At 72.8% G+C, this 42745-nt stretch carries 37 protein-coding genes and 1 pseudogene; 23 read left to right on the plus strand and 15 right to left on the minus strand.

Going from position 1 to position 42745, the window contains the following annotated elements; genetic code table 11:
* Window positions 1-687: 687 nt before the first annotated feature.
* The 3 genes from ACZ6O2_RS31140 to ACZ6O2_RS31150 form a co-directional block, all read right to left on the minus strand.
* Window positions 688-948: an SCO4848 family membrane protein gene (locus ACZ6O2_RS31140; protein WP_466025408.1), complete on the minus strand. Its 261-nt coding sequence runs from the start codon at window positions 946-948 to the stop codon at window positions 688-690.
* A gap of 152 nt (window positions 949-1100) precedes the next feature.
* Window positions 1101-1664 (minus strand): alpha-ketoglutarate-dependent dioxygenase AlkB, encoded by a 564-nt coding sequence (locus ACZ6O2_RS31145; protein WP_466025409.1) that lies wholly within the window; start codon window positions 1662-1664, stop codon window positions 1101-1103.
* Between the two features lie 144 nt (window positions 1665-1808).
* Window positions 1809-2276 carry a hypothetical protein gene (locus ACZ6O2_RS31150; protein WP_466025410.1) on the minus strand — a complete coding sequence of 156 codons (468 nt, stop codon included), beginning with the start codon at window positions 2274-2276 and terminating at the stop codon, window positions 1809-1811.
* Between the two features lie 287 nt (window positions 2277-2563).
* Between ACZ6O2_RS31150 and ACZ6O2_RS31155 the strand changes: the two genes are divergently transcribed.
* The 17 genes from ACZ6O2_RS31155 (at window position 2564) to fxsT (ending at window position 21539) form a co-directional block, all read left to right on the plus strand.
* Entirely contained in the window at window positions 2564-3013 is a 450-nt protein-coding gene (locus tag ACZ6O2_RS31155) for a PRC-barrel domain-containing protein (RefSeq protein ID WP_466025411.1), read from the plus strand.
* Between the two features lie 47 nt (window positions 3014-3060).
* On the plus strand, window positions 3061-3237 hold the full coding sequence (locus ACZ6O2_RS31160; protein ID WP_350712322.1) for a hypothetical protein: 177 nt from the start codon (window positions 3061-3063) through the stop codon (window positions 3235-3237).
* An 84-nt stretch (window positions 3238-3321) separates the two neighbouring features.
* Entirely contained in the window at window positions 3322-4380 is a 1059-nt protein-coding gene (gene trpS / locus ACZ6O2_RS31165; RefSeq protein ID WP_466025412.1) for a tryptophan--tRNA ligase, read from the plus strand.
* A gap of 79 nt (window positions 4381-4459) precedes the next feature.
* The gene (locus ACZ6O2_RS31170; RefSeq protein WP_350712324.1) at window positions 4460-4582 is read left to right on the plus strand and encodes a hypothetical protein; all 123 of its coding nucleotides are present in this window, start codon (window positions 4460-4462) and stop codon (window positions 4580-4582) included.
* A 108-nt stretch (window positions 4583-4690) separates the two neighbouring features.
* A complete protein-coding gene (locus ACZ6O2_RS31175; protein WP_466025413.1) occupies window positions 4691-7789 on the plus strand; it encodes an FG-GAP repeat domain-containing protein in 3099 nt (1032 codons plus the stop codon).
* A 156-nt stretch (window positions 7790-7945) separates the two neighbouring features.
* Complete coding sequence (locus tag ACZ6O2_RS31180) at window positions 7946-8458, plus strand: SigE family RNA polymerase sigma factor (RefSeq protein ID WP_466025414.1); 513 nt, start codon at window positions 7946-7948, stop codon at window positions 8456-8458.
* Window positions 8455-9636, plus strand: coding sequence for a hypothetical protein (locus tag ACZ6O2_RS31185; RefSeq protein ID WP_350712327.1), 1182 nt, complete (start codon window positions 8455-8457; stop codon window positions 9634-9636). The genes ACZ6O2_RS31180 and ACZ6O2_RS31185 overlap by 4 nt, the downstream gene beginning before the upstream one ends.
* Before the next feature lie 81 nt (window positions 9637-9717).
* On the plus strand, window positions 9718-10245 hold the full coding sequence (locus tag ACZ6O2_RS31190; RefSeq protein ID WP_466025415.1) for a DUF6244 family protein: 528 nt from the start codon (window positions 9718-9720) through the stop codon (window positions 10243-10245).
* Between the two features lie 152 nt (window positions 10246-10397).
* On the plus strand, window positions 10398-10820 hold the full coding sequence (locus ACZ6O2_RS31195; RefSeq protein WP_466025433.1) for a CdiA C-terminal domain-containing protein: 423 nt from the start codon (window positions 10398-10400) through the stop codon (window positions 10818-10820).
* A 12-nt stretch (window positions 10821-10832) separates the two neighbouring features.
* On the plus strand, window positions 10833-11279 hold the full coding sequence (locus ACZ6O2_RS31200; RefSeq protein WP_466025416.1) for a SitI3 family protein: 447 nt from the start codon (window positions 10833-10835) through the stop codon (window positions 11277-11279).
* 47 nt (window positions 11280-11326) lie between these two features.
* Window positions 11327-12229: a DUF4231 domain-containing protein gene (locus ACZ6O2_RS31205; RefSeq protein WP_466025417.1), complete on the plus strand. Its 903-nt coding sequence runs from the start codon at window positions 11327-11329 to the stop codon at window positions 12227-12229.
* Window positions 12230-12324: 95 nt separating this feature from the next.
* Complete coding sequence (locus ACZ6O2_RS31210; protein WP_466025418.1) at window positions 12325-12498, plus strand: hypothetical protein; 174 nt, start codon at window positions 12325-12327, stop codon at window positions 12496-12498.
* Window positions 12488-14833: an FxsB family cyclophane-forming radical SAM/SPASM peptide maturase gene (locus ACZ6O2_RS31215; RefSeq protein ID WP_466025434.1), complete on the plus strand. Its 2346-nt coding sequence runs from the start codon at window positions 12488-12490 to the stop codon at window positions 14831-14833. The genes ACZ6O2_RS31210 and ACZ6O2_RS31215 overlap by 11 nt, the downstream gene beginning before the upstream one ends.
* 20 nt (window positions 14834-14853) lie before the next feature.
* Window positions 14854-15675 (plus strand): AAC(3) family N-acetyltransferase, encoded by an 822-nt coding sequence (locus ACZ6O2_RS31220; RefSeq protein WP_466025435.1) that lies wholly within the window; start codon window positions 14854-14856, stop codon window positions 15673-15675.
* 77 nt (window positions 15676-15752) lie between these two features.
* Window positions 15753-16433, plus strand: coding sequence for a TIR-like protein FxsC (locus tag ACZ6O2_RS31225; protein ID WP_350712332.1), 681 nt, complete (start codon window positions 15753-15755; stop codon window positions 16431-16433).
* Window positions 16420-17628, plus strand: a complete 1209-nt coding sequence (locus tag ACZ6O2_RS31230) for a TIR-like protein FxsC (protein WP_466025419.1) — start codon at window positions 16420-16422, stop codon at window positions 17626-17628. The genes ACZ6O2_RS31225 and ACZ6O2_RS31230 overlap by 14 nt, the downstream gene beginning before the upstream one ends.
* Window positions 17625-21539 carry an FxSxx-COOH system tetratricopeptide repeat protein gene (fxsT, locus tag ACZ6O2_RS31235; RefSeq protein WP_466025420.1) on the plus strand — a complete coding sequence of 1305 codons (3915 nt, stop codon included), beginning with the start codon at window positions 17625-17627 and terminating at the stop codon, window positions 21537-21539. Before ACZ6O2_RS31230 ends, fxsT begins: the two co-directional genes overlap by 4 nt.
* On the opposite strand, the gene ACZ6O2_RS31240 is transcribed toward fxsT, so the two are convergent.
* The 10 genes from ACZ6O2_RS31240 to ACZ6O2_RS31285 form a co-directional block, all read right to left on the minus strand.
* On the minus strand, window positions 21533-22483 hold the full coding sequence (locus ACZ6O2_RS31240) for an alpha/beta fold hydrolase (protein WP_350712335.1): 951 nt from the start codon (window positions 22481-22483) through the stop codon (window positions 21533-21535). The genes fxsT and ACZ6O2_RS31240 overlap by 7 nt on opposite strands.
* A gap of 223 nt (window positions 22484-22706) precedes the next feature.
* On the minus strand, window positions 22707-24461 hold the full coding sequence (locus ACZ6O2_RS31245; RefSeq protein ID WP_466025421.1) for a 2-isopropylmalate synthase: 1755 nt from the start codon (window positions 24459-24461) through the stop codon (window positions 22707-22709).
* 49 nt (window positions 24462-24510) lie between these two features.
* Window positions 24511-25131, minus strand: coding sequence for a mycothiol-dependent nitroreductase Rv2466c family protein (locus ACZ6O2_RS31250; RefSeq protein WP_350712337.1), 621 nt, complete (start codon window positions 25129-25131; stop codon window positions 24511-24513).
* On the minus strand, window positions 25128-26582 hold the full coding sequence (locus ACZ6O2_RS31255) for an MFS transporter (protein WP_466025422.1): 1455 nt from the start codon (window positions 26580-26582) through the stop codon (window positions 25128-25130). Before ACZ6O2_RS31255 ends, ACZ6O2_RS31250 begins: the two co-directional genes overlap by 4 nt.
* Entirely contained in the window at window positions 26583-27743 is a 1161-nt protein-coding gene (locus ACZ6O2_RS31260; RefSeq protein ID WP_466025423.1) for an AMP-binding protein, read from the minus strand.
* Window positions 27740-28738 (minus strand): ATP-grasp domain-containing protein, encoded by a 999-nt coding sequence (locus tag ACZ6O2_RS31265; protein WP_350712340.1) that lies wholly within the window; start codon window positions 28736-28738, stop codon window positions 27740-27742. Before ACZ6O2_RS31265 ends, ACZ6O2_RS31260 begins: the two co-directional genes overlap by 4 nt.
* Window positions 28735-29535, minus strand: coding sequence for an alpha/beta fold hydrolase (locus ACZ6O2_RS31270; protein WP_466025424.1), 801 nt, complete (start codon window positions 29533-29535; stop codon window positions 28735-28737). Before ACZ6O2_RS31270 ends, ACZ6O2_RS31265 begins: the two co-directional genes overlap by 4 nt.
* Complete coding sequence (locus ACZ6O2_RS31275) at window positions 29535-30983, minus strand: class I adenylate-forming enzyme family protein (protein ID WP_466025425.1); 1449 nt, start codon at window positions 30981-30983, stop codon at window positions 29535-29537. The genes ACZ6O2_RS31270 and ACZ6O2_RS31275 overlap by 1 nt, the downstream gene beginning before the upstream one ends.
* Window positions 30980-31663 (minus strand): class I SAM-dependent methyltransferase, encoded by a 684-nt coding sequence (locus ACZ6O2_RS31280; RefSeq protein ID WP_357702258.1) that lies wholly within the window; start codon window positions 31661-31663, stop codon window positions 30980-30982. Before ACZ6O2_RS31280 ends, ACZ6O2_RS31275 begins: the two co-directional genes overlap by 4 nt.
* 151 nt (window positions 31664-31814) lie before the next feature.
* The gene (locus ACZ6O2_RS31285; RefSeq protein WP_466025426.1) at window positions 31815-36044 is read right to left on the minus strand and encodes a non-ribosomal peptide synthetase; all 4230 of its coding nucleotides are present in this window, start codon (window positions 36042-36044) and stop codon (window positions 31815-31817) included.
* 551 nt (window positions 36045-36595) lie between these two features.
* Between ACZ6O2_RS31285 and ACZ6O2_RS31290 the strand changes: the two genes are divergently transcribed.
* A complete protein-coding gene (locus ACZ6O2_RS31290) occupies window positions 36596-37108 on the plus strand; it encodes a DinB family protein (RefSeq protein ID WP_466025427.1) in 513 nt (170 codons plus the stop codon).
* 149 nt (window positions 37109-37257) lie between these two features.
* Here ACZ6O2_RS31290 and ACZ6O2_RS31295 read toward each other — a convergent pair whose 3' ends face one another.
* Complete coding sequence (locus ACZ6O2_RS31295) at window positions 37258-37899, minus strand: DedA family protein (RefSeq protein ID WP_466025428.1); 642 nt, start codon at window positions 37897-37899, stop codon at window positions 37258-37260.
* 36 nt (window positions 37900-37935) lie between these two features.
* On the opposite strand from ACZ6O2_RS31295, the pseudogene ACZ6O2_RS31300 reads away from it, so the two are divergent.
* From ACZ6O2_RS31300 to ACZ6O2_RS31320, 5 genes and pseudogenes are all read left to right on the plus strand, one after another.
* Window positions 37936-38298, plus strand: a pseudogene (locus tag ACZ6O2_RS31300) (MarR family transcriptional regulator); the annotation flags it as partial.
* 244 nt (window positions 38299-38542) lie between these two features.
* On the plus strand, window positions 38543-39016 hold the full coding sequence (locus ACZ6O2_RS31305) for a hypothetical protein (protein WP_466025429.1): 474 nt from the start codon (window positions 38543-38545) through the stop codon (window positions 39014-39016).
* A gap of 12 nt (window positions 39017-39028) precedes the next feature.
* Entirely contained in the window at window positions 39029-39577 is a 549-nt protein-coding gene (locus ACZ6O2_RS31310) for a TetR/AcrR family transcriptional regulator (RefSeq protein WP_466025430.1), read from the plus strand.
* Between the two features lie 254 nt (window positions 39578-39831).
* On the plus strand, window positions 39832-40236 hold the full coding sequence (locus ACZ6O2_RS31315) for an Rv0361 family membrane protein (protein WP_466025431.1): 405 nt from the start codon (window positions 39832-39834) through the stop codon (window positions 40234-40236).
* Window positions 40237-40466: 230 nt separating this feature from the next.
* Window positions 40467-40676 (plus strand): glycosyltransferase, encoded by a 210-nt coding sequence (locus ACZ6O2_RS31320; RefSeq protein ID WP_350712350.1) that lies wholly within the window; start codon window positions 40467-40469, stop codon window positions 40674-40676.
* A 123-nt stretch (window positions 40677-40799) separates the two neighbouring features.
* Here the strand turns inward: ACZ6O2_RS31320 and ACZ6O2_RS31325 are convergent, their stop codons facing one another.
* Complete coding sequence (locus tag ACZ6O2_RS31325; protein ID WP_466025432.1) at window positions 40800-42455, minus strand: DUF423 domain-containing protein; 1656 nt, start codon at window positions 42453-42455, stop codon at window positions 40800-40802.
* Window positions 42456-42745 lie beyond the last annotated feature (290 nt).

Here is a 42745-nt window from a genome sequence, read left to right on the forward strand (position 1 = left end):
GCCAGCCCGGGGTATCAAACAATTTGGCACTGGCTTATCAAGCACCCTGTTGAGTTCTCAAAGAACAACCACACACCGCCCGGAAACCCCACACCGTGGGACCCCCGACCCGGGGCATTTCGTTCACATCCCCGCCGCTCTCGCGCCGGGCACTTTTACTACTTTACCTCACCGTCTCCGCCGTGTCAAACCGTTTGTCCCGGTCTGTCGTGCTTCGTGCGGGTTGGCACCGACGAACGCGCGCAGCGGCGGACCGCCACACCTGATCATCGGATTTCGGCAGACCGGCCGCTCTGCGGTCTCCCGCGAGCTCGCCCGGTTTCCTGCCGGCGTCAAACCTTACCCGGTCGGCTCCGCTCCACCAAATCCGCCTCGCGGCAGATCCGGCGGGCCCCGCCCGGCCCGTACCGTCCGGGAGCTGACTCCCGACCGACCCGACACCAGTGTGGTCTGGAACTCCAGGTCTTTCGCCCTGTTCGCCCCGTTCCGCGCTGGCAGAGAGAAAGTTACGCGTCTGCGGGTTTGAACGTCAAATCCGTGGGTGGCGTCCCCCGTCACACCATTCCCGCCCGGCTATCCGGCCTGGTCGGCGGCGGTGCAGCACGCTCGACGGCTCCTCCGGAGGTCGGGCCCCACGCACGGCGCCCCGCCGCCCCGGATGTTCCGCGGGGTCGGACGGCGTTTCCGTCAGCGCTTCGACCGGTCGGTACGCCGCCCGGCCAGCCAGGCGCGGACGCCCAGCACCCCGACGGTGGTGCCGATGGCCAGGGAGGCCGCGATCAACAGGGCGTGGATCCAGAGGAAGCCTGTGGCGGGGAAGTCGCCAACCGTGCCGGTGGACCAGGATCGCGGGTCCTTCCAGATGGCGACCGCGAACCTCGGCCAGATCACCCAGGTCCAGATCCCGACCCCGGTGAGGAAGAGCGCCCAACCGCGCGACAGCACCATGACTGCCGAGTATGTCAGCGCCCAGCGGGCCGGCCGGTGCAGCGGCGGGTCGGCCGAGGCGCAGGTCACGGCCGTCGCGGCGGCCGGGCGGCCGCGGGCGGCAGGCTCCGGGTCGCGAGGCTCCTGGCGCCCGCGGCCCAGGGCCGTACCGGTCACCTGCCGCCGAGTTGCCGGAAGGTGATCGAGTGGCGGAGGGCCGGCACCGGCGGGATGCTGTGTTGCCAGCTCGCCCGCGCCGCGCCGGCGAGCACGTACGCCGACCGGGGCGCCAACTCCACCTCGTACACCCTGCGGTCGTCGCCGGTGCCCCGCTGGAAGCGCAACAGACAGGTGGCGCCCAGCGAGAGCCCGACCACGGTCGGTCCGAAAGCGGGGGCGTCGCGGTGCCAGCCGATGACCGAGCCCGGCGGGTACCGGGTGACCAGGGCCTGCGCGAGCGAGGTCGCCGGGACGCCGGCGAGTGCGGCGCACCGCTCCCGGACCCCGTGCAACTCCACCGGCAACGCCTCGGCCTCGGTGAGCTGGAACGAGCCGTAGTCGTAGTCGAAGCCGAAGTGGCGGACGGTCCGCCGGGCGATCTGCCCGTGCATGCGGATCTCCCGGAAGTCGAACGCGGCGAGCGCGGTGAGCAGTGACCGCTCCTCGTCGGGGTCGACCAGGTCCGGCTGGTACGTCAGACCCGCCGGTCGCTCGTGGACGCCAAGCATCCGTCCCATCAGCCCGACGGTAACGGCAGGGCGAGGCCGGCGCGGGCGCATCCGACGCACCGTTCCACCATTTTCACGATTGCGGGGCCGGGCATCGGACGGGTGGTCGCGGAAACGGGAGGCCCACCTCGGGCCGGGGGCCTCCCAACTCCGTCAGAAGCAGGTGCCGATTCCGCCGACCGCGGGGTTCGCCCGGTCGTGGTAGTGGATCGTGCCGGTCGGATCGGCCATGAAGCCGCCCCAGATGATGCAGGCACCCTTGACGTACGCCCTGGTCGGGCCGGCCGCCCACAGCCTGTTGCCGTCGTCGACCTGGGTGGGGAGGTACTGCGCGGCGAGGTAGACCTGGGTACGGGTCAGCGAGCCGGCGTACGCGGACTTGACGGTGACCGTGCAGCCGTACCCGACGACGGGGTTGTACATCAGGTAGACGGTGCCGAGCCGCACGCCGGTCTGCGCGTGGTGGATCGGGTCCTGGTCCTGGACGGTGTAGCCGAGCCCGCAGAGCGCCTGCGGTGTCACCGGGTTGACGACGGCGGCCTGTGCGGTGGCGCCGGCCCCGGCGACGAGCCCGACCGCGACGGCGAGCACGAGCCCGATCCGACGAATGGTGCGGTACATCTGCGTCCCCCTCTTCTCCCTGCAACGGATGCGGGACCAGAATGGTCGGCCGGCGGTCACGGCACGAATGTGTCGGGTGAACACTCCGCATTGCGTCCGGATGTGCGGTTGCCCAGTTCCGACCGACGCCACCTGGGGAGATGCGCCGCCATTCATCGATGCTCGACGACTATGACGTATTTCGCACGAGACATTTCTGTGAACCGAAAATTGCCGAGTTGTTTCCCGGTCGCGCGGGTTGGGCACTGATTCCCGGAAAGCGAAACGACCGTCATCGGAGGTGGCCCGTGCAGCCGTCGACGTTCAACCCCTGGGCCTGGCGCGACCCGGCCGCCCTCGCCGGCGGGTACGCCGGGGCGAGCCCCGACACCGCGCCGCCGGGCGGGCCGGAGGGCGCCGGCGACGGACCCGACGCCCCGGGCCCCGGCACTCCGGTCGACCTGGTCGGCTACCGGGTGGAGGCCACCGACGGGCGGATCGGCTCGGTCGACGCGGCCAGCGACGACACCGACGCCCGCTGGCTGGTGGTGGACACCGGGCCGTGGATCTTCGGCCGCAAGGTGCTGCTGCCGGTCGGCACGGTGACGCGGGTCGACCACCTGGACCGCACCGTGCACGTGGACCGCACCCGGGAGCAGGTCAAGGAGTCCCCGGCCTTCGACCCGGACGCCTACGGGGAAACCGACTACCGGGACCGGGTCGGCGACTACTACCGGGAGACCTACCGGCAGCGCTGACCCGGGGCGCGCGTCACGCAACGGGCACACCGGTTACGGTGGGAGACATGGTCCGGCCGATCAGCTACGCGCCGGGGGTCGTCGACCCGGTCGACGGCCTCCCGCTCGGCGTCGTGACCACCTTCCCCACCAGCTCCGGCGACGGCCGCGAGCAGATGATCGACCTCCTTCGTGCCGGCGGACTGCGGTTCCGCGACGGCGGGCGATGGCGGTCGGCTCACTGAGCCGACCCCGACCGATCCCGGGACCCTCCCGGTCGGCGCGCGACCGCGCGCACCTCGTCCGTCACGCACGAAAGGCGTACCACCGTGTCTGTTCCACGAATGCTCACCGGGGACCGCCCCACCGGGCGGCTGCACCTCGGCCACTACGTCGGCAGCATCGCCAACCGGGTGCGGCTGCACCAGCGCTACGAGAGCTTCTTCATCATCGCCGACCTGCACATGCTCACCACGCGCAACACCCGCGAGGACATCGAGCGGGTCGCGGTGAACGCCCGGGAGATGGTCACCGACGTGCTGGCCGCCGGCGTCGACCCGGCGCGGGCGACCTTCTACCTCCAGTCGGCCATCCCCGAGGTCGGCGACCTGAACACCCTCTTCCAGAACCTGGTCACGGTGCCCCGGCTGGAGCGGGTGCCGTCGCTGAAGGACATGGCCCGCGACTCCGGCAAGGAGGAGATGCCGTACGGCCTGCTCGGCTACCCGGTCCTCCAGGCCGCCGACATCCTCTGCGTCAAGGGGCAGGTCGTCCCGGTGGGCAAGGACAACGCGGCGCACGTCGAGGTGACGCGGGAGATCGCCCGGCGCTTCAACCACCTCTACGGAGAGGTGTTCCCCGTGCCGGAGATGATCGCGTCCGAGACGCCGACCCTGGTCGGCACGGACGGCCGGGCGAAGATGAGCAAGAGCCTGGGCAACGCCATCTCGCTCTCCGACGACGCGGCGACCGTCCGCCGCACGGTGATGGGCATGTACACCGACCCGAACCGGGTCCGCGCCGACGTGCCGGGCACCGTCGAGGGGAACCCGGTCTTCGCGTACCACGACATCTTCAACCCCGACCGTGGGGAGGTCGACGACCTCAAGGAGCGGTACCGGGCCGGGCGGGTCGGCGACGTGGAGGTCAAGGAGAAGCTCGCCGTCGCGCTCAACCGGTTCCTGGACCCGATCCGCGAGCGCCGGGCGCGGTTCGAGGCCGACCCCGGGCTGGTCGACGAGCTGATCGTCGAGGGCACCGAACGGACCCGGCGCGAGGTGCGGCAGACGGTCGTCGAGGCCCGCCGGGCGATGGGACTGACGAGCGCGTACACCCAGGTGCGGCGGCGGGCCGAGCGGCGCCGCAAGGCCGCGACCACGCCGGCCTGAGCGGCCGTACGCACACCGCCCGGCCCGGAACCGGGAGCACCCTGGTTCCGGGCCGCCGGCCCGCGCCCGATCCGCGTGCATGGCCGGCCCCATCGACCGCCGGCCGGTCGCCTGGGTGTCGGAGCGGGCGTTGCGGGAGGCGGACCGGGCGGTCGAGGCGCAGGCTTCGCCGGAGTGGGAGCCGCTGCACCGGGCCGACTGAGCCGCCCGCCCGGCGGCCCGAGGATCAGCCGTTCGGCGGCACGTCCGCGAGCTGCCCGGCCGGTAGGCTGCGCGCATCTGTGCGCAGCCCCACCCAGGAGGAACTTCTTTGGGCCGCAGTCTTCCGGCAGGCGCCCTGGCGACCATCCTCGCCCTCGGCCTGCTGACCGCGCCGGCCACGCCGGCCGCCGCCGACCCCGGCACCGCTCCCCGCGAGATCGCCGTCATCCCGCCCGCGGAAGCCACGGTGCCCGCCTACGAGGCCGTCTTCTTCGCCGGCCGCACCGGCTTCCTGCACCGGCACAACAACTCCCTCGACTACCTCTGGACGCGCTACGACACGGGTGCGACGGTCGTGGTCGAGGACCTGGCCGGCGTACAGCCGTCGGCGCTCAAGCCGGCCGGCGGCGACAGCGTCTTCACCACCGCCCAGGTGCCCGCCCGGCCCGCGCCGGGCAAGGTCAGCGTGCTCGACCTCGCCGACCGGAGCTGGCAGCAGTGGGAGATCCCCACCGACCACGTCCTCTGGGGCGTCTACGGGCGGCGGATGCTGCTGCGCAAGCCGCCGCTGACCGGTGTGGAGCTGGAGCTGCGCACCCCCGCCGCCGACGGCACCTGGACGACGACGCCGGTGACCGGCATCCCGGCGGACGCCAAGCCCAGCGGGCTGCCGCCGGCCGGGGACGAGACCTCGGTGGTGGTCGGCTACCTGGCCGACGGCGGGCAGCGGATGGGGCTGCTCGACCTCGCCACCGCGACCGTGAAGCGGATCCCGAACGGCGTCCCCTCGACTTTCTGGCGCCTCTCGGGCGACACCGTGGGCTGGATGTCGAGCAGCGGCCAGTACCACCTCTACTCCCGCAGCGGCCTGACCAGCGGCACCGACACCTCGGCCCGGCTGGTGACCGTCCCGCAGGACAGCCTCCTCCGGACGGTCGTCGTGGACGGCGGGCTGGTGATCAGCCGGAGCCAGGCCAACGACACCGGCGAGTACTTCCCGGCGATCTACGTGCCGGTGCAGACCACCGCGCCCCGGCCCACGCTGCTGCCGAAGATCTCCTGGGATCTCCGGGCGCTCGTCCAGGGGCCGGACGGCACGGCCCTGGTGGTCGGCGGCTCCGGCCCGAAGGACTGGGCGGTACACCGGATCACGGGGCGGCCCGGCGAGACGCCGAGTCTCACGCCGGTGCTTCCCGTGCGCGACCTGATGGCGAACGCCGGGATCAGCTACCGGCAGGGCCTGCTGCGGCACGTGCACTCCGAGGTGGCGCCGAACACAGGTGCGGCCCGATACGTCGCCTCCAACCACCCGGTCTTCCCCGACCCCCGGTACACGTCCGGGGAGCGGGTCGTGCTCCGTTCGACCCCGGTGCCGTGCGCGACGGACGTGGCGTGCGTGCGCCTGGTCGACGGAACCAACGCCGGCGCCGCGTACCTGGTCTCGTCGGACACGACGGACACCGCCCTCACGCTGGACCGGGCCACGGGTGGCTACGACCAGACGCCGCTGCCCACCAGCAAGGGGCGGCTCCTCGACGTCTCCGGCACGCACCTCCTCGTGAGCGATGGCGCGTCGGACAACCAGTACGTCGTCAGCACGACCTCGGACCACGTGGTCAAGACCATGCCGAAGACCGGGGCCGCCCTGTGGTTCGGCACGCTGTGGAGCGCGACGACCACCGCCGGCCAGCTCATGGCGATCGACCTGTCGACCGGGAAGGCCACGCGTACGATCTCGACCGGCACGGCGTGCGTCCCGACCGAGGTGCAGACCAGCGCCCGCTGGCTCTACTGGGCGTGCGGCGCCACCGGCCCCGCGGGTGTCCGCGACCTGCAGAGCAACACGCAGCTCACGGTGCCGGCCGGGCCGGCCCTGCTCGGGGACGGCTTCCTCGTCCGGCACGAGACCGGCGCGCTGCGGATGACCGCTTTCCACGACGGCGCCCTGCACACCCCGGTGACGCTCGCCGAGCTGCCCGCCGGCACCCCTGCCGACAGTCGCGGCGTCAGCTGGGCGGTCGACCGGCACGGCTCCGGCGTCGCGTACGTCGACGCCGACCGGGCGGTGCACGTGCTCGACACCGGAGTGCCGAGCACCGCGCCCCAGTTCGGCAGCCTGATCGCGGACGACTCCGTGTACCCGCGCCACGGCGGCCTTCCCTGGCAGGCGGACGCTCGGCCCAGCCGTCCGCTCTGGAGCTGGGAGCTCACGATCACCCGGAAGTGGACGGGCGAGCTGGTCCACCGCGCTGGCGGCGGCAAGGCACGGACGGCCCTCTACCTGCGGTGGGACGGCAGTTTGCCGTCGGGGGAGGCGGCCCTCAACGGCGCCTATACCTGGACGTTGAAGGGCACGCCCACCGAATCCGCCGCGCCGGTCACGGTGGGCTCCGGCGAGCTGGTCGTCCAGTGCGGCACCTTTCCCTTCCGCGGCTATTCCTGTGCTGGCGGGCCGGGCCTGCTCGGCGTGAAGTCCACGGGCGACGGCCACTGGTACGGAACGCGGCCCACGTCCCCGCGCGGCCAGCTCTACAGCAACGGGTACACCGAGAACTGGTGCCTCAGCTGCTCGGGCGCCGAGCGGACCTCGGCCCTGGTGCCGTTCGGCGACTACAACGGCGACGCGTATCCCGACCTGCTCGTGCGCGACGGCAACGGGTACATGAAGGCGCACCTGGGCACCGGCCACCTGGGCTTCGGCGGCGCGAACACGGTCAGCCTGGGTGGCGGCTGGATGATGTACCGGTCGATCCTGGCGCCGGGGGACGTCAACAGCGACGGCCACCACGACATCCTCGGCATCGACTCCGACGGCAAGTTGTGGCTCTACACCACCACCGGCCGCGGCGGCATCAACCCCCGCGTCCAGGTCGGCTCCGGCTGGGGCATGTACCCGCGCGTGATCGGCGCCGGCGACCTCAACGGCGACGGCCACGGCGACCTGCTCGGCATCGACGCCAACGGCGTGATGTACCACTACCTCAGCAACGGCAACAAGGGCTGGAGCGCGCGCGTCAAGGTCTACGCCGGCTGGAACATCTACAACAGCGTCGTGGCCATCGGCGACCTGGACGAGGACGGCCGCAACGACCTTGTCGCCCGCGACGCGGGCGGCCTCCTCTGGCGCTACTCCGGGCTCGGCAACGGCTCCTTCGCCGCCCGGATCCAGGCCGGCAGCGGCTGGAACATGTTCAAGATCATTATCTGAGCGTGCCCCACCACGGACCGCCCCCGGACGCCCACGGCGACCGGGGGCGGTCCCGTCTCCGGGCGGAACCAGGTGCAACCCACCGGTCCGCTCGCGCGTGTGCCTGTGACGGCTGACGCCAGCCGCAGCCACGGGGATGAGAGGCGACGTGATGCCATGCCGGCCAAGCCGATGGTCGTGACGCCGGACGACGCCCGTGCCACCGACTTCGACGAGTTCTACCGGGCCAGGTTCCAGTCGCTCACCCTCCAGCTGTACGCGTACGCCGGGGACCTCGCCGAGGCGCAGGATCTCGTGCAGGAAGCCTTCTGCCGGGCGTACGTCCGCTGGCAGAAGATCCGGGACTACGACGACCCGGCCCAGTGGGTGCGGCAGGTGGCGTGGAACCTGGCCACGAGCCGCTTCCGGCGCCGCCGGACGGCGGCCAACTTCCTCCGCCGGCAGCGCCTGACGGTCGTCGACGGCCCCGACCCCAACCGGGTCGCCCTGGTCAGGGCCCTCTCCACGCTGCCGCCCAAGCACCGCCGAGCCGTCGTGCTGCACCACATGGCCCAGCTCTCCGTCGCCGAGATCGCGGCCCAGGAGGGCGTCGCCGAGGGAACCGTCAAGTCCTGGCTGAGCCGCGGGCGTGCGGCGCTGGCCAGCCAACTCAGAGGAGACGCGTCATGAGCGAGCACGACGACGTCCAGTTGATCGACGATGCCTTCGAGCAACTGACCGCCGACCTCGGACCCACCGTCCGTCCCCCCGGCGGCGTACGCGACATGGTCGCCCGGCGGCGCAGGACGCGGGTCACCACGGCGACCGTCGCCGCCGGTCTGGTGGCCGTGCTGCCGGTGGCGGCGTTCATGGGCACAGGCCGTGGCCAACCCGGCCCGGACCCGGCCACGGTCGGGGCCAGCACCGACACCACCGGCATGCCGAGCATGAGCGCGAGCGCCACGCCGTCACCGAGCGCGTCGCCGTCGAAGACGCTCCCGGCACGCGGCGGCGGCCCCGTCACGCTGGCGGAGCTGACCGCCGCGCCCGTCGCCGTACCCGGCTGGCCCTGGACCGGTCCGTCCGGCGCGACCTGCGCCGACGGCCTCGTCCGGCTGGCGTCGTCGGCGAAGGTCAGCGGCGCCAGGGTGGGCGTCGTGGAACTGCGCCAGGCCGACCTCGACGGGGACGCCGAGCTGGAGACCGCCGCGCTGCTGCGGTGCGGGCACGGCGCGGAGCAGGTGGTGGCGTTCGACCGGGACGCCGCCGGCCGCGTCGCCACCCTCGGCCAGGTCGTCGCCACCACCGCCGAGATGCCGGCCATCGTCGACATCGGTCCCCGCCCGCGCGGCGGCCTCACGGCCACCGTCGCCGACTCCCGCGCCGCCGTCGACCAGCAGCGCCAGGAGCGGCAGTACGCCTGGAACGGCGACGGTTACGGGCAGGTGGGCGGGGACACCAGCTTTCCGGTGAGGCAGCGCCCCGTCGACCTGGGCCTGACCGTGGCCACACCCGTCGCCGGGGCCGTCTCCGGGCCGTGCGAGGGAGCGACGCGCCACGTCTCCGTGACGTTCACCGTCACGAACCACAGCAGGCAGGTCTCCGACCGGTTCCACCTGGAGTGGCGGGGCGGCGCATTCCTGCCGAACGGCTCGTACGACGGCCCCTACTGGCTCGACACCCCCGGCCATCCCGCGCAGGACGGCGGGCACCGGGGACTCAGGCCGGGCGAGAGCGTCGACCTGACCTTCGAGTTCGAGATCGACGCCTGCGTTACCGACTGGGGTTTCACCACGGACATCCGCAGCGACCGGCCGGATCCCGACATGGGCAACAACCACGTGCTGTGGTGGCTCCGGACCGGGTGACCGGTCTGGTGGCGACGGACGGTTGTCGCTATTTTGCAGCTTCGAGCATCCTTACTGCCTTCGATCGGGGAAGTCGACGCCGTGTCGCACATCGAGAAGATCACCGGGGAGCTTCGTGCGTTGACTGCCGGCGTCGACAGGGCCCAGGGGCTGGCGGCCGCCGCCGACAACCAGGCCCAGGAGGTGGCCCTGCGGGCCGCCGGCGCCGGCTTCGCCGCCGTGGCGGCGGGCCTGGCCCGCGTGCGGGACGCCATCGCGGGAATCCGGGGTGGTCTGGGCGGCCTCGCCACCACGCTCGGCGAGGCCGCGAAGGCGACCGCGGCCGTCCCGCAGGAGGCCACCCCGGACGAGACGACCGCCGGGCTGACCCCCGTGGGCACCGCGATCGACGGCATGCGCGGCGCGGCCGCCGCCACCATCGCCCAGGTCGGCGAGGCGCAACGACTCGTCACCACCGTCCTGCAGGGCGGGCAACCGGGGCCGCTGGTGCAGGCGCTGGAGAACGTCAAGCAGGTGCTGGTGCTGACGGTGCAGCGCACCGGCACCGCCCGGCAGTCCGTCGACACGGCGATCGCCGAGGCACGGCAGTTGGGGTCGTCGGGAAACTGACCGGGGCCGGCGGCGCCACGCCGACCGGCCCCACCCCCGCGGATCACGCCTCCACCGTCCCCGCCGCAGGCGGCGGCACCCCGAGCCTCGTGCCGTGGACCAGGCAACCCACCGGGGTTCCCGGCGGCGCACCGACCGGACCACGCACCCGCATCCCGCCCAAGGAGAGGCCAAGCGAGCGACGATCGCTGGAACTGGAGAACGACTGTGCCGAAACCCTCGCCGACAGGGGCTACCGGGTCCACCAGAACCCGACGAAGCAGGAAATCGCGGCAGCTCGGTTGCGCAGTGGTGACGTCGGCGACAGCGACACGGCACCCGACTACCTCATCGAGGGCCACGTCTTCGACTGCTATTCGCCCACGTCCTCCGTGCCGCCGCGATCCGTCTGGAGCATGGTGTCCAGGAAGGTCTCTCGTGGTCAGACCCAACGGGTGGTGCTGAACCTCCGCGACTGGCGGGGAGATCCCACCACCTTGCAGAAACAATTCGACGACTGGCCGGTGCCGGGGCTCGAGGAACTGGCGGCGGTGACGCGCAGCGGTGCGATCATTCAGATAGTCCCGCGGGACTGAGGGAGAGGCAGCATGTCTATCGAGTACCGGTTGACCCTCGCGGGTGACGTCCCACTGGAGGACGTGGCGGCGCTGGCTGCTCCCGGGGCGACGGAAACCTCGACACTCACCGGCGACCGGATGCTGCACGCCAACCTGAACGAAGAGCGCGGCTACGTCGTCAACATCGTCGCCGGCAGCCACGGTTACTACGCAGCCGAGGACGACGGTGGCCTGTGGGAGTGGGAGCCGGAGACCTACGTCGACGTCGACTTCCGCATGCGCAAGGACACCCTGACCGAGCAGGGAAGGCCCCACATGCTGCGGACCGTGGGCCGGATCCTGGCCGACCGGTCCGAGGACGCGGCGTTGGTCCTCAACGACAACTGGTTGATGCTGACCCGCGTCGACGGCACGATTCGCCGGCACAACGAGGCCGACTGGTACGACGAGGCGCACGACAGCTTCCTGCCCCGCTGACCCGGTCGCCGCGGCCGGGGCGGGCGTCGGCGTCCTACCATCCGATCGTGGCGAACTTCGATACCTCGGCAGCGGTCGAGATGGTGTGGCAGCGGCAGGCCGCCTGGTCACGGGCGGCCGTCGAGGCCAAGCGGGTGATCACCCGGGCGCGCCTGGCCGTCGCCGCGCTCACCGTCGGCGCGGCCGTGTGCGGCACCCTCGCCAACCAGCTCGGGCAGACCCACCGCGGCGCCGGCCGGGCGCTCGCGATCGTCGCGGCGGCGGCGCTGCTCCTGGTGCCGGTCGCGGCCCGGTGGGCCGGCCGCGACGCGGTGCACGCGTGGGCCCGGCTCCGCTCGGTCTCGGAGGCGTTGAAGGCGGACGTTCACCGCTACCTCGCCGGGGTCGTCCCGTTCGGCGGTGCCGACCGGGATGCCGTCCTCCTCGGCCGACTCGACGCGCTCATGGACGACGCGGGCGATCTGGTGGGCCGCACCCTGGACGCGCCGCCGGCGGGTCGGCCGCTGCCTGCGGTCTCGGACGTGGCCACGTACCTGACGGAACGGCTGCGGCGGCAGGTCGACGACTACTACCTGCCGGGGGCCCGCCGGACGGCCCGGGCGGCGCGCCGGATCCGGTACGCCACCACCGCCCTCACGGTCGCCGCCGCCCTGATGTCCGCGACGGTGGGGGTGCTCGGTGACAACCTCGGGCTCACCGCCTGGATCGGCGTCGCGGCGGCCGTCACCACGGCGCTGGTCGGCTACGGGTCGGCCCAGCAGTACGAGCACCACCAGATCGAGTACGCCCGCACCGCCGACCAGTTGACGCGGCTGCGGGTGGCCCGCGAGGCCGGGCGGGGCTGGACCGACGACGACGCGTTCGTCGCGGAGACGGAACGGATCATCTCGCTGTCCAACGAGGGGTGGATGGCGAAGACGATCGAGCAAGATGGCGCTGCGCAGCAGTGACATCACGCGCTGTGCCATATAGCATCGTCGATAGTGTCGTTGACCGTCGCGGTGGACGGCGTCCGTCCACTCCCGACCCAAATGGGGGAACCGACGTGGATCGCACCGTACGCCAGCCCGATCCGACCCCGCCGCCACTGGACGACCTCCGGCGCACCCCGCTCGGCCGGATCTCCCTCGACCGGGCCCGGTCCGTCGCCCGCGTGACCGCCCGCAGGGAGGACCGTCCGGCCCGTGTCGACGTCGCGGCCTTCATCTCTGCGATCTGACCCGGCCGGGGCGGGCGGCGAGCCGACGGGGCGCGTCGCCCCGCTGACGCAGTACGTGCTCAAGCTGGTCAGCCGCTGCGACCTCGCCTGCGACCACTGCTACGTCTACGAGCACCCGGACCAGTCGTGGCGACGCCAGCCGCGGATGATGGCGCCCGAGACGGTGGAGGCCGTCGCGGGGCGGATCGCGGAGCACGCCGCGGCGCACCGGCTCGACGGGGTCCGGGTGGTCCTGCACGGCGGCGAGCCGCTGCTCGCCGGCGCCGCCCGACTCGACGCCACCGCCGCCGCCCTGCGCCGCGCCGTCGACCCGGTGGCGCGGCTCGACCTGCGCATGCAGTCCAACGGCGTGCTGCTCACCCCGGCGATCTGCGACGTGCTGGTCGCCCACGACATCAAGGTCGGGATATCGCTCGACGGGGACCGGGCCGCCAACGACCGGCACCGCCGGCACGCCAACGGGGCGAGCAGCCACCGCCAGGTGCTGCGGGCCCTGGCGCTGTTGCGCAGTCCCGCCTACCGGTCCGCCTACGCGGGCATCCTCTGCACCGTCGACGTGGCCAACGACCCCATCCGGGTGTACGAGGCGCTGCTGGCCGAGGAGCCGCCACACGTCGACTTCCTGCTGCCGCACGCCAACTGGGACAACCCGCCCGCCCGCCCCGACGGCCGCGCCACGCCGTACGCCGACTGGCTGCTGGCCGTGCACCGGCGCTGGCTGGCCGACGGGCGCCCGGTGCCGATCCGCCTGCTGGAGTCCCTGATCTCCACCGCGTCCGGGCACGGCAGCCGCAGCGAGGCGGTCGGGCTCGGCCCGGCCGACCTGGTCGTCGTCGAGACCGACGGCACCTTCGAGCAGGTCGACTCGCTCAAGTCGGCCTTCGAGGGCGCAGCGGCCACCGGCCTGGACGTGTTCCGGCACCGGGTGGACGACGCCGCGGCCCACCCCGGGATCGCCGTCCGGCAGACGGGTCTGGCGGGGCTCTGCGCGACGTGCCAAGCGTGTCCGGTGGTGCGGCACTGCGGCGGCGGTCTCTACGCCCATCGGTACCGGGCGGGCAACGGCTTCGACAACCCGTCCGTCTACTGCCCGGACCTGCTGAAACTCGTCCGCGTGGTGACGGCGGCCCCGGCTGTCGACGAGCCGGCCCGCCCGGCCGACTCGCTCAGCCCGGACGTGCTCGACGACCTCGGCGCCGGGCCGGGGACGGCGGGCTCGGCGGAGCAGCTCGCCGCGATCCACCTGGCGCTGGTGCGCGCCCTGCTGGTCGCCCTCAGCGACCGGGTCGATTCCGACCCGGTCGCCGCGGAGGGATGGCGGCTGCTGGTCGACCTCGACGACCGGCGCCCGGAGGCGGTCCGCGCCGTGCTGACCCACCCGTTCGTGCGGCGCTGGGCCCGGCGGTGCCGGGACGGGGCGGCCGACCTGTCGTACCTGGCCTGCGTGGCGGCCGCCGCCGCGGTGCACGCCCGGGTCCGGGCCGATCTGCCCGTGCCGGTGCGCGACGGGCTGGTCGGCCTGCCGACGCTCGGCGCGATCGCCGGGCGCGCCGAGCGGGGCGTCGTCCGGCTCGCCACCGACGAGGGTGACGTCCGGGTCGGTGGCCGGCGGGTCATCCCCGACGCCGGCCGGGACGGCGACCCGGCGCGGGCAGACGACCCGGCGCGGGCGGACGACCCGGACGGTTGGCTGCCGGTGCGTGCGGTCGGCGTCGACGGGCATCGGCTGCTGCTGGAGGACACGGACCCGCACCGGGACTGCTACGACGTCCCGGTGGAGCCCCGGCTGACCGACGCCGCCGCCCTGGGGTGGACGCGGCAGTTGGCGCGGGCGGTCCGGCGGATCGACGTCGAGGCGCCCGACTACGCGGCCGGGGTCCGCACCCTGCTGCGGGCCGTCGTGCCGCTGCGCGCGGACGGCACCGGCCGGTTCCGCAGCGCCGCCGCCGGCGCGGCCTTCGGCGCGGTGGCCGTCACCGCCGTACCCGACGACGCCACCCTCGCCGTGCTGCTGGTGCACGAGGTGCAGCACCTGAAGCTCAGCGCGGCGCTGGACGTCTGCGACCTGTTCGACCGCGACGACACCCGGACGCTGACCGTGCCGTGGCGCGACGATCCCCGGCCGGTCGAGGGCGCGCTGCACGGCGTCTACGCCCACCTGGCGGTGGCCGACGTGTGGCGGCGGCGGCCCGGCCCGGTCGCGGAGGGGCACTTCCGCCGCTACCGTGCCTGGACCGACGGGGCGATCGACGCCCTGCTCGACCTCGGCGTCCTGACGGCCCCCGGCGACCGGTTCGTCCGACGGATGCGCGCGACGGTGGACGGGTGGCCGTGACGGGCGGCGCACTGCCGAGCGTGCGCCGGGCCGACCCCGCGCCGGGCCGGCACCCCGCCTTCGGGCGCGGGGCGCTGGCCGGGGGCCTGCGCGAGCTGGGGTTGCCGCCGGGCGCCACCGTGCTGGTGCACTGCGCCCTGTCCCGGGTCGGGCCGGTCGCGGGCGGCCCCGCGGCCCTGCTGGGCGCCCTGCGGGACGTGCTGGGGGAGCGGGGCACGGTGGTCGTACCGGCCCAGACGGCCGGCAACTCCGTCACGTCGCGGGCGTTCCGGGCGGCGACCGCCGGGTTGACCGGCGCCGAGGTGGCGGCGGTGGAGGCGGCGATCGCGCCGTTCGACCCGGACCACAGCCCGTCGGAGGGGATGGGGATCTTCGCCGAGCACGTACGCCGGCAGCCGGGCGCGTTGCGCAGCCGGCACCCGCAGACGTCCTTCGCCGCCCTCGGCCCCGGGGCGGCCCGGCTGACCGCCGTCCACGACCTCGCCTGTCACCTCGGCGAACGCTCGCCCCTCGGCGCGCTCTACGCCGCCGACGCCGTCGTGCTGCTGCTCGGCGTCGACTGGTCCGCGTGCACCGCGTTCCACCTGGCCGAGTACCGGCTGCGCCGGCCGCCCGCCGAGCGGTCGTACCGGTGCTACGTGCGCGGCCCCGACGGGCGGCGGATCCGACGGGACTTCCACGCCCCGGACCTCGACGACGCCGACTTCCCGCTGATCGGCCGGGCGCTGACCGACGCCGGAGGGGTGCGGCCCGGTCGGGTCGGGGGCGCCGAGTGCCGGCTGGTGGGCCTCCGGGCGGCGGTCGACTTCGCCCGGGGGTGGATGGATGAACACCGGGGGTGACGGGCCGGGCAGCCGAGAGTTGGCGGCTGTCGATACTGTGGGCAGCCGGGACTCGCTGCGCCGGTCGGGAGCGGTAGGTGACAGAGGAAACGTACTGGGAGGACGAGAGCGCCCCCGTGTTCTTCCTCAGCTACGCCCGCACCAAGAACCGGGTGGCGGCGCCGCCGCGCGACACCAACCAGAAGGTCTTCCAGCTCTTCGTCGACCTCTCCGACCACGTCGTGGAGCTGCTCGGCCTCGGCCCCGGCCGGACGGCGGGCTTCATGGACCGGATGCTCGATGGCGGGCAGGTGTGGACGGAGGATCTCGCCTTCGCCGCCGGCCACTGCCAGGTCTTCATCCCGTTGGTCTCGCCGCAGTACCTGAACAGCGCCTGGTGCGCGCGGGAGTGGGACGCCTTCACCCGGCGGCGGATGCTGACCCGCCCAGGCGCCGATCCGTCCGCGGGGGAGACGCCGGTGATCCCGGTCAACTGGTCGGTGGTGGACCGTCGACGCCTGCCGGAGGTCGTGTCGCGGCGGCAGATGTTCACCCCCACCCGGCTACCCTCGGACATCGCCCCGCAGTACCACGACGAGGGCATCTACGGCCTGTTGAGCCTCGGCAAGAACGGCAAGGACGCCTACGACGCGGTGGTCTGGCGGCTGGCACAGCGGATCGCGCGGGCGTACCAGACGCACTGGGTGCGGGCGCAGGTCCCGGACGACGTGCGGCAGTTGCGCGACACGTTCGAGGAGGTCGGGCATGACGTGGTCTGACCTCCCGCAGCCCCGAGCCGTCCCCCGCCGGGAAACCTACTTCTTCCTCAGCTACGCCCACTCGGTGCCGCTGTCGGCCGCGCCCCGGCCGGACACCGACTACTGGGTCAGCCGGTTCTTCCAGGACCTGGCCGCGGCCGTCCGGCGCGGCGCCACGAGGACCGGTGACCTCGACGCCGGTTTCTTCGACGGTCTGGTCAGCCCCGGGGCGGATCTGCGGCAGACGCTCACCGAGGCGCTCAGCCTCACGCACGTCTTCGTGCCCCTGCACTCGCCCAACTACTTCCGCAACGCCTGGGCACTCGGCGAGCGCGAGTCGTTCCGCAGCCGACTCACCCGGCTCGGCCCGGCGCGTGCCGACCGGCACCTCCTGCCGGTGCTGTGGCTGCCGCTGCCGTCCTGGGGCGACCGGCCGGAGACCACGCAGGCCCTCGACCTGGTCGCCGACACCGACGACCGCGCCGACTACGCCGAGAACGGCCTGCGCGCGCTCTGCAAGCTCAGCGCCTACCGGCGGCCGTACGAGCGGGTCCTCACCGCGCTGGCGGAGCGGATCGTCACGGTGACGGAGACCCAGCCGCTGCCGCGCTCCCGGGCGGCGACGCTGGCCAGCCACCCGGTCACCGACAGCGGCGGCGCGGCGCTGGTGGTCACCACCCTCACCGACCACGCCCGGTGGCGGCCCTACGCGGGGCAGCACGAGCTGGGGGTGGCCGACTACGTGGCCGCGACCGCCGAGCGGCTCGGCCTGCCCACCCGGGTCGTCGACCTGGCACAGGCCCGGGCCCTGGCTCCGGGGAGCCCCACCGTCGTGCTGGTGGACGCCGCCACCGGCGCCGCCGCGGCCCGGTCGGCGCTGGCGGGCCTGCCCCGGTGGGTGGTCCCGCTGGTGATCGCCGCCGAGCACGAGCGTGGCGAGCCGGGCCCGGAGTCGATCGCCGGTACGTTGCAGGACGCCGGTTTCCCCCGGGTGCTGCCGGCGCGCGCGATCGACGAGTTCGAGCGCTGCGCGCCGCTGCTGGTGACCGAGGCCCGCAAGCAGTTCCTCCGGCACGGCCCGGTCGACCCGCCGGACGGCCCGGCCACCCCTAAGCCGAGCCTGCGGCCGGTACGGCCGACCGGGGCACCGCCAGGAAGCAGCCCGACGCCGCCGGTGCGGCCGTTCGACGTCACGCGAGGGAAGGACGAACGATGACGCCATCGCGCGAAGGCCAGGTCGTCACCTTCTACTCGTACAAGGGTGGCACGGGCCGCACCATGGCACTCGCCAACACCGCGTGGATCCTCGCCGCGAACGGCCAGCGGGTGCTCGTCGCCGACTGGGACCTGGAGTCCCCCGGCCTGCACCGGTTCTACGCCCCGTTCCTCGACCCGGAACAGGTCGCCACCACCGGCGGCGTGATGGACCTGATCCTCGACTACGAGTGGGAGAACGCCCGACGGCGCAAGGAGGACGGCGCCGGGAGCACCCGCCCCGGCGACTGGCACCGCGAGTACGCCCGGGTCCACCGGTACGCGTTCTCGGTGGGGTGGGAGTTCCCCGGCGGCGGCAGCCTCGACCTGCTCCTGGCCGGCCGGCACAACCCCGACTACGCCACCAGCGTGACCGGCCTGAACTGGGACAACTTCTACAACCGGCTGGGCGGCGCGCAGTTCTTCGACGCGCTGCGCGAGGACATGAAGCGGCACTACGACTACGCGCTCATCGACAGCCGCACCGGCATCAGCGACGTCGCCGAGATCTGCACGATCCACCTGCCGGACGTCCTCGTCGACTGCTTCACCCTCAGCGACCAGGGCATCGACGGCGCCGCGGCGGTGGCCGCCCGGGTCCGCGACTACGAGGGGCGGCGGGCGCGGCGGGTGCTGCCCGTGCCGATGCGGGTCGACGACGGGGAGAAGGGCAAGCGGGACGCCGGCCGGGCGCTGGCCATGCAGCGGTTCGCCGGCCTGCCCGGTGGCATGACGGACACCGAGCGGCAGCACTACTGGCTCACCGTCGAGGTGCCCTACCGGGCGTACTACGCGTACGAGGAGACGCTGGCGACCTTCGGCGACGAGCCGGGGGGCCGCACCACCCTGCTGAGCGCGTACGAGACGCTGACCAGCCACATCACGAACGGCAGGATCACCGGCCTGCCCCGGATGGACGACCAGTTGCGCCGCCAGACGGTGCAGCGCTTCGAGCGTAAGCCGGCGGTCGTCGACGAGCTGGTCGTGCTGCGGCACGTGCCGGAGGACCACGTCTGGGCGGAGTGGGCGCAGTCGGTGTTGAACTCGGCGGACCTGCGGGTGGTGGCCGCCCCGCTCGACGACCCGACGCCGGTGCCGTCGGGCACGGCGTTCCGCGAGCTCCGCCTGGTCTCCCGGTCCTACCAGTCGGCCCGACGCGCCCTCGGCGTGCCCGAGAGCGACCGCGGCGCGCCGGCCTGGCTGGCCGTGTACGTCGACGACACCCCGCCCGTCCCGGACGTGCCGATCGGCAGTTGGACGGCCGTGCACGACCTCACGGCCGAGGAGGCCGCCGCGCACCTGCTGAAGCTGGTCGGGCGGACGGTGGGCGCGGCCGGCCTGCGCCCCGCCCGCTTCCCCGGGGTGCGCGCCGCGGTGTTCAACGCGCCGGCCCGCAACGCCCGCTTCACCGGGCGCGAGGAGCTGCTGCGCCGGCTCCGGGAGGAGCTGAAGGCGGCCGGCGGCGGCGGTACCCCGGTCGCGCTGCGGGGCGGCCCGGGCCTCGGCAAGACGCAGCTCGCCATCGAGTACGCCCACCGGTTCCGGGGCGCGTACGACATCATCTGGTGGGTCGCCGCCGACCCGCCGCAGTTCGTCGACGTGCGCATGGTGGAGCTGAGCGAGGAACTGGGCCTGCCGACCCAGACGACGATGCCGGAGACCAACCGCGCCCTGCGGCAGCGGCTGAGCCAGACCGAGCGCCGCGCGGACGGCACCGCGCCGCCGCACTGGCTGCTGATCTTCGACAACGCCGACCAGTACGAGCACGTCCGGCCGTACCTCCCGCAGGGCAACGGCCACGTGCTGGTCACCACCCGCAACCCTGACTGGGGCGACCTGGCGCGGGCGGTGGACGTGGACGCGTTCGAGCGGGCGGAGAGCGTGGCGCACCTGCGCGCCCGGCTGGGCGAGCACCTGATGAGCGTCGCCGAGGCCGAGCAGGTCGCCGACGCGGTGGAGAACGTGCCGATCTTCGTCGCCACGGTCGGGGCGTGGCTGGCCGACACCCGGACGCCGGTCGACGAGTACCTGGCCGGGCTCCGCCGCACCGGCCTGGAGACCGAGGTCTGGGACCTTCCGCTGCAACGGCTGATGGAAGGCTCGCCGGGGGCGTACCGTCTCCTGCAGCTCGCGTCGGTGCTCGCCCCCGAGATCTCCCTCGACCTGCTCTACGGCGACCAGGTCGCCCGGGTCATCGCACCCCACGACCCGGTGGTGGCCGCCCGGGTCGCCGACCGGGTGTCCGAACGCGACATCGCGGCGGCACTGGTGCAGCGGATGAACAAGCTCGCGCTGATCAAGCTCGACCCGCACGCGCACCGGGTGCAGGTGCACCGGCTGTTGCAGGCCGCGCTGCGCGCCCGGATGTCCGACGACGAGCTGGTCGCGGCCAAGCACGAGGTGCACCAGATCCTCGCCGGCTCCCGCCCGCCGGGCGAGGTGGAGGACCCGGCGAACCAGCAGCGGTTCCGCATCCTCTGGCCCCACCTCGACGGCTCCGACGCCATCTCCTGCGAGGACGACGACGTCCGGCAGCTCGTCATCGACCGGGTCCGCTACATCTACGTCAACGGCGGCTACGAGCAGGGCGAGCGGTACGCGCGGGAGACCGACGCCGTCTGGTCGGCGCTGCTGGCGGAGCTGCCGCCGGACGGGCCGGAGCACCGTAAGCTGCGCGTCCAACTGCTGCACCTGCGGTTCAACCTGGCCAACCTGCTGCGCCGGCTCGGGCGCTTCGAGGAGGCCCACGGGCTGGACGAGGACACCCTGCGCCAGCAGGAGGAGCTGATCGGCGACAGCCACCCGTACACGCTGATGACCGCGGGTGGCTTCGGCGCCGACCTGCGTACGTTGGGCCGCTACCAGGAGGCCCTGGAGCGTGACCTGCGGACGTACGCCGCGTCGGTCGAGGTCTTCGGCGAGGACCACCGGCGGACCCTGACCGCGGCGAACAACCTGGCCGCCTCCTACCGGCTGATGGGCATGTTCGACCGGGCCCTCGACGGTGACCAGGCCACCAACCGCCGGCTGCGGGTCGTCCTCGGTCCGGAGCACCCGAACACCCTGGCGTCGGCCAACAACCTCGCCCGCGACCTGCGGGAGACCGGCGACTACGAGGGTTCCGTGGCGCTGCTGCGCGAGGTGGTGACCGGCTACCGGAACCTCTTCGGCGACCACTCCCGGGACGTGCTCACCGCCCAGGCCAACCTGGCCGTGTCGCTGCGCAGCACCGGGGAGATCGACGAGGCGTCCCACCTGCTCGACGAGACCTACCAGCGGCTGCTGGCCACCCTCGGGCCGGCCAGCCCGGACACCCTGTTCAGCTGGCTCAGCCGGACGGCGAACCTGATGCTGCAGGGCCACAGCGCCCAGGCGCTGGCGGAGCTGGGCGAGGTGGAGCAGATGTTCGTCCGGGTGTTCGGGCCCGAGCACCCGTACTCCCTGGTCTGCCGGGTCAACCTGGGCGTGGCTCTGTGGGACGCCGGCGACACGGGCGCCAGCCGGTCGCTCACGGATGCCGCGGCGGCGGCGCTGCTCGCCACGCTCGGCGACCGGCACCCGTTCACCATGGCCGCGTCCAACAACGTGGCGGTCTTCACCATCCTCGCCGGCGACCCGGAGGAGGGGCGCGAGCGGCTGCGGGCCGTGGTCGAGCGGCTGGCCGAGGTGCTCGGGTCCGAGCATCCCGACACGCTGCGCAGCCGGGGCAACCTGGAGACCGCCAACCAGGCGGCCTCCGGCGGGCGGGTGAGCATCGGCCGGATGCGGATCGCCGACCGGCTCGCCAACCGGATCGGGCAGCACCACCCCAGCGTCGTGCTGCTGCGGGACGGGCGGTACGTGCGCCGGGTCCTCGACCCGCACCCCTACTGACCGGGCCGCGCCCCGATCAGCAGGTCGCCGCTCAGCGCCGCGGCGGGGTCGGTGAGCCAGCGCAGGATGCGCGGCAGTTCCTCGACCGCGTCGAAGTGCGCCGCGCCGGGCCGGATCTCCATCTCGGCGCCGGGTATCTGCGCGGCCAGCCAGCGGCCGTGGCTGACCGGGGCGAAGTTGTCGTCGGCGCCGTGCCACAGCCGGACGGGCGTCACGGTGGTGTCGATCGCCTTGAGGTCGAACGCCCAGTTGCGGCGGAACGCCAGCACGTCGTCGATCCACCCGTACGGGCCCGCGCGGAGGGCCTCCTCGTAGGTGTCCGTGATCAACCGGCGCAGCGCGGGGTCGTTGACCGCCCGACGGTCCGCCGCGCTCATCTCCGTCCGCAGATCCGCCAGCAGGAGCCGGGGATCGGCGGCGGCCCGCTCGGCGCGCTGGCGGATCTCCTCCACCACGGCGGCGGTGTCGGGGGTGCCCACCCCGAACCCCCGGACGTTGCCGGTGTTCATGCCCCCGACCCAGTCCAACTCCATCGCGTTCCACGGGGCGAGGCTGACCAGCACCGCCACCCGGGCCACCCGGCCGCGCAGCTCGGCGTCCGCCGCGCAGGCGAGGGCGTGCGGGCCACCCCCGGAACGGCCGACCACGGCGAACTGCTCCACGCCGAGGTGGTCGGCGATCGCCTCGACGTCGCGGGCGGCATCGGCGACGTCCCGGCCCTCGCGCCGGTCGGAGTCGCCGTAGCCGGGGCGGTCGTAGGCGATCAGCCGGACGCCCATGCGGTAGAGCACGATGCTGCGGGGCTTCGGGCCACGGCGGCTGCCGGGTGTGCCGTGGAGCAGGAAGACGGGGAATCCGTCGGGCGCGCCGGTCACCTCGTACGCCACGCGTCTGCTGTCCTCGCGTGTGGCGAAGTCGGCCCCTGGCTCGCCGTCTCGGGTCACACCATCCTGCCCTTCGGTGCCGCAACCAGCCAATACTCGCAACCCGGCATCGAGTGAAGGCGATGTCTGGCGGCCCCACTCAGCAAATGAGCCTAATGGTCGGCCCGGTCGCGCCGCTATGGCGAGGTTCAACAACCGGCCGGATCTGTCGGAAACGACACCTACCGGCCCACCTCGGCTGGAACTTCCGGCTGGCCGTCGGCCGAGGCGCGGCGGCGTGGACTCACCCCTGCGAGGGCAGGACGGCGGACGGGCGCCAGCCGGCCCGGTGCAGCGCCACGCACAGACCGCGCAGCGAGGCGGCCGTCGGGTCCGGGTCGAAGCCGCACCCCCAGACCGCCCGACCGTCCACCCGGCACCGCACGTACGCCAGCGTGCCGGGCTCCTCGTCGAGGGTGAACGCCTGCTCGACGTGGTCGAGGACGACCGGTGCGGGGCCGGACTGGGCGAGGGCCCGCGCGATGCTCGGCAGCAACCCGTGGCCGGCGTCGCCGCCGACGACGAGCGGCCCGCCGCCCACGGCGAGTTCCACCTTGACCGCGCCCGGCCCCGGCGCGCCCGCCGACACCTCGCACGACACGAGTTGCACGTCGAGGGCGGCCGGCAGGAACTCGGTGCGGAAGACCGCCCAGAGTTCCTCCGCGGACACCTCTCTGCCCTCGTCGTCGGACACCGCCTGGCTCAGCCCCGACACCTCGATCTGGAGGCTGCGCGGCAGGGTCAGCCCGTGGCAGGACCGCAGCAGGTACTCCACGCCGCCCTTGCCGGACTGGCTGTTCAACCTGATGATCGCCTCGTACGAGCGCCCGATGTCCTTGGGGTCGATGGGCAGGTACGGCACGTCCCACCGGTGTTGCGACAGCGCCACGCCCCGGTCCGCCGCGTCCTCGGACAACGCCCGCAGGCCCTTGCTGATGGCGTCCTGGTGCGACCCGGAGAACGAGGTGTGGACGAGGTCGCCGGCGTACGGGTAGCGCTCCGGCACCCGCATCCCCGTGCACTGCTCGACCTCGTGCCGGACGGCGTCGATGTCGGACAGGTCGATCTGCGGGTCGACGCCCTGGCTCATCAGGTTGAGGGCCAGCACGACCAGGCAGACGTTGCCGGTGCGCTCGCCGTTGCCGAACAGGCAGCCCTCGATCCGCTGGCCGCCGGCCAGCAGGCCCAGCTCGGCCGCGGCGACCCCGGTCCCGCGGTCGTTGTGCGGGTGCAGCGACAGGCAGACGTGCTCCCGCCGGGGCAGGTTGCGGCTCATCCACTCCACCTGGTCGGCGAAGACGTGCGGCCCCGCGCACTCGACTGTCGCCGGCAGGTTGATGATGATCTCCCGGTCGTGCGCCGGGTCCCAGACCTCCGTGACCCGCGCGCAGACGTCGAGCGCGAAGTCCAGCTCGGTCTGCGAGAAGGACTCGGGAGAATACTCGAACCCGATCCGGCCGGGGTGCGCGTCGGCGAGTTCCCGGCACAGGCGTGCGTGGTCGACCGCCAGGCGCAGCACGCCCCCGCGGTCCGCCCGGAAGACGACCCGACGCTGCGTCGGCGACGTCGAGTTGTACAGGTGCACGATGGCCTGCGGCGCGCCGGCGAGCGCGTCGAACGTACGCCGGATCAGCTCCTCGCGCGCCGGCACGATCGCCTGGATGAGGACGTCGTCCGGGATCTCGCCGTTCTCGATGATCCGGCGGGTGAACTCGAACTCGGTCCGGCTGGCGGCCGGGAACCCGATCTCGATCTCCTTGTAGCCCATGGCGACGAGGAGCCGGAACAGCCGGGTCTTGCGGTCGACGTCCATCGGGTGCGGCAGCGCCTGGTTGCCGTCCCGCAGGTCGGTCGACAACCAGCGCGGCGCCGTGGTGATCCGCTTCGCCGGCCAGGACCGGTCGGCCAGATCCACGGCGGGCACGGGCGCGTACCGCCGGTACGGCAGCCGGCTCGCCCGCTGCCTCACCTGTCCTACCGGAAAAGTCGCCTTTGCCATGGAGCCTCCCCCGTCCTAGCGAAAAGGTCTTCGGATCAGCGAAAAGGGGTCAGTCGAAGATCGGCCCCTGGGTGCGGGAGCGCTTCAGCTCGGAGAAGCCGGGCGTACCGGCGATCAGGACCAGCCCGTCCCAGAGGCGGCCGGCGGCCTCGCCGCGCGGGGCGGGCGACACCACCGGGCCGAAGAACGCGACGCGCCCGTCCGGCCCGTCCACCTCGACGACCGGGGTCCCCGCGTCGGGCCCCACCCGGCTGACCGCCTCCTCGTGCGACTGGCGGATCCGCCCGTCGAACTCGGTGCTCTCCATCGCCGCCGCGAGCGCGGGGTCGAGGCCGGCGGCCCGCAGCGCGTCGCCCACCGTCTCCGGCAGCACGTCCAGGCGATGACGCAGGCCCCGGTCGTGGAACCGCACGCCCAGCGCCGCGTACAGCAGCGGCACGGCCTCGCCGTCGTAGCGCTGCTCGGCGGCGGCCAGCACCCGGAGCGGCTTGATCATCTCCCGCACCGTGTCCCGCTGCTCCGGCGTCAGGTCCTGGTTCTCGTAGAGGATCGCCTGGCTCATCAGGTCCCAGCACGGCTCGATCCCGCGGACCTGCTGCACCTGCACCAGCCACTGCGACGAGATCCACGCCCAGGGGCAGAGCGGGTCGAACCAGAAGCCCACCTTCATGCCGATCCTCCTCCTGAGGTCCCACGGATCGCGCGCAGCGCGCCGGGCAGGCAGGCGAGGACGCCGACGAGGATCGCCGCCACCGGCAGCACCATCCCCAGCCGCAGCGCCTCCGCGTACCGGTCCACCGGCGCGGCGCCGTCCGCCCACGCCGACAACCGCTGCGCCAGCAGCAGGCCCACCAGCGTGACCGCCGCGACCGGCCCGAGCTGGCGGACGGTGTTCAGCAGGCCCGACGCGGCGCCGGCCAGGGCCGGCTGCACCTCGCGCATCGCCACCGCGGCCATCGGCGCGATCAGCAGCCCGTTGCCCAGCCCGATCACCACCATCGGGCCGAGGAAGGTCAGCCAGGCCGCGTCGAGCCGCATCACCGCGGCGGCCCAGCCCATGCCGGCGACGGTGAACAGCAGGCCGCCGAGCAGGACCACCCGGCCGTCGAGCCGGTCGGTGATCTTCCCGGCGAACGGCGCGAGCAGGGTGGAGATCAGCGCCGGGGGCGCCAGCGCCAGGCCCGCGGCCAGGGCGGAGAAGCCCAGTACCGACTGGAAGAACAGGGTCATCAGCAGCATGAAGCCGATGATCCCGAAGGAGACCGCCGCGGCCACGACGACCATCGTGGAGTACGAGCGGATGCCGAGGAGCACGAACGGCACCAGGGGTTCCCGGTCCTGCCGACCGCGCTCGTGCCAGACGAACGCCAGTCCGAGGGCGACCGCCGCCGCGATCATGACCAGCGTCCACGGCGCCCAGTCGAACCGTTCCCCCTCCATGAGCGGGAAGGCCAGGCAGAACAGGGCGGCGGAGGCCAGCACGATGCCGCCGATGTCGAGCCGGTGCCGGCGGTCGAAGCGCAGGTCCGGCACGGCGACGAGGGCCAGGACCACCGCCGCGACACCGATCGGCACGTTGACCAGGAAGATCCACCGCCAGTCGAGGGTGGTGACCAGCAGGCCGCCGACGGACGGGCCCGCGACGGCCGCCACGCCGCCGACCGCACCCCAGATGCCCATGGCCAGGCCCCGCCGGGTGGGCGGGAACAGGCTCACGATCATGGCCATCGTCTGCGGCAGCAGAAGCGCCGCGCCGAGGCCCTGCACGGCCCGGGCCGCGATCAGCTGGCCCGGGCTCTGGGCCAGCCCACAGAGCAGGCTGAACACCGTGAAGACGGCGATACCCACGACGAACAGCCGGCGCGGACCGAAGAGGTCACCGAGCCGGCCGGCGGTGATCAGCAGTACGGCCACCACCAGCACGTACGCGTTGACCGACCACAGCACCGTCGGCAGCGAGGCGCCGAAGTCCGCGCGGATGTCGGGGATGGCGATGTTGACGATGGACACGTCGAGCATCGTCAGGAAGAACCCGAGGGCCAGCACCACGAGACTGACCCACGGATTCTCCCGCCATCCCCCACGGGCGGCGGCCTCCTGCTGCAGGGCTTCGGACGTCACTCACTGCCTCCAGATTGCGGGCGGCACCTTGTTGGTGCGCTCGACGCGACTCACCTTGTCGACCCGGCGGACGGTGATCGCCCCCGGAACCTGCCGGTGCACCGCCGCCAGGTGGTAGAACTGGGCGGTCAGGTGAGCCAGTACGTCCTCGGCGTCGGCGCCCCCGGAATACTCCAGCGTCAGCGCGGTGGCGGCCCTCGGCGACTCGGTGTCGCGGGTCAGGACGAGCTGGGCCTCCTCGACGCCGGGCAGGGTGCGCGCGGACGAAACCACCTCACCGACGCTGAACAGGGCACTGCGCAGGCTCACCGCGTCGTCCGCCCGCCCCAGGACCCGCAGGCCGTCGGGACGACCGCACCGGCACTCGGCGGACGCCAGCCGGTCACCGAGACGGTAACGCACCGCCGGCATCGTCCAGCCCGTGCCACGCCGGGTCAGCAGCGCGCCCTCCTCCTCCAGCTCGAGCATCTGGTCGGGCATGACGTGCAGGGTCTGCAGGTCGCACGCGGGGGTGTTGGTGGCGATGATGTACGTCTCCACCGAGCCGTAGTTGGCCCAGTACTCCGCCTCCGGGAACGCCTTCTGGACGACCCGGTGCTTGGCGTCGGTCCACGGCTCGGCCAGCCAGATGATGGTGCGGATCGGCAGCGTCTCGTTCGCCGCGATCAGGCCCTCCGCGAAGTCGGCCAGCGCGCTCGGGGTGCCGGTGAGCGCGTCGAGGCCGATCTCGCGGAACATCGGGACCCAGTTGCCCACGTCCTCGGGCGCGTAGGCCCCGGACGGCAGCACCGTGCACCGCGACCGCTCGGCGAGGGCGTGGATGTAGTAGTGCGACGCCCACAGCCGGCCCGGGTTGAAGAGGTTGAGCAGCACGTTGTCGGGCCGCAGCGGCCGCCACTCCCGCAGCACCCGTTCCACCGCCTGGTGGTACGGCACGTAGGTGAGCTTCGGCTTGCCGGTGGTGCCGCCGCTGGACATCAGCGCGCTGCCCGTCTCCCGGGCCAGCTCCCGGGTCACCGCCACGATCTCCGCCGGGCCGCTCACCGCCAGGTCGGACAGGGCGGCGGCGTCCGGCGGCACCGGCGCGCCGCCGCGCCCGTCCAGGCCGCGCGCCTGGGCCAGCACGTCCGCCCAGGGCAGGTTCCCGATCGTCGCGGTCATGCCGCGCCTCCCTCGCGGGCGATCCACGCGGCGTGCGCCGCGATGTACGCGCGGAACCGCGACTCGATCACCGGTCGCTGGATCTTGGCGATCTCCTCGGTGGTGGCGTACCCGACCGCGCCGTCCGGTTCCACCTCGGACAGCCAGAACTGGTTGCCGTCCCAGAGGAAGTCGGCCGCGAAGTACGGCATCTGGAGCTTCTCGGCGATGTAGTCGATCGAGCTCTCCAGCTCCTCCGGCAGCGGCGGGTACTCCAGCCGCCCCCCGTTGACCAGGTTCGCGGTCAGCGACTCCCCCTGCGGGATCCGGCGCAGCACGGTGTGCGCCTTGCCGTCGATGACGTACACCCGGAAGTCGTTGACGCCGGTGCCCAGGTAGGGCTGGACGACCACGGCCGTGTCGGCGCCGCCGGCCAGGCCGATCAGCCCGCGCAGCTCGTGCTCGTTGTTGGCGAGGCAGACGCCCTGGCCCATGCCCCAGTACGCGGGCTTGACCAGCATGGGGAAGTCGAGCTTCTCCAGCACCGGCTCGTAGTGCCGGCTGATCGAGTCGCGGCCGGTGCCGATGCGCACGGTGGGCACCCGCGGGACGGGGCAGTCCCGCAGGTACAGCATCGTGGCCATCTTGTCCGTCGTGATGTACGACATGCGCGGATGGATGGGCAGGTAGAAGCCCGCCTGCTCGACGATCGAGTACGCGAACAGCTGGTTGCAGACCTCCTGCACCTGGTGCGGCAGCGACCACAGCGAGGTGACCAGGATGGTGTCCTCCGGGGTGATCCGCTCGCCGTCGAGGAACACCCGGGGCTCGTCGCCGACGGCCTCGACCGCCAGCGCCTCCGCCTTGTGCAGGGACATGGCGAGGCCGCAGTCCTTGGCGATCTCCGTGTAGGTCGTCCAGATGGCGGCTGCTTCCGCCGCCCGCTGGCGTACCGTGCCGCGGTCGGGGTAGATCCAGCAGAGCCGGCGGGCCAGCTGGGTGGGGGCGGGCGTCATGATTGCTTCTCCTCACTGGTCAGGAAACCGCGGACAGCGGCGGCGAACGCCTCGGGCTCCTCGAGGAAACACAGGTGACCGGAGTGGTCGAGGAACTCCACGCGGGCGTCCGGCATGGCCTTGGCCAGCCAGTTGCCGACCTCCGGCGGGTAGACCGCGCTGCGGCGGCCGTGGACGAGCAGGGTGGGCAGCCGCAGGGCGGTCACCCGCTCCCGCCAGTCCTGCGTGAGCACGTCGGAGAGCAGGCCGGCGACGGCGTCGGCGTCGGCGCCACGGGCCTGCCGGACGAGGTCCGCGACGAGCGCCGGGGCCGGGGCGGGACCGTCGACGGCGAAGGAACCGCGGACCAGGTTCTCGGCGAACGCACCGCAGTCGCCGCGCACGTCGCCGAGCAGCGCCGTGGCCCCGGCCCGGTCGAGGGAGCCGAACGCCGCGTACGGCCAGCCGTCGTCGGCGAGCAGCCACGGCGTCTGCTCCACGCTGATCAACCGGCGGACCCGCCGGGTGCCGAACGTCTCCAGGTAGGTCCAGGCGACGGTCGCGCCCAGTGACCAGCCCAGCAGCGTCACGTCGTCGGAGCCGAGGCCCTCGACGACCTCGTGCAGCGCGGCGGCGCAGTCGGACAGGGTGGGCGGCTGCGCCGGGGCGGGCGCGTCGCCGTGCCCCGGCAGGTCGAGGGTCACCACCCGGTGGTCGCGGCCGAGGTCCGCCACGGTGGTGTCGAAGAAGTGTCGGCTGGCGGCGAGGCCCGGGACGAGGACGAGGGTCGGCCCGGCGCCGTGGATCTCGGCGCGCATCACCGGCTCACCAGCTCGAACTGGCGGCGCAGGGCAGGCTTGTCGATCTTGCCCACCGGCGTGTGCGGGATCTCGTCCACGAGGCGCACCGTCGCCGCCAGCCGGTGCCCGGCCAGGACGGCGGTGACCTGCCGGACCGCATCCTCGGCAGCGACGCCGGGGCCCGGGCGGACCGCGACGAGCACCCGGTCGGTCAGCTCACCCGGATCGAGCGGCAGGCTCACCACCTGCGTGCCGGGACTGGCCGCGCGGCACTCGGCGTCCAGCACGGGAGCCAGCACCGGTCCGTCCGGCGTGGACAGCACCTCCGAGACCCGGCCGATGATCCGGAACGCGCCGTCGCCGACCTCCTGCGCCACGTCGCCCGTCCAGAACTCCCCGTCCCGGAACGTGCGCGCGTTCGCCGCGTCGGCGAAGAGGTAGCCCTCGCTGGTGCAGTCGGAGCGCAGCACCAGCTCGCCGATGCCCGTGTGCTCGTCCACCAGCGGCGCGAGCCGGGCGCCGACGCCGCGTACGGGCGGCATTGCCCCGCTCGTCTGCAACTCCTCGGCCATGTTGCCCAGGGCGAGGCCGAACTCGGTCGAACCGTAGATCTGCCGGATGTGGACGCCCAACTTGTCCGCGGCGGCGCGCACCACGTCCGGGCTGAGGTAGGCGCCGCCGCAGAGCGGGCGACGCAACCTCGACAGGTCCACCTGTGCGTCGGCGCCGGCCCGCACGAGCATCTCGTAGTGCGCGGGCAGCGCGCTCATCACCGTCGCCCGCTCCCGCTGCAACCGGTCGAGGTACGCCTGCGGCGAGTCGTCCGGGTCGGCCAGCACCAGCCGGGCGCCGCTGAGCAGGGCGGCGAAGACGTGCAGGTCGGTGGCGTGCGCGACGTCCAACGGGTGCCGGCAGTAGAAGACGTCGTCGGCCACGATGCCGGTGTCGGCGAGCCAGCGCCGGCGCTCGGCGACGAACTTGTCCTGCCGCCACACCATCATCTTGGGGAAGCCGGTGGAGCCGGAGGTCCACAGCTGGCGGAACAGGCCGGCGTGGGGCTCGTCGGGCGCCGGCGGCGCGTCGGTGTCGAGGTCGTCCAGCGACACGACCGGCACCGTCCCCGGGGCGACGTGGTGCTCCCGCCCGGCGACCAGGAGCACCGGCCGCGCCTGCCCGACGGCCCGTTCCGTGTCGGCGGCGGTGAAGTTGCGCATCAGCGGCACGTACCGGGCGCCGACCCGGGCGACGGCCATGATCAGCGCGACGTAGCGGACGCTGTTGGGCAGGGCGAAGGCGACCGTGTCGCCGGCCCGGACCCCCCTGGCGTACAGCCCGGCGGCGAGCCGCTCGCCGAGCGCGACCAGCTCCCGGTAGCGGATCTGGCTGCCGTCGACGTCGACGACGGCCACATGGTCCGGGCGGCGCGCCGCGACGTCGGCCACCGCCTGGCAGAGCACCGCGGTCATGCCGCCACCCACGCCGCGTAGGTGCCGAAGCGCCAGTCCTTGGCCAGGCAGTCGACCTGCCCGAATCCGGCCTTGCGCAGCCACTCCAGCTGGTCCTCCAGCGTGGCGCAGATGTCGAGCTTCATCCGCTCGCGGCCCGCGGCCCACTCGTCGGGCGGGCACTCCGCGCGCTGCACGTGCGCCTCGTGCTGGAAGTCGTACATCGCCTCGACCTGCGGGTTCGGACCGGCCAGCTGCTCGACGTTGACGAACACGCCCTGCGGGGTGAGCACCTCGCGGATGCGCTGGAAGAGGTCCTGCTTGTCCTCGTGGGTGAGGTGGTGGATCGCCAGGCCGGAGACGACCGCGTCGAAGGGGCCGGCCGGCAGCGGGTCCTTCATGTCGCACACCAGCACCGTGACGCGGGGGTTGCCGGCGAACCGCTCCCGCGCCTTGGCGAGCATCGCGTCCGAGTGGTCGACCAGGGTCAGCTCGGCCTGCGGGAGCTGCTCCAGGACGGCGCCGCCGAGCAGTCCGGTGCCGGCGCCGAGGTCGAGGACGCGGGCCGTCTCCGGGACGGTCTCGACGACCGCGTGCACCGCGCTGGCGTAGATGAGGTCGAAGGAGGGGATGAGCTTGCGCCGCATCACGTCGAACGTGCCGGAGTTCCAGATCTCGGGTTTGCTGTCGGTCCTGGTCATCGCGTGGTCCCTTCGCTTCGTGAGCTGAACAGTTGGTCAAGGTCGGCCAGGTGGTGTCCGGCCGCCCTGCGTCCGGGTGCCGCGCCTGCCTCGTCGGTGTTCCGGTGAGGCACGCCGCCGGGCTGTCGTCGGAGGGCCGTGACGGGCCGGGTCAGCACCAGAGCTTTCCGCGCAGGTAGTACGGCTCGGCGTCAGGTTCGTCGGGCCGCGGCTCCTCCGCCGCGGCGATGTGCGCCGCGACGAGGGCGGCGACCTCGGCGACCCGACCGGGGCGCATGACCGAGTAGTGGGTCCCGTCGACCAGGTGCGGGTCGGCGGCGCCCGGCAGGATCTCGTCGAGCGGCACCAGGCCGGGGAAGGCGTCGCGCCGGGTCTCCCGCGCCCGCAGCAGCAGGAGCCGCTCGTGCGGCGCGCCCGGCCGGTGTCCCTCCAGGATCTCGGAGTTGCGGCGGTAGACGCCGAACAGCCGCCCCAGGTCGTCGGCGTCGAGCGGCGCGGCGAGCAGACCCGCCCGGACCAGCGCGTCCTGCAGGGCGCACAGGGCCGCCGGCAGCTCGCCGGCGGGCACCTCCGCGGGCAGGTGGCCGCTGATGTCCTCGCCCTGCGCCAGGTCGGTGAAGAAGCCGGCGAGCCGCTGTCGGAGGCTCACGGCCGCGGCCTCCGGCCGGCCCGTGAACGAGTCGATCGCGGTGACCGAGCGGACCCGCCGCCCCTGCTCCGCCACCAGCCCGGCGACGCGCGCCGACACGGTGCCGCCCATCGACCAGCCGACGAGGTGCACGTTCGCGCCCTCCGGCAGCACGTCGCAGAGGGCGTCGCCGTACCGGCCGGCCAGCTCCGTCATGTCGGCCGGCGGCTCCTCGCCGGGTTGCAGGCCGGCCGCCCGCAGCCCGTACACGGTGGCCCCGGCCGTGATCGCGTGCCGGTCGAGCGCCTCGACCAGCGGCTCGTAGCAGAGCACGTCGCCGCCCACCGGGTGGACCAGCACCAGGGTGCGGGCGTGATCGCCGTCCTTGATGCGCACCAGCGGCGTACCGCCGTGCGGGTGCTGCTCGGCCCGCAGCAGGCCCGCCTGGTCGGCGACGGTGCGGCTGCGCATCAGTGACGCCAGGGGCAGAGTCCGGCCGAAGCTCGCCCTGATCCGGTGGAACAACCGGACCGCGAGCAGGGAGTTGCCGCCGAGGGCGAAGAAGTCGTCCGTGACCCCGCGTACGTCCGGGCCGAGCAGTTCCTGCCACAGGCTGAGCAGCCGGGCCTCGTCCGCCGTGCGCGGCGCGACGACCGCCTGGTCCGTTCCGCGTACGACGGGACCGGCGGCCAGCCGCGCGACCAGTGCCTTGCGGTCGACCTTGCCGTTCGCCGTCAGCGGCACCGTGTCGACCACGGTGACGACGGCGGGCACCATGTACGACGGCAGCTCGGCGGCGAGGTGCGACCGCAGCGCAGCCGGGTCCGGAGCGGCGCAACCCGGTGCCGGGATGACGAACGCCGCCAGGTACGACTCGCCCCGCCCGGCGGCCACCACCGCGACCGCCTTGCGCACGTCGGGATGGTCGGACAGCCGGATCTCGATCTCGCCGAGCTCGATGCGGTGCCCGCCCACCTTCACCTGGTCGTCCTGGCGGCCCAGGAACTCCAGGATGCCGCCGGGCCAGTACCGCGCCCGGTCCCCGGTGCGGTACCGCCGCTCGCCGGTCACCGGGTCGGCGGAGAAGGACGCCCGGGTCAGGTCGGGCGCGTTCCGGTAGCCGTCGGCCACCCCGACCCCGCCGATGTAGAGGTCGCCGGGCACCCACGCCGGCGCGTCGGCGAGCTGCCGGTCCAGCACGTGCATGGTCTGGTTGGCCAGCGGATGGCCGTACGGGACGCTCGACCAGCCCGCCGTCAGGTCCTCCGTCCAGAAGTAGTTGGACCAGATGGACGCCTCGGTCGCCCCGCCGGCGGCCATGACCCGCGCCGTGGGGCACGCCTCCGCGATCCGGTCGAGCAGCGGCAGCGGCACCCAGTCGCCGCTGAGCATGACGAGCCGCAGCGCGCGCAGCATCTCCGGCGCCCGGCCGGCCAGGTATTCCAGCGTGACGGAGAACAGGGCGGGCACCGAGTTCCAGAGCGTGATGCCGTGCTGTCGGCACAGCTCCCCCCACTGCTCCGGGTCGGGCACGTCGCTGTGGGCGGGCACGACCACCGTGCCACCGGCGCCCAGGACGGCGAAGATGTCGAAGACCGACAGGTCGAACGCGAGCGAGGACACCGCGAGCACCCGGTCGGCCGACGTCAGGGCCAGCCGTCGCGTCAGGTCCCGCAGGGTGTTGGTCGCCGCCCCGTGGGAGATCACCACGCCCTTCGGGGCGCCGGTGGAGCCGGAGGTGTAGATGACGTAGGCGGTGCGCCGCAGGTCGCCGCCCAGGCCGTCGGGGGCGGTGCCGCCGGGGCCGGTGCCGCCGTCCGTCGGCACCGCGACGACGGGCAGGTCGGGCAGCCCGTCGAGCGGCGCGGCGTCGACGGCGACGACCGCGGTCGCGCCGCTCTGCCGCAGCACCTCGCCGACCCGCGCCTCTGGCCAGGTCGGACCGACCGGCAGGTACGCGCCGCCCGCCCGCAGGACGCCGAGCACGGCGACCGGCTGCTGCCACGACTTGGGCACCCGCACGGCGACCAGGTCGGTGCGTCCCGGATCCGCGCCCACACCCGCGTCCCGCAGCCGGACCGCCAGCGCCGCCGACAGGCGGTCGAGCTCGCCGTAGGTCAGGCTCCGCTCGGCGTCGACGACCGCGACGGCGTCCGGCCGGCAGCGCATCTGGTCGACGGCCGCCTCGTGCAGCTCGCCCGCCAGGCCGGGCGCCTCGGTGCGGTTCGCCCGCCGGCGGTCGGCGAGCTGCCGGTCGGGCAGTGGCTGCGGGCCCGCCACGGTCCACGCGTCGGCGTTCGCGGCGAGCTGCCGCAACCGGTGCCGGTGGTATTCGGCGAGGTCGTCGACGAGGCCCGGCGGGTACGACGACCGGTCGTGGTCGAAGTTGCAGACCAGCGCGCCGTCGAACTCGAAGACCTGGTGGTCGAGGAGTACCTCGGGGGTGGCGATGGCGCTGTGCGCCAGCGTGGCGGCCGGCAACGCGAGCCGGAAGCCGTCGGAGATGCCGGGCACCAGGTCGAGGCCGCTGCTGAACACCACCGGCACCGGGTTGCCGACGCTGCCGTCGCGCCGGTTGAGCTCCCGGCCGACCGCGACCCCGGAGAACTCGCCCGCGTCGAGGTCGTCGTACAACTGCTTCTGCAGCGCCTGGCACCGCTCGACGAAGGAGCCGGGCATGTCGTCGTACGTCACCAGCAGCGTGCTGGCGGCGTTGCCCCACATCCGTTCCCGGCCCGGCGCGCCGGTCACCCGGTCCGAGGACAGCACCGACACCGTGCCGGACTGACCACCGGACCAGCGCAGCAGACACTCGACGTAGAGGGCGAAGAGCGCCAGGCCGGCCGACACCCCCTGCTCGGCGGCGTGGTGTCGGAACCGCTTCCAGTCGTCCACGTCTAGCTGGTGTGCCACGCGGTGCAGCGGCACGTCCCGGTCGGGCTCGGCGGCCTGCGTGTCCAGGGCACGCGGCAGATCGGGGGCGGGCGGCAGGCTGTCCAGGCGGGACCGCCAGTACCGCTCGGCCGTCCGGCGGGCCGGCAGCGACCTGCGGCGTTCCTGCTCGACGAGGTAATCCGCGAAACTCTCCGCCTCCGGCGCGGGCCGATGGGAGGGATCGACGTAACAACGGGCCAGCTCGGCGAAGAACAACTGGATCGTGGCTCCGTCGAACACCGTCAGTCGTAGCGCGACCTGCAGATTTGTCCCGCCGTCGGGCAGTCGGACGAATCGGAAAAGGAAGGGTCGACCGGCGTCGTGCGGCGGCATGTCCGACACAATTTCGCGGCGCAGTTGCTCCAGTTTTCCGGGCACTTCGTCGATGCGGCAGGCCGACAGATCGCGCACGTCCACGAGCAATTCCGGCCGGTCGTCGGCTATTGGGGCGAAATGCTGCGTGGCCTCCGGCATCACGCGCGTACGGAGCACGGGACGCACCTGCCGCAGCCGGCCGAGAGCATCGGCGAAACGCTCCGGGTCGGGCGGCGTGACGGCGGGGAACGCATACTCCTGGATGTAGAGAGCCGGCGATGCATGGCCCGCGACCCCCTGCTCACCGATGAGATACGCCTGCTGGAGGTCGGTGAGCGGCAGGTGGGTCGGGCCGCCGGCGAGCGCGCCATCCGGGGCGGACCCGCCCGTGGACGCGTCCTCGCCGAGCAGCGCGACGAGTTCGGCGATGCACGCCTTGATTACCGCTCTTGATTGTTCGTCGAGCGACGGTGGATTTGACTGCCCGTTCCGAATACTTGACAAAAAAGCCGCTTCCCCCCGTGGGAACACAGGCATTCGGCAATCCCCCCAATGATTTCCGTCCGACACCATGCCGGACAACAGCTCATCAGAAACCGGATTTGCGATTCCCGACTGTAGTTGACCAAGTCGACCCGAACACTCAGGATGATCAGTGATCTGGATCACAGCACTATTTTCGGCGTTCACCGAGCGTCAGGACGGGCGCGATTGATACGCAAATTCGCAGGCCGGCACCGGATCCGCGGGTAATCACTGTGTCACTGACGCCTGACGATGGCGTGGGAATGTCACCTACCCGGCAGCGGCGCTGGCGGGCCGGGGTGGCGAAGGAATCCCGTGTAGCGCATAATGCGCGACCGAACCGCCACGGCAGCCCGATGAGTGCCGACAGGGGGAGGTGGAAGGTCGTTGAGCAGGCAGGCGAGCTGGGCGTGTCGCCGCTCCGGAAGGACGAAAGCCCCTCAGCTACGCCGGTGCGCGACGGCGGCTGTCGAAGGGGCCTGGATGTCCCGACGCCCGAAAGTGTCGGTGTCCGACACTACGGTGCCCCGATGACCAACGTATCCGTCGCGCCCGTGGCCCGCATCCGCCCTCCGGAGGACGGAGGCGAACGCGAGATCCTGTCCGGCCTGCTTGACTTCCTGCGTGCCTCGGTCGTGAACAAGGTCGCCGGGCTCACCGACGAGCAGGCGTCCGGTCGGCCGGTGCTCGCGTCCGGGCTCACCCCCGCTGGGCTGGTCAAGCACCTGACCGGGGTGGAACGGTACTGGTTCAGCATCGACTTCGCCGGTCACGAGTTGCCCCCGCCGTGGACCGACGACGAGCCCGGTGCGTTCGCTCTCGCCCCCGAGGACTCGCTGGCTGAGATCGTCGAGGCGTACCGGGCCGAGTGCGCGCGGTCCTCCGCAGTCGTAGCGGGCGCGGCCCTCGACGACCGCGCCCGGGCCGCCGACGTTTCCTTCACGCTACGGTACGCGCTCGCGCACATGATCCAGGAGACCGCGCGCCACTGCGGCCACCTGGACCTGCTGCGCGAAAGCATCGACGGGCAGGCCGGCGAGTAGTCAGACCTCCGGCTGGCTTGGTACGCCAGCCACGCCAGCCACGCTTGCCGGTCACCTCGGTCCGATTGGATCCGTGTTCACGCAACAGGTCGGTGCCCGCCGTCCGGGCAGCCCGGCCGTGGGCACCCCTGCGGACGATTGGCGCCCCGTCAGCGGTCGGCCCAACCCTGCCGGACCCGACGGTGCCGCCGCCACACGTACAGCACCACGCCGGCGGCGATCACGGCCAGCAGGGCCCACTCGCCGATCCCCAGCTCACGCTCCAGGCGATGGTATGAGGCCGCGCCCAGGTAGCCGAGCAGCGCCACGGTCGTCGCCCACACCAGCCCGCCGGCCAGGTTCGCCCGCACGAACGGCGGCCACGGCATCCCGCCGGCGCCGGCGACCATCGGCACCACGGCCCGCAGGACCGCCACCCACCGGCCCACCACCACCGCCCACGCACCGCGCCGGGCGATCAGGCGGCGGGCACGCCGGACGTCGGCGCGCCCGCGCGCCGACCCGGAGGCTCGGGCAAGCATCCCCGGGCCGTACCGTCGGCCCAGCGCGTAGCCGACCTGGTCACCCAGGCACGCCCCAACCGTCCCGGCGACGACCACCGCCCACAGCGGCAGCTCACCGGCGTGCGCCACGAGCCCCCCGACCAGGATCGCCGTCTCGCCCGGTACCACCAGCCCGAGCAGGGTCGAGGACTCCAGGGCGGGCAACACGAACACCAGGGCCAGGACGAGGACCGGCGGTAACCCGGTAAGCACCGCCACCACCCGGTCCACTCCCTGATTGTCGCCCACACCGGCTTGATTTGCGGCCAAGAACCCCTCCGGCGCCGCCGGGCGGTCGGGCCGGCATCCGTCTCCAAAGCGGTCGCGTTCCTCGAAAGCCAGGGCCTCGTCCGCCGGGAACGCGACGAACGCCGCCGCGAGCGCTACCTCGTCGACGACGACGTCTGGTACCAGTCGATGATCCCCGCCGCCCGAGCCAACGCTCAGCTCGCTGAGAACGCCCGGCAGGGCGTCAGCATTCTCGGCCCCGGCACCCCGGCCGCCGTCCGCCTGGAGAACATCGCCCGCTTCGTCGACTTCGTCGGCGAGAGCATCAGCCGCGCCGCAGAGCAGGCCCGCGAGATCCTCTACACGAAACCCGAAACGGCCTCGGGCGGCACGGCCACGCCACGTCCAGACCACGGATAGACAGCCGCTCGACGGCGACGGCCATTCGTGCCTGCGCCGGATCCGTCAACCCGAGCTGCCCCCAATCGCACGCACGCGGCCGAGACCACCTGCTTCCTGCTCGCCTCGGCCCGCCAGCTCTTCAAGCGCCCGGAACCCGAAGGCGGCGGCCCGGGAAGCACTGTGGACACCTTGCGTGGACACACTGTCCACGCGCGTCTAGGCTTGCGGCGTGTCCCTACTCACCGTCCTTCTCACCGTCCCTGTGATCGCCCTGCTGACCCAGCCGCTCTGGGCGCCCTCCTGGGGCGCGGGCATCCTCGGGGAAGTCGCGGCGTTCGGCGTTCCGGGCGGGATCGCGGCGACCGCTGTGTTCTTCGGCCTTGTCGCCCTCTACTGCCGTCACCTGCAGCGGCTCCAAGAGTGCGTCGCTCCCGAAGCTCGTCTGCGGTCCCCACGGTCCGTCTGGTTGATGTTCGCCATCCCGTTCAACTTCGTCGAAGACTTCTTCATCATCGCCGACCTCGGCGGCAGCCTCCGCCGCGACGGCCGCGTACCGGATTCCGTCATCCGCGCATGGACGGTTGCCGGCGGAACGTGGTGCCTCTTCCAGATCGCCTCGCTCCTTCCCGGAACGGTCGGCGTGGTGTCGGGCGTGCTCGCACTCGCCGTCTGGGCCTGGCACTGGAGCCACACCGCTCTCATCGGGCGCCGGTTGACCGCCGCCGTCACCGCCTAGGAAGGCCCACCCGTGCCCCTTCCCCGCTTCCACAGGCTGCCCCTCGACGAGCAGGCGCGCATCCTCGCCGTCGCCACCCGACACCTCTCGATTCGCGGCCTCGCGGGCGTGTCGGTCAATGAGATCGCCGACGAAGCCGGCCTGTCCCGCTCCGCGATATACAACTACTTCGACGGCAAGACCGACCTCATCGACGCTGTTCGCGCCGCCGCCATCAGGAAGGTCGCTGCGGCGCTCGGCAACTGGACCACGCAGTCCGATCCCACGGCGTTCTGGGCCGAGTTCCGGGCAGGCGCGGAGCAACTTTCCGCACTCCTCGCCGAGGCTCCAGAGCTCCGCCAGGCCCTCGCCACCGTCACCGGCGGCGGGCTTGACGAATGGGTGAACGCCTTCTTCGAGAACGCGGTCGCGCTCGGGCTCGTGTCCCCGCAGCATCGCCGCCTCACCCGTGTAGCCACCGGCGCGATCCTCGCGGCGGCGGACGCCGCTGAGCTCGCTGAGCCGGGCAGCATATCGACGGCGGACGTGGAGGCGGTGCTGCGAGCAGTCTGGCGCGGGTGACGACGATCCGCCGGACGGGCGGCGTGCGTCTTGATCGACGGAGCACGACAGCAGGGCACACGTCGCTACAGAAATGCGCTGAGCAGCGGATGGCGACGCGTGGTCGCCACGAGCGCTGGCCCGGCCTGTCCTAATGCGGTCATGGCCACAGCCGGACAGCTCATCAGACCTGGCGTCGCCCGACCTACTTATTAGCCTGGCGTCGCCGGGCTGTTCCCGGCGATGCCGTATCTCTCAATGGATCGATAATCATCTTGAAGAACACAAGGAATGGGCTGATCGCCGGGGCGGGTGCATTGCTGCTCCTGCTCTGCTGCGGCTTTGGCGTTTTCGGTTACCGGGTCATGTTCAAGGACGACGCCGAGGATGTGGCGGAGAAGTACCTCACCGCCATCCAGGACAGAAAGGTCGATGACCTGCGGGCGGTGATCTGCGCCAGCGAGCAGAAGAGAATCGATGACGATAACGCGTGGGATGACGACGAAGGCCTGCTGGACTGGGAGATCACATCCAGCAGGGAGCGCGAGAACTCGGCGACCGTGACCGCGGAGTTCACCGGAACCGACGACGGCGAGGTCAGGACCGGCAACATCACCATGACCCTCCTCAAAGAGGACGGCGACTGGAAGGTCTGCGACGTCGACGAGACGCGGGACTGAGTTGGTAGGGCGCGGCCGCGACATGCGGTCGCTCCTTCCCGAGGTCAAAGCTGCGTCCGCGTCCTCGCCCGCCCAGGGCCGGAGAATGGCGTCGCTGAACTACTCGACCTGATCCCCGACCTCGACCGGGCCATCGAGGTCGCGCTCGCCGACGCGCCGTTCGAGCTGACCGCCGGCAGCCAGGAACAGGTACGCCGCAGGCCGAGCCCTGGCCGCCGAGACGCCCCGGCGTGACTCTCCTGCCGGGTCTCACCTGGCACGAGGTCCCGGCCTGGCTCGCCGGCGCAAACGCCGTGATCGTGCCCTCGCACGCCGACACGGTCCGCCTCGTCACACTGGAAGCCACGGCCGCAGGTACCCCACTTGTGGTCCTCAGGTCGTACGCCAGCGCCTGGCTTCAATTGGGTATTGGGGCGCGCCACTTCGCCGCGCTCCTTTGAGTGGCAATAGGAACTGATTCAGCGATACGCACACGCGTGGTCGTGGCGCTATGTGTTTCTGTTGCCGTAGCTGCCGCCGGCAGCATTCAGACCACGAAGAAGTGCACCGGCCTGGGCGTGACCTCAGGGGCGGGGCAGGTACACCCGCCAGTTGGCGACGGTGACCACGTCGAACGCGCCTGGTTCGGGACCGAGCCGCTGGTCGAGCCGGGCGGCCAACGGCGAGCCGACCGGCGCGACCCAGGCTGCGTCGGGTTCGGCCGCCACCGTCCGGCGGTATGCGGGCAACCGGTCGAAGCCGGGGCGCAACTCGTCGTCGACCACCGCGCAGACCACGTTCTCACCGGTGGCATAGGTAAGCCGGTTGCAGGTCCAGTAGCCACCACGCACGTGCCGTACGCCCAGCTCGACGAGGGCGTCGACGAGCGCGCGATGCCGCTCGGCCTCGGCGTGGGTGGCCGGCACGGTACGGATCGCCTCGACGGTCGCCACCGCGGCCGTGCCGAGGATGGCCGCCAGTACGGCAGGCGCCACCACGCGGAGGACCCCGGAGCGTCGACGGGCCGCACGCCACAGCGGCCAGAGCAGAGCGGGGGCCGCGACCGCCAGGCAGGAGAGGTAGCGGGAGCTCTCCACAGGGGTCCGCCCGGCCGCGCTGCTCACCACGTACGCCGCGAGCACCGCTGCGGCCCCGGCCAGCAGCGCCAGCCGCACCGCCGCCGACACCCGCTGGTCGTCTCCCGCTGCGGCCCCGCCGGGGCGTGGACCGTCACCGTTCCTCGCGACTGGCAGGGCTTCGAAATCTGCTGTCGACCCCCGCGCTGCGCGGAGGATGCGCCAAGCGGACAGAATGGCGAGGAGCAGCAGGACCGGGAACGCGAGCGCCCACCAGAGCTGCCAGGTGGCGCAGTGGCTCGGCGAGCAGAAGCCCATCCCGAGCGGCGGCCCGAGCACCAGGCCGCCGTAGAGCCGCTCGCCCCAGCTTGCCGTCGCCTCCCCGCCGCTGGCGGTCAGGACCGCGGCGAGCGGGTTGCGGCCGTGCCGGAGGCTGTCCACCAGCATCGGCGCCGCGCCCAGCAGCAGCGCGCCCGCCACGACCAGCCCCGCCCGACCGGCCAGTTCCCGCCGGCGCCACACCACCAGCACCGTGCCGGTCCCGAGGATGTACGGCAGCAGCAGCGGGTCGACCCAGAGCATCAGCCCGGACACCAGCGCCCAGGCCGCCCAGCGGGGCAGCCGCCGACCCGCTCCGTTGGCGCACAGTGCGACGGTGAGCAGGGCGAGCGCCACCCCGGCCGGGTTCATCTCGGGGTAGCCGCCCCCAGCGATGAGCTGGTTCTTGACCACCCGGTCGGAGCCGAGCGCGAGGAAGCCGATGACCAGCAGGGCGAACCAGGGGTCGCCGCCGAGCCGACGGGTGAGCCGCCAGGACAGGGCGAGGAACAACGCGTACAGCGCGAGGGTGGGCAGCCGCAGCGCAAGCACCGACGGCCCGGTGAGCGCGACCAGCGGCGCGGCCAGGTACGCCTCGAGCGTGCCCATGTAGGCCTGCCCGTAGAACCAGATCGGGAATTCCTCCCCGCGGGCGATATGCAGGGCGGCCAGCCCCATGGTCGCCTCGTCGCTGTTGGTGGGCGGGGCGTCGGCGAGCAGCAGCGCCAGCCGGTACCCGACCCCGGCCAGCCCGACGAGCAGGGCGAGCAGCACCGGCAGCCGGGGACGCCAGGGCGCACGTGGCCGGGCGCGGTCGCGCGGTTCCTGGCGTGCCGTGGCGGTCATGCTGCGATCATGGCATCCGGGCGGCTGGCGGCCGGTAGCCCGGCCTCAGCCAGCGACGGGTGCTGGTGCCGAAAACCTCGTCCGTCCTGCTCATGGCAGTCTTGATCACTGGGATGAGAGCGCGGATCATTCCGGATCAGAAATCATTTCCTATTTCATGATCCACGACGCGGCCGCCCCCTCCCGAAGTGGCCGAGGTTAGGCTAGGGCCGACGTATTGTCGCCACCGTGGAGATTCCCGTGAAGCTCTCGATCCTCATGCCGGTCTACAACGAGGAAGAACGCATCGC

It is taken from the genome of Micromonospora sp. NPDC048040 (assembly GCF_055587185.1).

Bases quoted from the DNA above. Each gene is read 5' to 3' on its own strand.
- ACZ6O2_RS31140 (WP_466025408.1), bottom strand. From the start codon at position 948: ATGGTGCTGTCGCGCGGTTGGGCGCTCTTCCTCACCGGGGTCGGGATC.
- ACZ6O2_RS31145 (WP_466025409.1), bottom strand. From the start codon at position 1,664: ATGGGACGGATGCTTGGCGTCCACGAGCGACCGGCGGGTCTGACGTAC.
- ACZ6O2_RS31150 (WP_466025410.1), bottom strand. From the start codon at position 2,276: ATGTACCGCACCATTCGTCGGATCGGGCTCGTGCTCGCCGTCGCGGTC.
- ACZ6O2_RS31160 (WP_350712322.1), top strand. From the start codon at position 3,061: ATGGTCCGGCCGATCAGCTACGCGCCGGGGGTCGTCGACCCGGTCGAC.
- ACZ6O2_RS31170 (WP_350712324.1), top strand. From the start codon at position 4,460: ATGGCCGGCCCCATCGACCGCCGGCCGGTCGCCTGGGTGTCGGAGCGG.
- ACZ6O2_RS31180 (WP_466025414.1), top strand. From the start codon at position 7,946: ATGCCGGCCAAGCCGATGGTCGTGACGCCGGACGACGCCCGTGCCACC.
- ACZ6O2_RS31185 (WP_350712327.1), top strand. From the start codon at position 8,455: ATGAGCGAGCACGACGACGTCCAGTTGATCGACGATGCCTTCGAGCAA.
- ACZ6O2_RS31200 (WP_466025416.1), top strand. From the start codon at position 10,833: ATGTCTATCGAGTACCGGTTGACCCTCGCGGGTGACGTCCCACTGGAG.
- ACZ6O2_RS31230 (WP_466025419.1), top strand. From the start codon at position 16,420: ATGACGTGGTCTGACCTCCCGCAGCCCCGAGCCGTCCCCCGCCGGGAA.
- fxsT (WP_466025420.1), top strand. From the start codon at position 17,625: ATGACGCCATCGCGCGAAGGCCAGGTCGTCACCTTCTACTCGTACAAG.
- ACZ6O2_RS31245 (WP_466025421.1), bottom strand. From the start codon at position 24,461: ATGGCAAAGGCGACTTTTCCGGTAGGACAGGTGAGGCAGCGGGCGAGC.
- ACZ6O2_RS31250 (WP_350712337.1), bottom strand. From the start codon at position 25,131: ATGAAGGTGGGCTTCTGGTTCGACCCGCTCTGCCCCTGGGCGTGGATC.
- ACZ6O2_RS31260 (WP_466025423.1), bottom strand. From the start codon at position 27,743: ATGACCGCGACGATCGGGAACCTGCCCTGGGCGGACGTGCTGGCCCAG.
- ACZ6O2_RS31265 (WP_350712340.1), bottom strand. From the start codon at position 28,738: ATGACGCCCGCCCCCACCCAGCTGGCCCGCCGGCTCTGCTGGATCTAC.
- ACZ6O2_RS31270 (WP_466025424.1), bottom strand. From the start codon at position 29,535: ATGCGCGCCGAGATCCACGGCGCCGGGCCGACCCTCGTCCTCGTCCCG.
- ACZ6O2_RS31275 (WP_466025425.1), bottom strand. From the start codon at position 30,983: ATGACCGCGGTGCTCTGCCAGGCGGTGGCCGACGTCGCGGCGCGCCGC.
- ACZ6O2_RS31280 (WP_357702258.1), bottom strand. From the start codon at position 31,663: ATGACCAGGACCGACAGCAAACCCGAGATCTGGAACTCCGGCACGTTC.
- ACZ6O2_RS31290 (WP_466025427.1), top strand. From the start codon at position 36,596: ATGACCAACGTATCCGTCGCGCCCGTGGCCCGCATCCGCCCTCCGGAG.
- ACZ6O2_RS31325 (WP_466025432.1), bottom strand. From the start codon at position 42,455: ATGACCGCCACGGCACGCCAGGAACCGCGCGACCGCGCCCGGCCACGT.